This is a genomic window from Aminobacter sp. BA135 (assembly GCF_050859125.1).
Taxonomy (GTDB): domain Bacteria; phylum Pseudomonadota; class Alphaproteobacteria; order Rhizobiales; family Rhizobiaceae; genus Aminobacter; species Aminobacter ciceronei.
Genome location: NZ_CP139572.1, coordinates 5,196,390 through 5,254,060, shown reverse-complemented (window position 1 = coordinate 5,254,060; position 57,671 = coordinate 5,196,390). Strand labels below are relative to the sequence as shown.

The 57,671-nt window shown below is 58.5% G+C and carries 49 protein-coding genes and 10 pseudogenes (1 of these 59 only partly in view); 45 read left to right on the top strand and 14 right to left on the bottom strand.

Annotated elements, in window-relative coordinates:
• From SLT36_RS25540 to SLT36_RS25470, 15 genes and pseudogenes are all read left to right on the top strand, one after another.
• A protein-coding gene (locus SLT36_RS25540) for a sarcosine oxidase subunit alpha family protein (protein WP_432284885.1) crosses the window boundary here: on the top strand, nt 1–163 show its 3' end. Its footprint begins 2,876 nt before the window's first position; 163 of the gene's 3,039 nt are visible here — the last part of the coding sequence; its start codon lies off the left edge, out of view; the stop codon is at nt 161–163.
• Nucleotides 156–662, top strand: a complete 507-nt coding sequence (locus SLT36_RS25535; RefSeq protein WP_432284884.1) for a sarcosine oxidase subunit gamma — start codon at nt 156–158, stop codon at nt 660–662. Before SLT36_RS25540 ends, SLT36_RS25535 begins: the two co-directional genes overlap by 8 nt.
• Nucleotides 663–899: 237 nt before the next feature.
• Nucleotides 900–1,982 (top strand): M24 family metallopeptidase, encoded by a 1,083-nt coding sequence (locus SLT36_RS25530; protein ID WP_432284860.1) that lies wholly within the window; start codon nt 900–902, stop codon nt 1,980–1,982.
• A 934-nt stretch (nt 1,983–2,916) separates the two neighbouring features.
• Nucleotides 2,917–3,942, top strand: coding sequence for an ABC transporter ATP-binding protein (locus SLT36_RS25525; RefSeq protein ID WP_432284883.1), 1,026 nt, complete (start codon nt 2,917–2,919; stop codon nt 3,940–3,942).
• A gap of 7 nt (nt 3,943–3,949) precedes the next feature.
• Nucleotides 3,950–4,951: an ABC transporter ATP-binding protein gene (locus SLT36_RS25520; protein WP_432284882.1), complete on the top strand. Its 1,002-nt coding sequence runs from the start codon at nt 3,950–3,952 to the stop codon at nt 4,949–4,951.
• 113 nt (nt 4,952–5,064) lie between these two features.
• Nucleotides 5,065–6,765 carry a peptide ABC transporter substrate-binding protein gene (locus tag SLT36_RS25515; RefSeq protein ID WP_432284881.1) on the top strand — a complete coding sequence of 567 codons (1,701 nt, stop codon included), beginning with the start codon at nt 5,065–5,067 and terminating at the stop codon, nt 6,763–6,765.
• A gap of 93 nt (nt 6,766–6,858) precedes the next feature.
• Nucleotides 6,859–7,866 carry an ABC transporter permease gene (locus tag SLT36_RS25510; RefSeq protein ID WP_432284880.1) on the top strand — a complete coding sequence of 336 codons (1,008 nt, stop codon included), beginning with the start codon at nt 6,859–6,861 and terminating at the stop codon, nt 7,864–7,866.
• A complete protein-coding gene (locus tag SLT36_RS25505) occupies nt 7,859–8,845 on the top strand; it encodes an ABC transporter permease (protein ID WP_432284879.1) in 987 nt (328 codons plus the stop codon). The genes SLT36_RS25510 and SLT36_RS25505 overlap by 8 nt, the downstream gene beginning before the upstream one ends.
• 1,263 nt (nt 8,846–10,108) lie before the next feature.
• Nucleotides 10,109–11,365: a methylaspartate ammonia-lyase gene (locus SLT36_RS25500; protein WP_432284878.1), complete on the top strand. Its 1,257-nt coding sequence runs from the start codon at nt 10,109–10,111 to the stop codon at nt 11,363–11,365.
• Nucleotides 11,366–11,379: 14 nt separating this feature from the next.
• Nucleotides 11,380–12,531, top strand: coding sequence for a CaiB/BaiF CoA transferase family protein (locus SLT36_RS25495; protein ID WP_432284877.1), 1,152 nt, complete (start codon nt 11,380–11,382; stop codon nt 12,529–12,531).
• 133 nt (nt 12,532–12,664) lie between these two features.
• Nucleotides 12,665–13,567: an HpcH/HpaI aldolase/citrate lyase family protein gene (locus SLT36_RS25490; protein WP_432284876.1), complete on the top strand. Its 903-nt coding sequence runs from the start codon at nt 12,665–12,667 to the stop codon at nt 13,565–13,567.
• 126 nt (nt 13,568–13,693) lie between these two features.
• Nucleotides 13,694–14,620 carry a LysR family transcriptional regulator gene (locus tag SLT36_RS25485; protein ID WP_432288479.1) on the top strand — a complete coding sequence of 309 codons (927 nt, stop codon included), beginning with the start codon at nt 13,694–13,696 and terminating at the stop codon, nt 14,618–14,620.
• A 114-nt stretch (nt 14,621–14,734) separates the two neighbouring features.
• Nucleotides 14,735–14,989: pseudogene (locus tag SLT36_RS25480) on the top strand (aldehyde dehydrogenase family protein); the annotation flags it as partial.
• Nucleotides 14,986–15,114 (top strand): annotated as a pseudogene (locus SLT36_RS25475) (fumarate hydratase); the annotation flags it as partial. The pseudogenes SLT36_RS25480 and SLT36_RS25475, both read left to right, overlap by 4 nt.
• A gap of 300 nt (nt 15,115–15,414) precedes the next feature.
• Nucleotides 15,415–16,038, top strand: a pseudogene (locus SLT36_RS25470) (IS21 family transposase); the annotation flags it as partial.
• Nucleotides 16,039–16,139: 101 nt separating this feature from the next.
• Here the strand turns inward: SLT36_RS25470 and SLT36_RS25465 are convergent.
• Genes SLT36_RS25465 through SLT36_RS25455 form a run of 3 tightly spaced genes read right to left on the bottom strand, consistent with a single transcriptional unit; the run spans nt 16,140 to nt 19,005 of the window.
• On the bottom strand, nt 16,140–17,144 hold the full coding sequence (locus SLT36_RS25465) for a tyrosine-type recombinase/integrase (RefSeq protein ID WP_432284875.1): 1,005 nt from the start codon (nt 17,142–17,144) through the stop codon (nt 16,140–16,142).
• Entirely contained in the window at nt 17,141–18,130 is a 990-nt protein-coding gene (locus tag SLT36_RS25460) for a tyrosine-type recombinase/integrase (RefSeq protein ID WP_432284874.1), read from the bottom strand. Before SLT36_RS25460 ends, SLT36_RS25465 begins: the two co-directional genes overlap by 4 nt.
• Nucleotides 18,127–19,005 carry a tyrosine-type recombinase/integrase gene (locus SLT36_RS25455; RefSeq protein ID WP_432288477.1) on the bottom strand — a complete coding sequence of 293 codons (879 nt, stop codon included), beginning with the start codon at nt 19,003–19,005 and terminating at the stop codon, nt 18,127–18,129. Before SLT36_RS25455 ends, SLT36_RS25460 begins: the two co-directional genes overlap by 4 nt.
• A 75-nt stretch (nt 19,006–19,080) precedes the next feature.
• On the opposite strand from SLT36_RS25455, the gene SLT36_RS25450 reads away from it, so the two are divergent.
• The 3 genes and pseudogenes from SLT36_RS25450 to istB all read left to right on the top strand — a co-directional run bounded on the left by SLT36_RS25450 (nt 19,081) and on the right by istB (nt 20,839).
• A complete protein-coding gene (locus SLT36_RS25450; RefSeq protein ID WP_432284873.1) occupies nt 19,081–19,317 on the top strand; it encodes a hypothetical protein in 237 nt (78 codons plus the stop codon).
• Nucleotides 19,318–19,440: 123 nt separating this feature from the next.
• Nucleotides 19,441–20,073: pseudogene (locus SLT36_RS25445) on the top strand (Mu transposase domain-containing protein); the annotation flags it as partial.
• 19 nt (nt 20,074–20,092) lie between these two features.
• Nucleotides 20,093–20,839 (top strand): annotated as a pseudogene (istB, locus tag SLT36_RS25440) (IS21-like element helper ATPase IstB).
• Between the two features lie 664 nt (nt 20,840–21,503).
• Here the strand turns inward: istB and SLT36_RS25435 are convergent.
• Nucleotides 21,504–22,223 (bottom strand): GntR family transcriptional regulator, encoded by a 720-nt coding sequence (locus SLT36_RS25435; RefSeq protein ID WP_432284872.1) that lies wholly within the window; start codon nt 22,221–22,223, stop codon nt 21,504–21,506.
• 309 nt (nt 22,224–22,532) lie between these two features.
• Nucleotides 22,533–23,807, bottom strand: a complete 1,275-nt coding sequence (locus SLT36_RS25430; protein ID WP_432284871.1) for a pyridoxal phosphate-dependent decarboxylase family protein — start codon at nt 23,805–23,807, stop codon at nt 22,533–22,535.
• A gap of 404 nt (nt 23,808–24,211) precedes the next feature.
• Here SLT36_RS25430 and SLT36_RS25425 point away from each other — a divergent pair, with 404 nt between their 5' ends.
• The 3 genes from SLT36_RS25425 (at nt 24,212) to SLT36_RS25415 (ending at nt 28,762) form a co-directional block, all read left to right on the top strand.
• Nucleotides 24,212–25,873, top strand: a complete 1,662-nt coding sequence (locus SLT36_RS25425) for a M81 family metallopeptidase (protein WP_432284870.1) — start codon at nt 24,212–24,214, stop codon at nt 25,871–25,873.
• On the top strand, nt 25,870–27,240 hold the full coding sequence (locus tag SLT36_RS25420; RefSeq protein WP_432284869.1) for an amidase: 1,371 nt from the start codon (nt 25,870–25,872) through the stop codon (nt 27,238–27,240). Before SLT36_RS25425 ends, SLT36_RS25420 begins: the two co-directional genes overlap by 4 nt.
• 487 nt (nt 27,241–27,727) lie before the next feature.
• The gene (locus SLT36_RS25415) at nt 27,728–28,762 is read left to right on the top strand and encodes a cyclase family protein (protein WP_432284868.1); all 1,035 of its coding nucleotides are present in this window, start codon (nt 27,728–27,730) and stop codon (nt 28,760–28,762) included.
• A gap of 765 nt (nt 28,763–29,527) precedes the next feature.
• On the opposite strand, the gene SLT36_RS25410 is transcribed toward SLT36_RS25415, so the two are convergent.
• Nucleotides 29,528–30,799 carry an ATP-grasp domain-containing protein gene (locus tag SLT36_RS25410; RefSeq protein WP_432284867.1) on the bottom strand — a complete coding sequence of 424 codons (1,272 nt, stop codon included), beginning with the start codon at nt 30,797–30,799 and terminating at the stop codon, nt 29,528–29,530.
• Between the two features lie 177 nt (nt 30,800–30,976).
• On the opposite strand from SLT36_RS25410, the pseudogene SLT36_RS25405 reads away from it, so the two are divergent.
• Nucleotides 30,977–32,108, top strand: a pseudogene (locus SLT36_RS25405) (integrase core domain-containing protein).
• Between the two features lie 552 nt (nt 32,109–32,660).
• Here the strand turns inward: SLT36_RS25405 and SLT36_RS25400 are convergent.
• Complete coding sequence (locus SLT36_RS25400) at nt 32,661–33,446, bottom strand: SDR family oxidoreductase (protein WP_432284866.1); 786 nt, start codon at nt 33,444–33,446, stop codon at nt 32,661–32,663.
• 521 nt (nt 33,447–33,967) lie between these two features.
• Here SLT36_RS25400 and SLT36_RS25395 point away from each other — a divergent pair.
• On the top strand, nt 33,968–34,252 hold the full coding sequence (locus SLT36_RS25395) for a hypothetical protein (RefSeq protein WP_432284865.1): 285 nt from the start codon (nt 33,968–33,970) through the stop codon (nt 34,250–34,252).
• 70 nt (nt 34,253–34,322) lie between these two features.
• Nucleotides 34,323–34,503, top strand: a pseudogene (locus SLT36_RS25390) (hypothetical protein); the annotation flags it as partial.
• Here SLT36_RS25390 and SLT36_RS25385 read toward each other — a convergent pair.
• Nucleotides 34,441–35,715: an aminotransferase class I/II-fold pyridoxal phosphate-dependent enzyme gene (locus SLT36_RS25385; RefSeq protein WP_432284864.1), complete on the bottom strand. Its 1,275-nt coding sequence runs from the start codon at nt 35,713–35,715 to the stop codon at nt 34,441–34,443. The pseudogene SLT36_RS25390 and the gene SLT36_RS25385 sit on opposite strands and share 63 nt — an antisense overlap.
• A 328-nt stretch (nt 35,716–36,043) precedes the next feature.
• Between SLT36_RS25385 and SLT36_RS25380 the strand changes: the two are divergent.
• Nucleotides 36,044–36,133: pseudogene (locus SLT36_RS25380) on the top strand (ABC transporter permease); the annotation flags it as partial.
• Between the two features lie 95 nt (nt 36,134–36,228).
• Here SLT36_RS25380 and SLT36_RS25375 read toward each other — a convergent pair.
• The 3 genes and pseudogenes from SLT36_RS25375 to SLT36_RS25365 all read right to left on the bottom strand — a co-directional run.
• A pseudogene (locus tag SLT36_RS25375) lies at nt 36,229–36,354 on the bottom strand (hypothetical protein); the annotation flags it as partial.
• A gap of 363 nt (nt 36,355–36,717) precedes the next feature.
• Nucleotides 36,718–36,840, bottom strand: coding sequence for an IS66 family insertion sequence element accessory protein TnpB (tnpB, locus tag SLT36_RS25370; protein ID WP_432284863.1), 123 nt, complete (start codon nt 36,838–36,840; stop codon nt 36,718–36,720).
• A 95-nt stretch (nt 36,841–36,935) separates the two neighbouring features.
• A complete protein-coding gene (locus SLT36_RS25365; protein ID WP_432284862.1) occupies nt 36,936–37,118 on the bottom strand; it encodes a hypothetical protein in 183 nt (60 codons plus the stop codon).
• A gap of 407 nt (nt 37,119–37,525) precedes the next feature.
• Between SLT36_RS25365 and SLT36_RS25360 the strand changes: the two genes are divergently transcribed.
• The 11 genes and pseudogenes from SLT36_RS25360 to SLT36_RS25310 all read left to right on the top strand — a co-directional run bounded on the left by SLT36_RS25360 (nt 37,526) and on the right by SLT36_RS25310 (nt 49,509).
• Nucleotides 37,526–38,287: a class I SAM-dependent methyltransferase gene (locus SLT36_RS25360; RefSeq protein ID WP_432284861.1), complete on the top strand. Its 762-nt coding sequence runs from the start codon at nt 37,526–37,528 to the stop codon at nt 38,285–38,287.
• Nucleotides 38,288–38,822: 535 nt separating this feature from the next.
• Entirely contained in the window at nt 38,823–39,905 is a 1,083-nt protein-coding gene (locus SLT36_RS25355) for a M24 family metallopeptidase (protein WP_432284860.1), read from the top strand.
• Between the two features lie 445 nt (nt 39,906–40,350).
• Nucleotides 40,351–41,248 (top strand): annotated as a pseudogene (locus SLT36_RS25350) (LysR family transcriptional regulator); the annotation flags it as partial.
• A gap of 205 nt (nt 41,249–41,453) precedes the next feature.
• Nucleotides 41,454–42,887: an NAD-dependent succinate-semialdehyde dehydrogenase gene (locus tag SLT36_RS25345; protein ID WP_432288476.1), complete on the top strand. Its 1,434-nt coding sequence runs from the start codon at nt 41,454–41,456 to the stop codon at nt 42,885–42,887.
• 6 nt (nt 42,888–42,893) lie between these two features.
• A complete protein-coding gene (locus tag SLT36_RS25340) occupies nt 42,894–44,438 on the top strand; it encodes a fumarate hydratase (protein WP_432284859.1) in 1,545 nt (514 codons plus the stop codon).
• Between the two features lie 67 nt (nt 44,439–44,505).
• Entirely contained in the window at nt 44,506–45,003 is a 498-nt protein-coding gene (locus tag SLT36_RS25335; RefSeq protein ID WP_432284858.1) for an Lrp/AsnC family transcriptional regulator, read from the top strand.
• Between the two features lie 161 nt (nt 45,004–45,164).
• On the top strand, nt 45,165–46,571 hold the full coding sequence (locus SLT36_RS25330) for an aminotransferase (protein WP_432284857.1): 1,407 nt from the start codon (nt 45,165–45,167) through the stop codon (nt 46,569–46,571).
• Between the two features lie 676 nt (nt 46,572–47,247).
• On the top strand, nt 47,248–47,973 hold the full coding sequence (locus SLT36_RS25325) for a LuxR family transcriptional regulator (protein ID WP_432284856.1): 726 nt from the start codon (nt 47,248–47,250) through the stop codon (nt 47,971–47,973).
• 100 nt (nt 47,974–48,073) lie between these two features.
• Nucleotides 48,074–48,706: an acyl-homoserine-lactone synthase gene (locus tag SLT36_RS25320; protein WP_432284855.1), complete on the top strand. Its 633-nt coding sequence runs from the start codon at nt 48,074–48,076 to the stop codon at nt 48,704–48,706.
• Between the two features lies 1 nt (nt 48,707).
• Nucleotides 48,708–49,049, top strand: a complete 342-nt coding sequence (locus SLT36_RS25315) for a transcriptional regulator domain-containing protein (RefSeq protein WP_432284854.1) — start codon at nt 48,708–48,710, stop codon at nt 49,047–49,049.
• Nucleotides 49,024–49,509, top strand: coding sequence for a DNA -binding domain-containing protein (locus SLT36_RS25310; protein WP_432284853.1), 486 nt, complete (start codon nt 49,024–49,026; stop codon nt 49,507–49,509). Before SLT36_RS25315 ends, SLT36_RS25310 begins: the two co-directional genes overlap by 26 nt.
• 30 nt (nt 49,510–49,539) lie before the next feature.
• Here SLT36_RS25310 and SLT36_RS25305 read toward each other — a convergent pair whose 3' ends face one another.
• Nucleotides 49,540–49,791: a DNA -binding domain-containing protein gene (locus tag SLT36_RS25305; protein ID WP_019863472.1), complete on the bottom strand. Its 252-nt coding sequence runs from the start codon at nt 49,789–49,791 to the stop codon at nt 49,540–49,542.
• A gap of 125 nt (nt 49,792–49,916) precedes the next feature.
• Between SLT36_RS25305 and SLT36_RS25300 the strand changes: the two genes are divergently transcribed.
• From SLT36_RS25300 to SLT36_RS25285, 4 genes are all read left to right on the top strand, one after another.
• Nucleotides 49,917–50,126 carry a helix-turn-helix domain-containing protein gene (locus tag SLT36_RS25300; protein ID WP_010913773.1) on the top strand — a complete coding sequence of 70 codons (210 nt, stop codon included), beginning with the start codon at nt 49,917–49,919 and terminating at the stop codon, nt 50,124–50,126.
• A gap of 302 nt (nt 50,127–50,428) precedes the next feature.
• On the top strand, nt 50,429–50,644 hold the full coding sequence (locus SLT36_RS25295) for a helix-turn-helix domain-containing protein (protein WP_019863473.1): 216 nt from the start codon (nt 50,429–50,431) through the stop codon (nt 50,642–50,644).
• A gap of 64 nt (nt 50,645–50,708) precedes the next feature.
• Nucleotides 50,709–50,906 carry a helix-turn-helix domain-containing protein gene (locus tag SLT36_RS25290; protein ID WP_019863474.1) on the top strand — a complete coding sequence of 66 codons (198 nt, stop codon included), beginning with the start codon at nt 50,709–50,711 and terminating at the stop codon, nt 50,904–50,906.
• Between the two features lie 156 nt (nt 50,907–51,062).
• The gene (locus tag SLT36_RS25285) at nt 51,063–51,272 is read left to right on the top strand and encodes a helix-turn-helix transcriptional regulator (RefSeq protein ID WP_019863475.1); all 210 of its coding nucleotides are present in this window, start codon (nt 51,063–51,065) and stop codon (nt 51,270–51,272) included.
• Here SLT36_RS25285 and SLT36_RS25280 read toward each other — a convergent pair.
• Nucleotides 51,245–51,529: a hypothetical protein gene (locus SLT36_RS25280; protein WP_432288474.1), complete on the bottom strand. Its 285-nt coding sequence runs from the start codon at nt 51,527–51,529 to the stop codon at nt 51,245–51,247. The genes SLT36_RS25285 and SLT36_RS25280 overlap by 28 nt on opposite strands.
• Nucleotides 51,530–51,856: 327 nt before the next feature.
• Between SLT36_RS25280 and SLT36_RS25275 the strand changes: the two genes are divergently transcribed.
• The 5 genes from SLT36_RS25275 (at nt 51,857) to SLT36_RS25255 (ending at nt 56,868) form a co-directional block, all read left to right on the top strand.
• On the top strand, nt 51,857–52,201 hold the full coding sequence (locus SLT36_RS25275) for an ArsR/SmtB family transcription factor (protein WP_432284852.1): 345 nt from the start codon (nt 51,857–51,859) through the stop codon (nt 52,199–52,201).
• 36 nt (nt 52,202–52,237) lie between these two features.
• Nucleotides 52,238–53,575 carry a serine hydroxymethyltransferase gene (gene glyA / locus SLT36_RS25270; protein ID WP_432284851.1) on the top strand — a complete coding sequence of 446 codons (1,338 nt, stop codon included), beginning with the start codon at nt 52,238–52,240 and terminating at the stop codon, nt 53,573–53,575.
• Between the two features lie 54 nt (nt 53,576–53,629).
• Entirely contained in the window at nt 53,630–54,805 is a 1,176-nt protein-coding gene (gene metK, locus SLT36_RS25265; RefSeq protein ID WP_432284850.1) for a methionine adenosyltransferase, read from the top strand.
• A gap of 102 nt (nt 54,806–54,907) precedes the next feature.
• Complete coding sequence (locus SLT36_RS25260) at nt 54,908–55,900, top strand: adenosine kinase (protein WP_432284849.1); 993 nt, start codon at nt 54,908–54,910, stop codon at nt 55,898–55,900.
• A gap of 344 nt (nt 55,901–56,244) precedes the next feature.
• Nucleotides 56,245–56,868, top strand: a complete 624-nt coding sequence (locus SLT36_RS25255) for a cold-shock protein (RefSeq protein WP_432284848.1) — start codon at nt 56,245–56,247, stop codon at nt 56,866–56,868.
• A gap of 258 nt (nt 56,869–57,126) precedes the next feature.
• Here SLT36_RS25255 and SLT36_RS25250 read toward each other — a convergent pair whose 3' ends face one another.
• The gene (locus tag SLT36_RS25250; protein ID WP_432284847.1) at nt 57,127–57,591 is read right to left on the bottom strand and encodes a MucR family transcriptional regulator; all 465 of its coding nucleotides are present in this window, start codon (nt 57,589–57,591) and stop codon (nt 57,127–57,129) included.
• Between the last annotated feature and the right edge of the window lie 80 nt (nt 57,592–57,671).

Sequence of the window (57,671 nt, the reverse complement as noted above, 5' to 3'; positions counted from 1 at the left end):
CCCCACGTTGGACGCGTGGGTCGGGCTGGGACTGCTTGCCCGGAATGCCGCGGAGGAGGGCACCGAGATCGTCGCAACTTATCCCATGAAGGGCCAGACGGTTCGGGCCCGGATAGTCTCGCCTATATTCCTCGACCCGAATGGGGAGCGGCTGCATGACTGATGGTTCGAACATGGCCGGGTTCGAAATGGCGGCTTATGACTGCTCTATCCTCCAACTCGAGGGATGGGATGGCGCGATGGCACAATTTGAGGTGGTCCTGAATAGGATACTGGGCGGGCCGCTGCCGAACAAGGTCGGCGACACTGCTCGTCATGATGAGTGGCTCGTCATCCGCATTGCGCCGCGCCGGTTCTGGCTGCTTTGCGACGGCCCGCCGCCTGTTATCGACGTCGACATGGAACGCGGCTGCGCACTCCCGCTCGGCGAGGGCAGGGTTCGGGTCCGGCTTTCCGGCAGGGGCCTTAAACAGGTGCTGGAGCGGTGCGTCACGGCGGATTGGGAGACACTGGGAGATGGACGGGCAGTCCAGGTCGGTCTCGATCGCATGCCGGTGCTGCTGCTGCGCAGGAGCGGGTTCGAATGCGACCTCCTCGTCCCGCGCAGCCTCAGCAAGGGCTTGATGGAGTGGATTGCCGACGCCTCCGCGGCCGGTACCTGACTTACCGCCTCGAACCGGGCGACGTGGGCTGCCCACCTAGCCAAATGAACAATCGGGGTTCTAGGCGCCTTTGAAGAAAGCAAAACCAATTGATCGCCTCCTGCGATCGCCATTTACCAAGATAGGAGAAAGCTGCTCATGCCCACATCTAGTCAACAGGGACGCGTACCTGGATTTAGTCAGCAGGAATACCGCGAGCGCACTGCTCGGCTGCGACAGCAAATGGCGGCGCGCGGAATGGATGCGCTGCTTGTCATGAACGAGAATAATATGAACTACCTCACCGGTTATGACGGATACTCGGAGTACGTTCCGCAGCTCGCTCTCGTGTGTCAAGAAGATGAAGATCCGTGGCTGATTTTGCGCGAAATCGACACTTTGTGTGCAACGCCCACCTCATACCTACCGCAGTCGCGCATTCTCAGTTATCCAGAGAAGTACATTGGGTCGAGCCAGCGAACGGCATGGGAGCCGATTGGCGATCTAATCCGCGAGCGCACTAAGTCGAGCCGAATCGGGGTCGAACTGACGGCCAAGACGTTTGGAGTGAAAGACCATGCCGCCCTCGGTAACAGCTTGGACGCATCGAAGTTTATCGATGCCGATGGAATGATTGCTAAGCTGAAGAAGGTAAAATCACCAGCCGAGCTTGCGTACATGGAGCAGGCCGGAAAGATTGTGGACAGGGCCATGCAGGTGGGCCGGCTCGAGATTGCTTCTGGAGCGCGCGAATGTGACGTGGGCGCCGCTATAGTGAGTGCTTTGGTCAAAGGCACTCCAGAAATTCCCGGGGGTGTTTGCGCCTTTCCAACTATGCCGGTTGGCTCTCCCGCCAACGCACCGCACCTTTCGTGGTCCGACGCAAACTATAAGATGGGCTGTCAGACTAATTTCGAAATTGGCGCTTTCCGACACCGCTATGCCTGCGCCTTGTCACGGACGGTTTTTTTGGGTGAGCCGACCGCTCGGGCTCGGCACTTACATCAAGCCGCTTTGGACGGTTTCCTCGCAGAGGTCGAAACGATACGGCCGGGAGTTACGTGCTCTGAAGTTTCGCAAGCGTTCCAGCGCGCCTTTAAACCATACGGTGTGCGTAAGGAATCCCGGAGCGGTTACTCCATCGGCCACGGTTGGGTCGACAGCGGAATCAGCTTCCAGGAGGACGACCACACCGTGATTGAACCCAACATGACCTTCCACGTCCTCATCGGCATTTTTGAGAAGGATGACGGCTACGTCTTCAGTGAGACTGTCAGAGTGACCGAGAACGGCGCGAAGTCGCTAAGCACCATGTCCCGTGACCTGCTGGTAAATTGCTGACTTTTCAGGATTGCAATGCCGGCGTAGCGCCAATACGTTGCGCCGGCATTAACATCACCAAGCTGCGCTGGTTGTGCGTCTAACACTTGTTTCGCACGGGCGACCTTTTTGAGGAAGGGTTAAACAAGACACGGCTAGTGCGTGGCCGAGCCAATCCTTGGCTCGACGTCGTCGTGCAGGCAGAGATCTGGACCTGCTGATGCGACCACAGCAGCGGTTCCGGCCCACCCTGAAACGCTCGTCGCCTGCTCTTTTCCCGCCGCCTGCTGTGCGGCGTCCTCGCGCTGCTTGGCTTCACAGGAGCGTCCGCTCGCGTCCTTGGCTGCAGCTGCGGCCTAGCGGTTCGGCCGGCCCGGACGCGTCCCGTCACGGTCGGCCTCGCGGGGGATCGTGCTCCGCGACAGCGAAGAAGTGACGGGAAAATGATCGCGATCGGCTACGTGACCAAGCAGGAAATGCTGCATGGAAGTGCCAGCCCAAGACGCTCAGCGTCCGATAAGGCGATCGATGAACTGATCGATCGCTGACGCTTGTCACTAGAAACGAAGCTGAGGAAGCTCACCCCCATCCGCGACGAGCTCGACCGCAATCATCAAGGGCGAACTGCACCAGCGGCACGCTCACCTCGCCACAGCCTAATCGCGCTTATCCAATCAGGCTTGGCCCATCTCGCTTCTAGATGATGACAATATAGAATCTGTAATTGACGCAACCCGCCCGACGGTTGACTGTCAACGAAAGACGCGAACGGCGTTCGCTCGTCCTGCCATAATCGAAAACACAACCCCGCCAATAATCGAAAAGAAAAGGGCAGGATTACCGATCGATTCGGTTGCCTGTTCTGCGTGAAACGCACGTGGTCCAGTTTGAGACCGATACGGGCGAGCTATCCGGGATTCGGGTGGGGGGCTTTCGGTGAACCGAGGGGGTAGCTTTGGTGGAGTCGACATCGCACAGAATAAACGACGCGCCGGTCTTGCAGGTGTCGGACCTGCGGATTGTTTTCAGGACCCGCGGAACCACGATCCACGCCGTTAACGGCATCAGCCTTGAACTTCAGCCCAGCGAACTGCTTGGCGTCGTCGGAGAAAGCGGCTCTGGCAAGAGCGTTACGATGATGTCGCTCATGAAGCTTCTGCCGTCGCCGCCTGCCGAAATCGTTTCTGGAAGGGTGCGTCTCGGGTGCCGGGATCTTCTATCGCTCGACCAGAGCGAATTGCGTAAGGTCCGTGGCGGAGAGGTTGGGTTCATCTTCCAGGACCCGATGACGTCGCTCAACCCGGTCTTGACGGTCGGCTACCAGCTGATGGAGCCGTTAAGGAAGCATTTGGGTCTCAGCCGTGGCGAGGCGCGCAAGCGTGCGATCGGGCTTCTCTCCCTGGTCGGCATACCCTCGCCACAGGACAGGATAAGCGACTATCCCCACCAGTTCTCCGGCGGGATGCGCCAGCGGGTGATGATCGCTATTGCACTTGCCTGCGAGCCAAAGGTGCTCATCGCGGATGAGCCGACGACAGCGCTTGACGTGACGATCCAGGCTCAGATCCTGGAGCTCGTTAAGAAGCTCCGCCAGGAAATCGGCATGAGCATCATCTGGATTACGCATGATCTCGGTGTGGTAGCCGGGATCGCCGATCGGGTGATGGTCATGTACGGCGGACTCGTTGTCGAGTGCGCCGCTGTCGACGATCTCTACGCTAATCCCCGTCATCCCTATACACGCGCACTTCTAGAGACGTTACCGAGGCCCGACCAGGCGGGACAGGAGCGATTGAAGAGTGTCGTCGGCCAACCGCCGCACCTTACCGCCTTTCCGACGGGCTGCCCTTTCGCACCACGATGTACGCATGTCTTCGATCGCTGCCGCGTCGAGAGGCCGCCGCTGATGCCTGTGCGAGAAGGTCACAAAGCGGCCTGCTGGTGGGACATGACCGAGCAGAGGCCGCGCGACGATGTCTGAGCCAAGCATGCTCACAAGAGAAGCACAGCCTGGCCGGGACGACGTCCTGCTCCGCGTCAATGACCTGGCCGTGCACTACCCGACTTATCAGGGTGTCTTCGGGCGCCAAGCTAGCGCTATCAGAGCGCTGGACGGTGTGAACCTGGAAGTCAGGCGCGGCCAGACGCTCGGACTGGTGGGCGAGAGCGGGTGCGGCAAGTCGACGACAGGGCTTGCCATCTTGCGCCTTTGCGACAGTACCGGAGGCCGCATCGTGTTTGATGACGAAGACATCACGCATCTGAAGGGCAACAAACTGCGCCGGATCCGCCCGCGCATGCAGATGATCTTCCAGGATCCGCAGGCGTGTCTCAATCCGCGCATGACCGTCGGCTCGATCATCGCCGAACCGCTCAATGAGCACGGTGTGCTGAAAGGCGCGGAAAAGGAGAGGCGGATTCGTGAGTTGCTCGATTCCGTCGGTCTTAATCCGAGGTTCGCCAACCGCTATCCGCACGAATTTTCTGGCGGCCAGCGCCAGCGCATTGGGATCGCCAGGGCGCTCGCGCTCAATCCCGACTTCATAGTCTGCGATGAGCCCATTGCCGCCTTGGATGTCTCCATCCAAGCGCAGGTGGTCAATCTCCTCAAAGACCTTCAGGAACAGTTCTCGCTGACATACCTCTTTATCAGCCACGATCTTTCAATGGTCCGTCACCTCTGTGACGATGTCGCGGTGATGTATCTGGGCAAGGTGATGGAACTCGGCCCACGCGGGCTTGTCTACAAAGATCCAATGCACCCCTACACGAAGGCGTTGCTCTCCGCGGTCCCGGTCCCGGATCCGAGGGTCGAACGTGCGCGCCACCGCACCATCCTGACGGGTGACGTGCCGAGCCCCGCCAATCCGCCTTCGGGGTGTCGATTTCGCACTCGCTGCCCGGTCGCGTTCGACCGGTGCACGGTAGAGCAACCGGTCTGGCAAAAGGTGGCTGGCGATCGGTGGGTCGCTTGCCATAAAGCCGAGTGAAGCAGGGAAGCGAGATCCCTCGCAGGAAGTCTAGCGCGTCCACGATCGCAAAGAGGACGGTTTCAAGGCCGGAATAAGCCAGGCCGAGGTCTGAAAAAGAGGAGAACAACAAAATGTCTAGATTGAAACCACTTCTAACAGCGGGGGTCGTAGTGCCCCTACTCGTTACATCTGCGTTTGCCGAACGCGGCGCAGACGGCGTCGTCAACATCCTGAATTGGCAGGCGCCGTCGATGATGAATCCTTACCTCTCGGGAAGCGACAATGACACCATTCCTGCCTCGCTGGTGCTCGAGCCGCTGGCCGGCTATGATGAGAATGGCGAGCTTTTCTCGCGGCTTGCGGCGGATATCCCGACCATCGAGAACGGCGGCGTCTCCAAGGATCTGAAGTCGATCACCTGGACACTGAAGCCTGGTCTAAAATGGTCGGATGGCACGCCCGTTACTGCGAAGGACGTGGTCTTCACCGCCAACTACTGCATGGACCCAAAGGGCGGCTGCGCCCAACTTTCTAGATTCCAGGGCGTCGACAAGCTCGAGGCGGTGGGAGACCTGACCGTCAAAGTGACCTTCAAGGAGCCGACAGCAGTCCCCTATACTCTCTTTGTCAGCGCGAGCTCTCCAATTATCCAGGCCAGGCAGTTCGCGGACTGCCTCGGCGCCAAGGCCCCGACCTGCACGGGAGCCAATTTCTCTCCTGTCGGCACCGGGCCGTTTGTGGTCATTAACTTCAAACCGAGCGACGCGGTCCAGCTCAAGGCCAACCCGAACTACCGCGATTCGAACAAGCCCGCAGTCGCCGAAGTCAACTACAAGGGCGGAGGCGATGCGCTCGGGGCGGCCCGTGCAGTGCTGCAGACGGGCGAATATGACTATGCCTTGAACGTGCAGCTCGCTCCGGAGGTGCTGCGCAAAATGGAGAAAGCGGGCAAGGGCAAGGTGCTCTCGTCCTACGGGACGTGGGTCGAAACCTTATTCGTGAACCTGACCGATCCCTCGCCCAGTCTCCTGCCAGACGAGCGTTCGACGGCCAAGCATCCCAACCCAATCCTTAGCGATGTACGCGTGCGCAAGGCTTTGTCGATCGCACTGGACCGCGGCAGGTTGAGCGAGATCGGCTACGGCTCAACGGGCAAACCCACCTGTGACTGGATTCCGGCCCCGGCAAACTTCGCTGCCGGCAATGCTGAGTGCCTGACGCAGGATATTCCGGGTGCTGAAAAGCTTCTCGACGACGCGGGCTGGAAGCTTGGCCCCGATGGAATCCGGGAGAAAGATGGCAAGAAACTGAAGCTCACCCTCGTGACGACGACCAACTCTATCCGCAACCAGTTCCAAGCGATCATCAAGCAGTGGTGGCACGAGATCGGCGTCGACGTCGAATTAAAGAGCCTCGACACTTCTGTCATGTTCAGCAGCGATTCAACCAGCCCGGACACAGCCCAGAAATTCTATGCCGACGTCCAGATGTGGACCAACTACGCTAGCGGTACCGATCTCGGCTCATATGTAAAAACGTACACCTGCAGCCAAGCTCCGGGCCCGGACAACCAGTGGCAAGGCTGGAACATGCCTCGCTACTGCGACAAGGACTACGAGACGCTAGTGACAGAACTCGCCCGTACTGCTGACGTCGGGAAGCGCAGCGAGATAGTGAAGAAGCTCGATACCATGCTCGTAGACAGCTACGCGATCATGCCGCTGGTCTGGCGTGCCAACGTCTCGGCGATCTCCAACACGCTGGGCGGCCATGCCATGAACGCCTGGGACTCCGAGTTGTGGAACGCCCAGGACTGGCATCGTAAAAAGTAGGCTTGCCCGCGTTCTTGTAAGGGCGCTTGCCTTTCCATCTCCCATGCCGGCCGCGGATATTTATTGCCCGGCCGGCACCAATAGGTCCGGCGCATGCTTAACTATGCCATCCGACGAATGCTTGTCGCGGTCCCGACACTGTTCTTGATCAGTCTCGTGATATTCTCGCTGCTCAAAATGGCGCCGGGCGATCCGTTATCGCAGTTGCCACCTACCATTCCACCTGAAGTGCGCGCGAACATGCGCGCCGCTCTTGGAATCGACGAGCCCCTGATTGTGCAATATCTTCTTTGGCTGAAGCTATTCTTCGTAATCGAGCCGCTGCATGGCTTCGACGTTCTGTTCGGGACGCATTTTTCGGACGGTATGCAGCGTATTATCTCGTGGCAATCACGCGGCCCGGTCTTCAGCGTCATCGCCGAGCGGCTTCCGCAGACGCTGTTAGTCGTTGGTCTTGCCTATATAGTTGGGGTGCTGGTTGCTCTGCCGATTGGCATCATCTCAGCCTACAAACAGTATTCTGTGTTCGATCAGATTGGCACCTTCATTTCGATGCTCGGTCTGGCCGTGCCGCCGTTCTTCTCAGGCGTTCTGGCAATACTGATTTTCGCCGTCTATTTCGACTGGCTTCCGACCATCTACAACACCAATCTCGTCGTCACCAGCTGGAGCAGTTTCATGGAGCAGCTTCGGCAGATGGCGATGCCAGTGATGGTGCTGGCGGTTCAGACCACCGCCTCCGTCAGCCGCTATCTACGCTCGTCAATGCTCGACAATCTCAACCAGGACTATGTTCGCACGGCTCGCGCCAAGGGCATGGGCGAGGTCGCGGTCGTGTTCATCCACGTGTTGCGCAATTCCATGATCCCCGTCGTGACCGTAGTTGCGCTTGGCCTGCCTAGCGTTTTCGGCGGCGCCATCGTGACCGAACAGATATTCAAGGTAAACGGAATCGGCCAGCTTCTCATCGCCGCCATATACGCCAATGACGTGCCGATGGTGCAGACATTGGCTTTCATCTTCGCAGTGCTAATCGTCGGCTTCAACTTGATCGCTGATCTGCTCTACGGCTTGCTCGATCCCAGGATTCGCTATGACTGAGTTGCTTCGCGACACCGACCCGAAAGAAATCGCCGAGGCGCTCGTTTCGCAAACACGAGCTATCGATCCCAGCGCCGGCGTGGACCCTGTGTTGCTGGCGACGCCGTCGCGCAATCAGTGGTGGGACGTATGGGACCAGTTCAAGGCCCACAAGGGCGCGCTCGCCGGGGCTGCTGTCTTCTTCTTGATTGTCGTCGGTGTCGTCTTGGGCCCCTTCGTTTGGCGCGTGAGCCCCACCTATATCGACTTCACGACTTTGAACGCGGGATCAAGCTGGGTCCATCCGTTGGGCACCGACCAGCTTGGGCGCGATCTGCTCGCGCGGGTGATGACAGGCGGTCGGATATCAGTCGCCGTCGGCCTGACGGCGATGGTCATCTCGATTTTTCTCGGCACTTTTATCGGTATCGTTGCCGGTTATTTCAAGTCCCTTGATGGCCCGCTGATGCGGCTCACTGATCTTTTTCTATCATTGCCGGTGCTGCCACTGCTATTGATCGCAGTGATGCTGTTCCGCGAGGCGGTGGCAAACATTTTCGGAGTCGAGATGGGGAATTTCATCCTTATCGTGTCGGCCATCGGATTGACGAGTTGGATGCAAACTGCGCGCGTCGTTCGCGGCGAAGTTCTGGCCGTTAAGCGGCGCGAATTCGTGTTAGCATCGCGAAGCATCGGCGCGCCCCCGCGCCGGATTATCCGTCGTCATGTGCTGCCCAACATTATGTCGCCGATCATTGTCTCAAGCACTCTCCAAATAGCCGATGCCGTGATTTCGGAAAGCTTACTGTCGTTTCTTGGCCTCGGTTTTCCTCCGGATTTCCCGACTTGGGGGCGGTTGCTCTTTGACGGAATCGAGTACATTCAGGATTACCCGCAACTAGTGCTGTGGCCGGGCATTGCGATTTCGCTTACCGTACTCAGCGTCGCCTATGTCGGCGACGGCCTCAGAGATGCGCTCGATCCGCGACTGCGGCGATGATCCACGTTTGGTACCTGAAATAATACGACGAGAAGAACGTGCTTCCCGGCTGCGACTTGAGCGAGGCCTATGTCGCGGCGATGCAAATGTCGCGAACGGCCCGGCCAATGGCCATCTCCACGCCTCAAGACGAGGTCGAGGGACCGGACGCGGTTGAATTCCTCGGCAGGTCTATTTTAATGGCTTTACCAAGCTGCCGATCGGTCGCGCGCGTTACGGTGTAATGTTGCGCGACGATGGCACTCTCTTCGATGGAGGCACTACGATACGCTCGGCGAGCAAGTGCAAGGAAAGCCTTTCCGGCTCGATATCACGTTTGACGATTTCGAAATAATTTATATTGGCAGACTGAGCGAAGTACTGGATGGGCAGATATGGGTTGATCCATCCAGGATGATTGTTGATCCGCTGATTCTATCTTGGAAGGCGCTGAGGAACACATTTGATATGCGCACGGACATGGATAGAGAAGATGTTGCGCAAATTATCAAGGATCTATGCCTGTACACTTTCACTAGCACTTAAGAAGTTTATAAAGCGGGACGCAAATGCAGATCCATTACTGATGATGGGAAGCGCTGTTGGCGATCCGAAGTATCCCCGGATTGACAACGACAGAATGATGCTAGTGCCGAACTCATTCCGCTTCATGAGGATTATCTCTTCGCCGGCAAGGCCGCGTCGACAAGCACCTATATACCAACAGCTACTTGCAGCGATCAATAACCTCGAATCTGTGTGAGCAAACTATTCAGGTAATTGAGCAGGCTCCATTTCCAATATTTTTTTCGCTAAGGATGCCTTCGTTGACGCGGTTATGCGGAGCCGAAGCTGAACGGTGGGCTCAAGAAGGTTCGAAAGCTTCGTGCGCGAGATCGTCATTCGGCCGAATGGCGCTGCGGCCTTTGGAGCCAAGCCGCTGGGTAATTGAGCATTGAGCGAACAATCGCCTGTTTTGGCCGCTACCGGCGCGTAGTTCAGGGTTCGAGCAAACCCTCACGTCCGCTGAGCACTTTTCTTGGCGTCTGACTGCTCATGAGGCGCCTCGCATGGGTTTCAGTGTACTACCCTAGTTATTCTGGCTTTTTACTTAATAAAGTGGACGACCGTGCTAAAAGCAGGTGCCAGCCATCTCAAAACGCGATGGCACTGTCCGGAACATTATATTGGCGGACCCAATGCCAAGTGGCACATACTTGGCGGGTAGCGGATCGAACTGCATCCGCCCGTCAACGCCGTCCGACAGAAATCGAGCGAACTGAAGTGCAGATCAAAGACGTGCTCCTCGCGCCAGGAAACGGCGCGTTTTTCTACGACGATCAGGCAGCCATAAGAGCCGGTGCCTCGCAGGATGGTTTTATCTATGTGGGCGAACCCGTCACGCCCGACTTCAAATCCATTCGCGTTCCGGCATCTTCGCTGAGTGTCGGGCTCGTCCTTGCCGACGACACTGTCGTTTGGGGCGATATGATGAGCGTTCAGTATTCTGGTGCCGGTGGACGCGATGCTTTGTTTGAAACTGCTCAGATCTCGGATTTGACGTCGCGGGTTGTGGTGCCTCGGCTTATCGATGTCGATGCGTCTCGTTACCTTGATGCCTGCGCCAAGGTTTTCGAGCCCATCGGACACAAGCGGTTACCTCTCGCGATTGAGTACGGGATCAGCCAGGCGCTCCTACGCGCAGCAGCCCACCTTCAACGTACGACTATGGCGGAGATCGTATGCAGTGAATTTGACTTACCGCTGCCGACGCGCAGGGTCCCGATTTACTGCCAGAGCGGCGATGCTCGCGAAATCAACGTTGATAAGATGATCTTGAAGGCCGTGGATGTGCTTCCCCACGGCTTGTTTAACTCCCGGCAGAAATTTGGCGTCGACGGCCAGACCTTTATGGAGTTCGTGAGATGGGTTGCAACGCGTACGCACCAACTCGGCGGCCCGGGGTATCATCCGGTGCTACATTTCGATGTGTATGGCTGGATCGGTCAGGAAATCGGCCTGGAGCCCCAGCGAATTGCCGACTTTATCTGCAGGGTTGCAGACACCGTTCCCGATTTCACACTCAACATCGAGTCGCCGGCCGACTTTGGCTGTACTCAAGCTCAGATTGAGAACTACGCCCGGATCGTATCGATTTTGGATAGCCGCGGTTCTAAGGCGCGCATTGTCGTGGATGAGAGGTGCAATACGCTCGAGGACGTCCGGCTCTTTGCCGAAGCGAAGGCTGCGCATCTAGTTCAAATCAAGACGCCCGATGTCGGCTCATTGGCTGACACGGCACGTGCCGTGCTCCTGTGCAAGGAGAACAAGGTCGGCGCGTACGTTGGAGGAAGCTGTACCGAGACAGATCTCTCTGCCCAGGCTTCTGTTCACATATCGGTGGCCACCCAGGCAGACATGATGCTTGCGAAGCCTGGAATGGGAGTCGACGAGGCATTCTCGATCGTCGGCAATGAACAGAACCGGCTACTGGCGATGCTGAATCGTCGTCGGGCTCAAAACGAAATGTTAGATGAATAGCGCGGTGTGTAGCCATGCAGAACTGTCTTGAGGGGATCACCGTCGTTGCGGTGGAGCAGGCCGTTGCTGCACCGTATGCATCATCTCGCCTTGCCGATGCAGGCGCCCGTGTGATCAAGGTTGAGAGGCCTGAGGGAGACTTTGCCCGGAATTACGATAAGTTGGTGCGGGGGCAAAGCGCCTATTTCGTGTGGCTCAACCGGGGTAAGGAGTCAGTCTGCTTGGACTTGAGGTCGGAGACAGACCGTACTGTGCTGGACTCGCTTATCGCCTCTGCCGACGTCTTTATCCAGAATCTCAAGCCGGGCAGCATTGAGAAACTGGGTTTCGGGTCTGCCGATCTCCGCCGACGCTTTCCGCGGCTGATCACATGCGACATTTCGGGGTTTGGGGAGGGGGGGCCATTTTCCCACCTAAAGGCCTATGATCTCATCGTCCAAGCCGAAACTGGTCTGTGCGCGATCACAGGCAACCAGCAAGGACCCGCGCGTGTAGGGGTCTCTGTTTGTGACATCTCAGCGGGCATGACAGCGCACAGCGCTATTCTTCAGGCGCTGTATCACCGCGAGGTCACCGGTGACGGCACGAGCATTCAGGTGTCACTATTCGATGCCGTCGCCGATTGGATGAACGTGCCAATCCTACAAAACGACTATAGCGGGTACCAGACGGAACGCGCGGGCGTAAAACACCCTTCGCTGGCGCCGTATGGCGCCTATCGTTGCGCCGATGGCAAAGAGGTCATCTTTTCGGTTCAGAATGACCGTGAATGGGTGAATTTCTGCGAGAAGTTCCTGAAGCAGCCGGGGCTTACACGCGCACTTGGTTTTGCCGATAATATGGAGCGCCTCGGTCACCGTGCGCAACTCGATGAGATCATTGAAAGGCGGTTTTCTCAACTATCCTGCCACGAAGCAATGCACGAGCTTGAGGCGGCCGGCTTGGCATATGGCCGACTGAACGAAGTGGCGGATGTTTCAAAGCATCCACACATTCGCAGGGTTGAGGTCGACACACCTGAGGGAACGGTCGAGACGATAGCGCCAGCGGCAATCTTCAACTCTGAGCGCCCCTTGCTGCGCCCAGTCCCGGCTCTTGGTGCTCATACCGACGCTGTCCGCGAGGAGGTTCTGGGGCTTTTGCGCGAAAGAGCCGCGTCAGCGTGAGCGCGCGTCTGAGTAAGGGGAGTGCGCTCGCGGTTTGCGAAAAGCCTGTGGACCTCGGGGCATCTCAACGCATCGGCCATCCAGCAAGCCCACTGCCGTCACGCTCGCTAAGACTGATTGCAGAGGCGACTCCATGATCAAGGACACCTTTCGGGTCGTTGAAAGCGCGATGTCTGTATCTCGCTGGAGATCCCTGCTCTTCGTACCCGCTCACGTACCGCGCTTTGTGGAGACGGCCCATGAGCGGGGTGCGGATGGCGTCATACTCGACCTGGAGGATTCCGTTCCCCAGGATCAGAAGGGAGAGGCACGGCGGCAGCTTCCTGAATGCGTGGCAAAGGTGGGCCGGAAAGGCGCATCTGTTTTGGTCCGCGTTAATCATGGTTTGCGCGCTTTGGCGGCCGATCTCGATGCAGCAGTGATAGCGGGTGTTGACGCGCTTGTTCTTCCGAAGACGGATTCGGCAGAGTGGGTATTGGAGATCGCGAATGCGGTTTCAGAACTTGAACGGGAAAGAAATCTTGCGCCGGGACGCATCCGGTTCCTCGCTCAGATCGAGACTCCGGGCGCCTTGCAAAGGCTCGCGGCCATTGCGTCAGCGCATCCAAGGATGGTCGCAATGGCGCTTGGTCCTGAAGACTTCAGTGCCGCTGTTGGCGGCGTCCCGGAGTTCGACCTACTGTTGGCGCCGAACCTTTCTGTTCTGTTTGCCGCCCGTGCGGCCGGCTTGCTCCCGCTTGGCTTCATAGGAAGCATCGGTGAGTTCTCGGACACGCATAAACTTCTTGAAGCCGCGGTGCATGCGCGGCGGCTAGGCTTTGCTGGAGCCTTGGCGATCCATCCGACACAGGTGGCCATATTCAATGAGGCTTTCTCGCCAAGCGCCCAGGAACTCGAGTGGGCCCATAAGGTCGTCGCGGCGGAAAATGATGCCACCACGCGTGGCCTCTCAGCATTCTCGTTGAATGGCAAGATGATCGATCCGCCAGTGGTGCGGCGCGCCCACGAAATCCTGGCTCTTGCCAGCAATAGCTGAGCCGTTAAGTAGCGGCCGAATAGGCCGTTTTCGAACTAGTGCGACAGTTTTGTGGCTTGCCTGCCATCTCGTTTCGAGATAGATATAAGAGCACTGGGGAACATGCCCCGGGTGGATTTCTTCATCGTGGACATCAGGCAGTTAAGATACTTTGTCGGCGTCGTCGAAGCCGGCAGTTTCACGAAGGCAGCTGCAACCCTCAACGTTGCTCAAAGCGCTCTAAGCCTGCATGTGCGTCAACTGGAGGAAGGATTCGGCACCCAGCTGCTCGTTCGCGACAGGACCGGTGTCAGCGTCACGGCGTCCGGAGACAAGTTGCTCGAGCGCGCGCGGATCATCCTGAAGGAAATTCAGCTCACTGAGGCCGAACTGACCAACTCGGTGGCTGCTCCTTCCGGAGAGGTGACCATTGGCATTCCGTCCGGAGCCGCTCGCGTCCTTAGCGGCCCCCTGCTTGAATCGGTAAGAAGCGAATTGCCGAGGATCTCGCTCAAGATGATTGAGGGGATGACCGGACCGCTGGAGGAGTGGATGGCTGCTGGCCGTTTCAATCTGGCTGTTCTCTACCGCACTGCCGAGAGCGTTGGGCAAATGGCGGTGCTGGCTCGCGAAGAATTTTGCCTTGTGGTGCCGCCTGCTCAACCGCCCTTCGAAGATTCAATAGCGCTCGCCAACCTGCACGCATTTCCCCTGGCGGTTCCTATGCGCAACAACAATGTCAGGCGTTCGGTGGCTGATGTCGTTGCCCAGCACGGTTGTGTTCTGGACGTCAGGTTCGAAGTCGACTCCCTTTCCACGATCATCAATATGGTCATGGAAGGAAAAGCGTATTCCATCCTTACCCCGTCGGCCATTCAAAAAGAGGCGTCTCAAGGCCTGGTCCGGACGGTCAAAATCATTGATCCAGTGATCACCCGTTCCGTTGTGCTTGCCGTGAACCCGAAAGATGAGCGCTCTCCAGCCGTGTCTGCGGTCCGCAAGCTGATCCCCAAGGTCATAAAGACTTTGATCGAGGGCAAGCACTGGTCAGCCACGGTTCCGGACCGGGTCTAGAAAATCCAAGCCAAATTATTTCATCGCTTTCGCACTTCGCGGCTGCGCGAGTGGTATCCATCTGATTTCGAGATGGTTTTGGGCGACATTCGATATTTGACCGCATGCGACTATGACGAGCCGTTTGGGCCGATCCTGACCGTGGCGCCTTTCGACACGATCGAGGATATCGAAGAAGCCAATGCCACCGAATATGGCTTGGCCGTCTATTTCTTCATCGGGGCCACTGATGCGAAACGGGCGCTGATCGGCGGTGTTTCGGCGGGCGCTGTCAGTGTAAATTACTTGAAAGGGGTTTCCGCCGACGCGCCGTATGGAGGCGTCAAACAGAGCGGCTATGGCTGTGTAGGTGGCGAGCAGGGCCTGCGCAGGGGCGGCGACCGATTTGCCAGGACACTGGTCTCGTGGTGGTTTTCGCCAAGGTCGGAATGGGCGTTCGTATCAAGTCCGCGGCCGGTTTCGCAGACCTCGTGAATGAAGGCGTCCGTCGGGCATCTCCGCAGGTCACTTCAAATTCCCCCGGGGTAGGGTCAGTCAAACTCCCCCACCCGCACAGAGGTGGATTTGTTAGTTTGACTTTGTTTCTCGAGCAAGGGCTTCAGCGGGTTCTTTGAGGCGATAGCTGCGTCCATCGAACTCAAGCAGTGCGTGTTTCGGGTGATGGCGGGCCGTGATTTCGGAGGATGATGGGCGCGCGTTTCGCGCGATGATGGGCAGCATTTTTGCAGGATTGTAGGCGGGTCTGGTCGGCAGACTAACGATAGAAGCCCCTTCTGGAATGAGGGAGGGGCGAGATGCCGACGGAACGACTGACCATGCGCCGAATACGGGGTGTTTTGCGATTGAAGTTTGGCCAGGGGCTGAGCGATCGGGCGATTGCCGCGTCTCTTGGTCTCGGCAAGGGAAGCGTCGGCGCCTATGTCCTGCGGGCGCGGCGGCCGGACTGGGCTGGCCCTTGCCGGGCGGTCTTGATGACGACGGTCTGGAGCTCCTTCTGTTTCCGGCGTCGCCGACGGTGCCAGATCCGCATCGCCCAATCCCGGATTGGACAATGATCGATCGAGACTGCGGCGCCACGGGGTAACCCGGATGCTGTTGTGGGAAGAATACCGGGCGGCCCATCCCACTGGCTTTGCCTATACCTGCTTCTGCGTCCACTTCGATGCCTGGAAGGGCCGCGTCCGCCCGACGATGCGGCAGACGCATGTGGGTGGCGAGAAGGTTTTCGTCGACTTCGCCGGGGACACGATCGACGTGACGGCGCGGCGCGGGCTATGAAGCTGTTCGTTGCGGCGATGGGGGCCTCGAACCACACCTATGCCGAGGCCCTCGCGACCGAGGGGCTGGAGGACTGGATCGGCGCCCATGTCCGGATGTTCGCCTTCCTCGGCGGCATGCCGAAGGTGGTGGTGTGCGATTACGTGCCCGGGCACGTAATCGTAGTTTTGTTCCCAGCCCGGTTATGTGCCCCGCAGCCTGTTGATCCAAGCGTTCTCAACGACATCGAGGCACATAACGATCAGAGGCCGGCGAGCCATTCGAGAAGTTTTGGCTCGCTCTGCCAGACTGGCTTTCGGGGCGGTCCCACCGAAGAAGTCGAAGGCACCTGACAGGCCTCAAGCGCCTCCTGCTTCATCTTGATGTTGATCTCGGCATATCGGTTGGTCGTATCCAGGCTGACGTGGCCAAGCCAACCTCTTATGACGTTCACGTCGATACCGGATTCGAGCAGATGCACGGCCGTGGTGTGTCTCCAAACATGCGGAGAAATGGACCTGTGTCCGTTGCCGATGCGAATGTCCGAACCATGACGCCGGACGAGCTTGTAGAGGCCGAATCGCGTCAGCGACTTGCCGATGTTGCTGAGGAATACCGGACTTTCCGGCGTGGCCGGCTGGCGTCGGTCACGCAGCATCTCGCCAAGGAGGCGGGCGGTCTCGGGCCATAGTGGGCAGGTCCGCCACTTATCACCCTTGCCGTGCAGGTTCACCCGCGGCGAGGAGGTCAAAACCAGCTGATCGACGGTCAGTCCGATGACTTCCGTTGCGCGGGCGCCAGTATTGTACAGGAACATGAGCAGCGCCTTGTCGCGGGTGGCCAGCTTCCCGTCGCGCGGCAGTCCGTCGAAGAGCCGTTCGACCTCATCGCGCTCGAGATAATAGGTGGCCGCCGGCTGCGTGCGCTTCCTCGGGATGGCGGCGACGCGTTCGGCCTCCGGCAGCACCATCGGTTCCTGGCCACCGGCATAGGCGAAGAAGGTGTGTAGCATTGCGAGCCGGTGGTTCCGTGATCGGATGCTGTTGCCGCGCTCAGCTTCAAGATGGGCGAGAAAGGCCCGTACATTGTCGGCGCTGAGATCGCTCAGCCCGAGCTTGCTGATCGGGCGTCGGTTCTCCCTGGCCAGGAAGAGAAGGAACACCCGAATCCCGTCGCGGTAGCTCCGGATCGAGGTGGACGCCAGACCCTTCTCGGCTTTGAGATGGAGCTCGAAGAACTGATAAACGAGACTGCCGACGGTCCTCATGGCCGACCTCCACGCGAAAGCGGCGCCGCAAAGCGTTCGAAGCGCTGACCGGCGGCTTCCAGGAGATCGGCGGTAACGGTGAGATAAACCGCGGTGGAGGCCGGATCCACGTGCCCCATGAAGGTCGACAGCTTGACCAGCTTGTCGGTGGGATTGCTACCGTTGCGATACCACCGCAGAAGTCGCCCGACCGCAAAGCTGTGCCGTAGATCATGCACGTGAGCCGGCGTTCCTCCTGGCGGGATCGCGATGTCCAGCTGATCGGCCAGCGAGCGGAAAATGATGCTGATCGTGCCCGGGTTCACAGGCCGACCTTTCATGAAAGAAAACAGCGGTGTGTCGGCCGCAACCGAAACCAGGTGCTGCGATCGCAACGCCATGAACGCATAGAGTCGCTGTGCCAGTTGCGGTCCCATGGGAATGAGCCTCGACTTGGAAAACTTCGTCTCGCGGATGGTGAGGACGTCACGATTGCGATCGACATCCCGCCAGCGCAGGCGCGCAACCTCGCCGACGCGCAGACCAAGCCCGAACAGCAGGCTGAAGATGGTGGCATAGGCGGGACCGCGAAGCGGAGCGTTGTTCCGATCCGCGAGTTCGGCGGCGCGATCGACGAGTTGTTGGGCAGTCCGCAGATCCAGGATGCAGGGCGGTCTTGGATTACCTCGGCGGCGCGGCTTCATCGTGACGGGGGAGCGATCGATAACGTCGTGTTCGACCATCCACTCGAACAGCCGGCCGACGATTCCTACCAGTTGGTTGAAGCTTCGTGGCCGCAGACGCGGACGACTGAGGAAAAAGGCATCGAGGAGCGCCGGGGTGATCTCCGCGAGGGTCTTGATGCCCTGCGCGTTCAGATAGCCGTCGAACATCCGCAATGCCTTATTCTCGACGTCGTAGCGCCGGTTGAGGGCGCGCTTGTGACAGACGAAGGCCATGATATGCGGCGCGATCGGACTTGAAGGCTCGGGAAGACGGGGGCTCATTGCAGATCCTCCCCGTCGCCAAGAGCGACTTCACGCAAGCCGTCCACCTGGACCTTGGCGTAGATCATCGTCGACGAAGCTGCGCGATGTCCGACATAATCGCCGATGGTCTTGAGCGGAAAGCCACTATCCACCAGCCGCTGAACGCACGCATGTCGGAGCGTATGGGAACCAGGGCGGGATACGGGAATGCCTGCTCTATGCAGATATCTGGTGGCCGTGGCCGACACTGCCGACTGCGTCAGCGGCGATCGTGGTGCCAGGTGTCGCCAGAAAAGCAGCCGGCTTGCCACCTCGGGTCGCCCGTTCTTGAGATAATCCACGATCGCCTCGCCGACGACGGGCGCAAGCGGATAGGTCGTGCTATGCTCGGCCTTGCGCTCGCGCACATGCAGGCGGTCACGCTTCCAATCGAGGTCGTCGAGCGTCAACATCGCGACCTCGCGGGCGCGCAGGCCATATGTGATCATCAGCAACAGCATGGCGTAATCCCGTCGGCCAACGACGGTGCGGCGATCGACCTGGTCGAGCATCTTCTGGACGGAATCCCAACCGATCGATCGGGGAATGTCGGCCAACCTGTAATGCTGGGGCACCTCGACCAGCTTGCTGATGTCGCGTTGGAGAAGACCTTCTCGATGCACATATCGGAGAAAAACCCGCAATGTGCTTGCAAGACCGATCATTGATCTGGGCCCGAAGTGCTGAGCCTGCGTCGTGACGAACCCCGTCACCACAGGCAACGAAAGCGTGGTCACCTCGCATCCAACATCCCTGAGATATCGCTCGAACCCGCGCAGATAGTGCCGGTAGTGATGGATGGAGGTCGGGCGCAGGCCCCGCTCTTCGTGAAGGTAATCAAAGAATCCCGGCACCTGGGTAGCGAAAGGGATCGGCCAAGCTGTTCTACGGCTGGTGTTATCCGAGTTCGAGACGACCTGGCTGAAGAAATGCCGCACAATGCCCCCGACGAAGTTGCGATCGCGTCGACACGCATCAGCGGATCGATCGGCGCGATGAGTGAACAGCCAATCCTCGATGAATGGCTCGATGAGCGCCTCGGCTTGTTCGATCTGATCAACATTGCGGGCCGCGGTGAATGCTGCAAACTTCGTCAGGATCGGAACCCGACAGTCTGCGGCTTGACGAAAAAGCGTTCCAACATGGCAACCTCCATTCCAAAGTAGGGAACCGGAGGATGCGCTTCTGTTGCTGCCGCAAAGAGATGTGCCGTCTTTAGCCCACAGGAATGTCTAACGTCAGTACCTTACCGACGGTAGGCCACATAACCGGGCTGGGAACAAAACCCTGACAACCTCAAGGCGGCGGTGGTCAAGGCCGACCGCTTCGATCCCGGGCTAAACCGCACCTATGCCGAGATGGCGGCGCATTACGGAACTGCGATCCTACCCGCCCGACCACGTCGCTGCGCGTCGCACCTGATTACCACGTCGAGGTGGACAGTTCGTGGTATTCCGTCCCCTTCGGTCTGATCCGCCAGGAGGTGGATGTCCGGGTCCGCGGGGCCATCGTCGAGATATTCCATGGCGGCCGCCGGGTGGCCAGCCATCCCCGCTGCCCCGGACGGCGCAGTCATGTAACGCTGCCCGAGCGCATGCCTCGGCGCATCGGCGTCATGCCGAATGGACCCCGGCCCGGGTACTGGCGACAGCCGCAAGACTTGGCCCGTCCGTCATGCCTTCTGCGAGGCGGTGATGGCTGATCGTCCTCACCCGGAGCAAGGATTCCGCACCTGCCTTGGTGTTCTGGCCCTGACCAGGAGCTATGATGTGGCGCGCCTCGATGCCGCCTGCCGGCGGGGGCTGTAGATCCGCGCGCGCTCCGCCGCTTCGATTCGCTCGATTCTCGACCGGGCCTTCCTGGACGAGGCCCCCGAGGAGCGCCCTCTGCAACATGCCAATATCCGTGGCCAAGGTTACTATCTTAAAAGGAGACTGACCCTTGCTGACTCACCCCACCTCCGAACAACTGATGACGCTCGGCCTGACCTGCCCAAGGCGCTGGATGAACAGCGTCAGGCCCAGACCACCTTCGAGCCGCTCGGCTTCGAAGACCGGCTCGGCCTCCTGGTCGACCGTGACGCCGCGGACCGCGATGCCAAGCGCCTGATCGCTCGGCTGAAGTTCGCAGCCCTCCGGCAGTCGGCCTGCGTCGAGGATCTCGATTTGCGCACCGCGCGCGGCATTAACCGCGCCGTCATGGCCCATCTGATCGACGGCAAACGAGAACCTGCTCATCACCGGCCCGACCGGCCTCGGCAAAAGCTGGATCGCCTGCGCGCTCGGCCACAAGGCCTGCCGCGATGGCCGCTCTGCCGCCTACCACCGCATGCCGCGCCTGTTCGAGGCGCTCGCCATCGCCAGAGGCGACGGGCGGCATGCCCGCATGCTCAAGGCCATCGCCCGCGTGGAGGTGCTGATCCTGGACGACTGGGGGCTATCGGTCCTGACCGCCACGGAACGACGCGACCGGCTGGAAATCCTCGAAGATCGCCATGAACGCGGCTAGACTATTGTCACCAGCCAGTTGCCCATAGATCACTGGCACGAAGCCATCGGCGACCCGACCCTCGCCGATGCCATCCTCGACCGGCTCGTCCACAATGCCCACCGCCTCACCCTCTCAAGTGAAAGCCTGCGGCGGCACGGTGCAATCACGAAACCACTTGACCAAACCGGCCAGGCCTGACCCCACGCAAGCGTCGACCAGCCTTGCCCGCGACCGCGAAATGGCTGCCCACGATGGCGTGAACACGTGCCCGAGATCGCGTGAAATCGCCGCCCACATTCCGCGAAACACGCACTGCTTGAGTTCGATGGACGCAGCTATCGCCTCAAAGAAGCCGCTGAAGCCCTTGCTCGGGAAACAAAGTCAAACTAACAAATCCACCTCTGTCCTGTCGTGCGGGTGGGGGAGTTTGACTGACCCTACCCCGGTGGAATCTGAAGTGACCCGCGGGGCGATCGCGCGATCTCCGATCTGGAGCGGAGACGGCAAGTTCTCCCCATCGCCCGACTTCAAAGCCTCGGCTTGCAGCTCCTGACCTATATCCGTTCGAACCGCGGCGCGATCGTCATGCGGTGGTCACCTCACGGCGCTCACATGCTCTTGCAGGTCCGCACGGCAGATCTCAACGGCGAGCTTCGCGATCGATTGCGGGCGCCGTTCCGACTGCCAGAGCCGAACGTGCCACCACTATTCAAGCCGAAACCGCCTCTCCTGCGCGCCGCCTAACCCCAGAGAAATTACCGGTCTCATCTCATGATTAGGTGCGGAGGTTGAGCGACGTGAGCGCAATCTCACATTTAGGTGCAGTGCGACATTCTGCCAACATGCCGGCGGCCACGCCGCCTCAGCCAACGAGTTGCTGCGAAAGCAGGCCATTATCCAGAATATAGTCCGCCGCCCCTTCCAGATCGGCACGGACTGCCGCCTTCACCCACCGCGGGTCCCTAGCGACGAGAGCCCTTAGGATTTCTTCATGCCGATCGTTGCCACGCCATCCTGTGGTCTCGGAGTGCAGCAGATTAAAATATGGCCCGACCTGGAGCCAAAGCGACTCGATTACGTTCATCAGCGCCGATGAGTCCGAGATCGAGTAGATCGTGAAGTGAAAATCTTTGTTCAGTTTGAGATATTTCTGAACGTTGGCGACGTTGTGCGGCAAGCTGGTAACCTCGCACATTTGCACATGAAGCGTCGTAAGACGCTCCAGAATCTCATTGGTGAGGAACGGGACGCTTGCCTCGGCGGCTGCCGATTCGATGAGAACTTTGGCCTTGGTGAGGTCTTTGTATCTATCTTCCGATAGTTTCGGCACACTCACGCGCCGATTCGGAAGCAACTCCAGGGCGCCGGTCGCGACCAGGCGGTTGACGGCTTCTCGTACCGGCATCGTGCTGGTGCCCATTGCTGTCGCGATCGCCCTCAGCGGGACCCGCTGACCGGGAGCAAAGCGCCCACTCATCACCCCCTCTCGCAAGGAGGCGTAAACTTGCTCCGGAAGCGAGAGCTTACTTACCACCCCCATACCCTCGAAGGGTGTGTGCACGGATTGGGATCGCGCGTTCATTTAAGCCGTTCCTTCGAGTCGCCTTCGCAATTCGCCAGATCGATTCAATAGCGTTGTGATCACAGTCCTACAAGCTGCGTGCAGATGGTGGCTCAAACAGATGGACTTGTGAACAGCCGGCTTCGCACGTCCTGGCTGCCATATTCCGACCTGCGGTCGACGTTCAAGCCCGCCGCCGATCAAGTATGACAGTGTTGTGTCCCGTGCTCCACGGACACGCAATCGAGTCTGTGGAGCACGGCGCCTTGGGAGGCTTGGTTTAACTCATCTGGACTTTACACAATCGACGACCTGACAAGCCGCGACCGATCAATAAGAATGCTCATCGTATTTGGCTGACAGCCTGCGGGTCGTCACGAAATCGACGGCTGCTGAAACTTCCGAAAGATAGTCGTCTACGACGGGCAGGTGAGCCGGGTTCACGCCCTGATGAATCCCCAGTGGTTCGCGCATGCGGCCACGGAACCATCCTCTCTTTTCGAGGCGATCGGCAACGGCCATGATGTCTATGGCCGGATCGGTGGCGACAAAGGTGATGAGATTTGCTTCACCTGTTGGTTCAAGGCAGGCCAACCCCGGTACCTTGTTGATGCCTCGAATCAAACGCATTGTTGCATCCATGGTCTCTCGAGTTGCTTGTAAATAACCTTCCTCGCCAAGATATTGCATCACAGCCCAAGCTGCGGCGACGGCTCCGCCTGGCTTTGTACCCATGAAGGTCGGCGTAACGTATGTTCCGCGCGGCCAGTCGCTGAACTCGAAGCGTTCGTACTTTTGCACTTGAGCGTCTCGATAGAGGATCAGGCTCGCGCCTTTGGCCCCGTAACCAAACTTGTGAATGTCTGCTGAGAGGCTGGTAACCCCCGGCACATTAAAATCCCATTCGGGAATTGGATAGCCGAGCTTCTTTGCAAAAGGCGAAACGAACCCGCCCCAGCACGCGTCGACATGGAGCCAGAGCTGACACTTCTGGGCCAGCCGGCCCATATCAGCGATCGGATCAAAAACGCCGTACGGATAACAGGGGGCGGACCCATAGAGCATTATTGTATGCTCGTCTATCGCCTGCTCCAACGCCGCGAGGTCGCCACGTCGCTCGGCATCGAGGTCAACCCGTTTCACCGTGACATCGAGTATCTCGGCAGCCTTGCTTAGGCAAGGATGAGCTGTAAGCGGTGTGACGACGTTGTAGCGGCCAAATTTTTCCTCCCGCACCGCGCGCGCCTGATCTCGAGCGGTTTTGACCGCCTGAAAAACGCTCTCTGTGCCGCCTGAGGTGAAGGATGCCCCCGACCCATCCGGTGCGTTGAATAGCCCCCGCCCGATCGCAAAGATGTCGTCGATCATGCGCGATAGGCTCGGAAAGGCCCTTCCGGCGCCCAGTCCGTTCTCGGACATGAATTCGCAATAGGCCTCCTTTTGAACCCTCAGAGTCTCGTCATTGAAAAAGTAGGTATAAGACGGCACGCGCCCTTCCCGCCATTTGAAGTCGCCGCCTTTCAGTTCCTTGAGCTCAACTCGCAGCGTGGACCACTCGATGCCTCTTTTAGGCAACCCGCGCCGATTGTGCTCAATGTTCGACATTCCATTCCTCGCAAATGATCTCGGATGACTAATGCAATTTGTATAATGTGATCACCTTTTTTGGCAAGCGCAATCTGCGTTTTCAGTCGATCCATCGGCGGACCTGAAGTCTGGCTGGAATGGACGAAATAGAGACATATGATGCCGACTATGGATCTAACAGGCTGGCCCACCGGTTACCGTAGCGTTTTCGTTGAGATTGGGCCATGGAGCCCTTGCAACGATCGAAATCATGTGATCACATTCTGAAAATGAAGCTGCGCAGGTGATTTCGGGAGAATGCCACAACTGCCGTGCCGACGAGATGGAGTGCGAGCGCATTCGAGGTATTGGATGGCATCTTCCCATCGGTACACCGCAAACGCGGATTACAATCCAAGAGCCCCAGCATCAGAGGCACACCCATGAAGGTTCTCTGCGCCCAACTTCAGCATGAGACGAACACGTTCAACCGTCGCCCAACCACGCTCGATCACTTCGCGAAATCGGGTATCCTGCGGGACGATGAGATCGCCAAGACGTTTCGTGGAACACATACGGATTGGGGTTGCCTGTTCGAGAAGGCCGGCGATTTTGGTTGGAGCCTGATCACGACGATTCACGCAAACGCGGTCCCCTCAGGTGTGGTGACGGACGAAACCTTTGAACAGCTTTGCGCACCTATCCTGGAAGCCGCTGAGAGCGGGAAGCCAGACGCTGCGTTTTTGATGCTGCACGGCTCGATGGTAGCGGCTTCCTTCGATGATTGCGAAGGGGAATTGCTTAACCGCCTGCGGGCTTTGTTGCCTGAAGGTGCACCGATCGTGGTGACGCTCGACCCACACGGCAATGTGTCACAAGCGATGGCCGCGGCGGCAAGCGCGTTGACCGCCTATCGAACGACACCCCACGTCGACCAGTACGAGACGACGCAGAGAGCTTGCGAGCTTTTGAAGGAGATCAGCGAAAAGCGCCTGCGCACTCGGATCGTCTTGGCACAGCCACCCACAATTGACGGGCTGGATCGCGGCCGCACAATCTCCGGATTTGGTCCGATGGTGGATATATTGCGCATGGCTAGTGCGGCCATGGAGCACGAGGCCGGCATCCTGACGATCAGCATCCAGGCTGGTTTCGTCTTTTCTGACATTGAGAATGCCGGACCAAGCGTCGCGGTGACCGGGCTTGCCGGGGCGTCCGGCCTTGAATTGGTCGCCCAGCGACTCTCAAGTTTCATCTGGGCGACACGTGCGACAAAGACGATCGCCATGTTATCGATAGACGAGACAATCGCGGCGCTGAGGGCGGATCAAAACGGGCGCGCGCCGTTGCTGATTGGCGACTACACTGACAATCCGGGTGGCGGTGCAGCCGGCGATGGCACCGCGCTTCTCAAGGCGATGATCGATGCGGACATTCGCAACGTTGCCTTCTTTTCCATCGCGGACCCGATTGCTGTTCAGATTTGCTGGCAGGCGGGGGCCGGGGCCAAAGTTGAACTTCAACTTGGCGGTCGCGCCAATCCCGATCTTGGTGGCGGCCCAATCGGTATCCACTGCACAGTCAAAGCACTTTCTGACGGCCGCTATGTCCGCAAAGGCCCTTACTTCAATGGCGTCGAAGCCAACCTTGGACCAAGCGCGCTCGTCGACGTCAATGGGATCAAGGTCATTGTCTGCACCTATGCAAATCAGACAGAAGAGCGGGAGCAGTTTCGCATCTTCGGCATTGAGCCGGAGGCATTCGATTATCTTGCCTGCAAGGCGATGAATCACTTTCGCGCCGATCTCGGCCCCATTTCTCGTGGTCTTATCTATGTCGACTCAGGGGGAATCTGCACACCGCACCTGTCGCGCCTCCCATACCAGCGCGTCAGGCGTCCGGTCTGGCCTCTTGTTGAAGCTGCCAGCGTCAGCGGATCAGGCGAACTAGGGCACGTTGCACGGCACACAGCCACGAAGACGACATCGCCGCTGGACTTGCCTGGCAGTGTTGCCGAACTTGCACTGAGTATCCGACGCCGAATGCCATATTCTGTCAGTCCACTGCATATTCCAGCCAGTTCCAAGAGCGACATCAAACGATGACCGGTTTCCTGCCGCGAACCATCGCCGAGGCGGCGCAGGCGATACGTGATGGGTCGTGCTCGCCGCTAGAGCTGACACAGACTTTCATTCAGCGCATCCGTTCGCTGGACGATGGCATCAACTCCTTTGTTCTTGTCGATGAGGCCGGGGCTGTTGATGCGGCGAGGCGATTGACGGATGAGGCGCGCAACGGCGCGCTGCGGGGACCTCTTCACGGTATCCCGCTAGCGATCAAGGACATCATCGACGTGGCCGGCATGGCGACAACAGCCAACTCGCACGTCACGTCTCGAAGGCTCGCCGAGCACGACGCGCCGGTCGTCAGACAACTTCGCGAGACCGGCGCCGTCATTCTGGGCAAGGTGGTCACGCATGAATTCGCCTATGCCGGTCCTCCGGCCGATCTTCCCTATGGAGCGGCTCGCAATCCGTGGGACACGCGTCGCGACACCGGGGGCTCGAGCAGCGGATCTGCGGCGGCCGTTGCTGCCGGGTTATGTCTTGGCGCACTTGGCACCGACACCGGCGGTTCGATCCGCAATCCGGTATCGTATTGCGGCGGGGTCGGCATCAAGCCGACCTGGGGCCTCGTCGACACATCCGGAATAATACCACTTGCGTTTAGCCTTGATCACTGCGGGCCGATCGCCAGCACCGTGGCCGATTGTGCCATAATGCTGAATGCGATGGCGAATCCAGACCAAGGTCCGGGCAAGGACTTCACCTCTGCACTTGGCCAGCCAGCCAGGAACGGTCGCATCGGAGTCCTTCGCTCATTCTATGACTATGAAGGGGGCGCCAGTGACGAAATGCGTGCAGCTCTTGATGCAGCGGCGGAGACGTTCCGCCATCTCGGATGCACCACGGTGGACATTCAGTTGCCCGACATCAGAGACTTTGTCGCATGCGGCCGGATCATTGTGCTCAGCGAAGCTTATGCTCTCCACTTTGAGGATCTGGAAGCGACGCCTGGGCGATTTGGGCGCTGGACACGTGACAGGGTTATGGCCGGACGCTTGCTTTCGGCAAAGGACTACATCCAGGCGCAGCGCGTGCGACACGTGCTACGAGCGGCCGTTGAGAATGCGTTCGCGCAATGCGATGTCATTTTGACAGCCTCGGCCCTCGGCCAGGCCCCGCTACTCGAAGAAGACGGCAATGATGCCTATTGGCAGACGCGCTATCCCACGGTTGCGTTCAACCTGACGGGGCATCCGGCGCTTGCCATGACATGCGGCTTTTCTGGCGATGGCCTGCCGCTTGGCATGCAGATCGTCGGCAGGCTGGGAGCCGAGCCTTTTCTCTTCGGGATCGCGCAGGCTTATGAGACGGCAACCGCGTGGCCAAACCGTGCTCCGATGAGATGACACAGAGTCGTACGACATGTTCGCTGAGAGATCGTCGGCGCATCCTCACGTGCCGGCCGGCCGAATTTTCCTATCGTCCGGTGAGCTGAGCAGCATTGCGACATAGCCAGCCGCCTCTCCTCGACGCACTTCCTGCATGTGGGCCAAGGAACGAGAAATGTCATGAACCCGCTGGTCGATCATTCTAAATCCACCGTCACGTTCAAGAAAGCTCTGACGCAATGCCAGGGTTCAGTGTGACCTACGAACTCGTCGACCTGAAGGCTGGGCCTGGCCTTTTAAACGTTAGAAATCTCCAGCGAAGTGACTAGGTGGGTTGGGAGTGATGATGAACCGCAAAAGAAGGCGCTACTGCAGACGCAGGAAATCAGCTTTCGCAACGCCCCGACCATTCCGCTCGGCATCTTCTTCAACAAGACCGCCTACCGCAGTTCGTTGCCGGGCGTTCTGAACGCCCTATCCGTGGAACGAAAAAGGGGCCTGAGGATTGTCTTCGTCAAATCGCTGGCGTCATCGGCCCCCCGGTTCGAACTGGGGGGATTTTGGCGCCGACGACCAACTCGGGCGGCTCAATCTGCTGACGCCAGGGCGGGTGCTCAAGGCCATGGAAGAGGTGTGGGAGGGCCGCACCTTCTGCCTGAGCCTTCCTCTCGAATATCCGGGCGGCAGCAAGCTAAATCCGCGGCGGAAGCCGCCGAGGATCTTTCCGACGGTCCGTGAAAACGGTTGCCTGACCTGCAATTTCATCATGAGTGAAGGCAGGCATGATGGTACCGATGTCGTCAACGACGACGTCGCTATACTGAGCCTCCAGTACTCGTCGCACTGGGACGCCTTCTCCCACTACGGATCGCTGTTCGATGCCGACGGCGATGGCATTGCGGAAATCGTCTACTATAACGGGTTCCCAGGTTTGGATACAATCGTCACCCAGGCGGATGACGCCTCGCCGACCAGACAGATGCGCGCACTCGCGCTCGGTGTGGAAAACATCGCTGCGAGCGGCGTGCAGGGCAGGGGCGTTCTCGTCGATCTACGCGCCGTCCTTGGGGATGAAAAAACGCTTGTCGGATATGAAACGCTCTTACGGATCATGCGCATGCAGAATGTGCAGGTCGAGGAGGGCGACATCCTTTGTCTACACACGGGTTTCGCGCAGAGGGTGATCGAAAGCGGCCTCAACCCCGATCACAGGACGCTGCATGAAAGCTGCGTCGCGCTTGACGGGCGCGACAGGGCGTTGCTGGACTGGATCGACAGGTCGGGCCTAGCTGCGATCGTCGCGGACAACTACGCCGTGGAAGGCGGACCCTATGACGACCTCCAGGGGCATGTTGCCGGGATGCCGCTGCACGAACATTGCCTGTTCAAGCTCGGTATCCCCTTGGCCGAGTTGTGGCACCTCAGCCCGCTGGCCGAATGGCTTCGCCTGCACGGGCGGACGCGCTTCCTGCTGACTGCGCCGCCCATCCGCCTGACCGGTGCGGTTGGCGCACCGGTGACCGGCGTTGCGACCGTCTGATTTTCACTCGACAGGGAAGAAAGCAAAGCGGAGTATTTTGACCTCCGAAAACGGCGGCCAGGACGTACGAAACGCTCGCGGTCATTGGCGGAGCAGGGCGGCAGGACACTCGCTGTCAGGAGGTGGAGATGCTGCCGCTGGCTTGCGCGCCGCTTCAAACACGGCATGCCTCAAAGGTAAAAACTCCTCATTCAACGCTATGATTGGCATTGACGAAGCAGTTTCCTTCCGGAAAAAAGGCAACGGATGTGTCGATCATACAGACGCCAATCTGCAACAGATGTGGAACGGCCTCTAAGTTCCAAATAGTGCGGTTTCGTCACTGGAGCTGAGTGAGTGAGTGTGGAAGGGCCCAATTGGATATGGGCCGTTGGGAGCAGGGGCCTGCAAGGCCCGTTGCAACAACGATTTTGTGCGGTTTGTTGCGGCGGCAAATGGCAGATACGGCAACAGCCCGCTGCCTTGTTGCTTGGCCATTCATGGTCAGTGTTGCTTCAGTTTATCAACGAAGCAAAGTCGAGATTGCTCTGACGATCGAGGCTTCTCGGCGCCATGGAGATGACTTCGCATAGGTGGTTTGCGTCCCCGACCAGCACCACGGTTTCGACGGCCCGCGTGCTGGCCGTGTAAAGAAGGGTCCTGTCCAAGAGCCTGGATCGAACGACCGGAATGATGACTGCGCGTTTCGGTAATTCCCGGACACCCTTTCAGTCATTCGCGGACAGCGATTCCGCTGGCCACCCTGCCTTTGCAAACCACCTCCCGTCATCGGTCCGGGAAATCAGAAGCCGCAAATTGTTCCCGTTCGCCTGGAGTCGCAAAGGGCGTGATCGGCCAATCGAGTAAGTCGACGGCACGCTGGAGTGTCGCTTTGGTCCGGGCACGACTCGGTGAAGCGGCGATGACATATCCGATGCAGTCTCGAGAATCGCCTTTTGTGATGATCGGCGTCTCGGGCTGTACATAGAATCTAACCTCGGCGACACCTGGAATAGCAGCCGCCCGACCCTGGCCATTGATCCGTTCAAGGATGCCATCGCGATCAGCGATCAGCTTTCGGGCAGTCGCAGTGTGCGAATGACTCTTGACCAAATGCCATTCGTCGCCGATGACAAGCTTGACGTGCTCCGTGATAAGATCGACGCCGCAAGCGAGCTGGACCAGTTGTGGGTCTGGAGCACCGCCAAGACGCGGATTGACCTCAATCATGGCTGGGCCGCGCTTCGTCCATCGGAATTCAATGTTTGTTGGCCCCCACCCGAGGCCTAGAGCTTGCAAGCAAGTTAGCGAAACATCGGAAATACGTTCACGTTCCTGATCAGGTAGGAGGATCGGAAAGGTCAACTCCCGAGAGACGAAGTGCGGCGGGGGACCGAACTCACTCTCGGAAATTCCAATAATCTCACTGCCCATTATCTGAGCATTATAAAGGGGGCCTTGTGCGAATTCTTCGATTAGTATCCTTGGCGACGACCGCCATATGTACTTGCCCTTCAGCAGATAGGTCGTGTGTTCGACCAACTCATCGACCCCACGGCACAATCGGACACCCTTGCTTCCGCTCCCTTCGGCAGGCTTGAGAATTACCGGCAAGCCAATCTCAGCGGCAAAAGTTTCTATTTCCGTCGCATTTGCTGCCAAGCGATAAGCAGGCATTGGAACGCCGGCCTCCGTTAAGATCTGACGTTGAACGAACTTGTCGCAGCACCGTTCAATCGATGCGGGGTTCGGCCCCGGTAGATCGAAATGTCGGCAGAGCTTGGCAACTGCCACATACACTAACTCGTCGTCGCCCGAGAAGCCAGTTATGCCGGCAATGTCATACCCGGTGCGTAGCTGCAAACATTCGTGGATCATTGCGTGAAGATTGTCTGTTTCGACACGGATTGCCTGAACACTTTCCGTCGCGACGTAGTCGTACTGAGCTGGATCAGAAGACAGAGTAATTGGATGAAGGCCGAGACGCCGGGCTGCTTGGACGTATGCTAGACCATTACCCCTATGGCCTTCAATCAGGATAAGAGCTCTTCTTGCCATTAGTTTGTTGACTCCTACGTTGCCTGCTGGACGACAGCCGAGACAAATCGGCATCAGCTTTGGCAGCCGACCCCGGTCTCAGACCTTGTGATTAATTTATCATCGTCGGCGATTTATGCTCGCAAAGGTTCTGTAAATTCTTTTTGACGTCTCTGTTGACCTTGCCCCTCCGATGTAATCCGGTTTGAAGTTCGTTCTGGCCAATCGAGAGGAGCAGGACATGAAACGGAGCAGATCATCGGAATTTTGAAGGAACACGAGGCCGGGGTATCGGTTGCCGATCTTTGGCGCAAGCACGGGGTCCGCAACGCCTCGATCTACAACTGGAAGGCCCGTTTCGGCGGGATGGATGTCTCCGAGGCTCGGCGACTGAAGGCGCTGGAGGACGTGAACACGCGGCTGAAGCGGCTTCTGGCCGACGCCATGCTCGACAATGCCGCGTGCTCATGACGATCCCCAGAATCCGAGCATTGGGAGCCGCGCTACTGGCGGCCGTCGGCACCGAATGCCAGTTCCAGAAGGCTCGCGACCTGGCCGCAGAGCTGGGGCTGGTCCCTCGAGAATACTCGACCGGAGAAGCCGGCGGGCCACATCTTCTCGGTCTGCGATCGCTGCGACCTCCCTAATTTAGTCGTGAACCACAAGAAGCTGTTCCGGCTCTATCGGGAGGAGAAGCTAAACGGGCGATCGGGACCAGGGCGCCGATGCTGGTGCCGCTGAAGGCCCGACGAGCGCTGGTCGCTTGACTTCGTATCGGACCAGCTCACCGACGGGCGCCGCTTCCACATTATGGCCGTCGTCGACTATTGCACGAGAGAGTGCCTGGCACCCATCGTTGATACGTCTCTCTCGGGCATGCGGGTTGCCCGCGAATTGGACCGGCTCATCACCGAGCGCGGCCGGCGAGGATGATCGTCAGCGACAATGGCAGCGAGTTCACCTCGAACGCCATCCTCTCCTAGGCGGATCAGAACCGCGTCGAATGGCATTACATTGCGCCTGGCAAGCCGATGCAGAATGGAGCTTCATCGAGAGCTTCAACGGCCGACTGGGCGATGAACTGCTCCACGAGACGCTGTTTACCTCGCTGGCTCAGGCGCGCGCAGCCATCGCCCTGTGGCGCGCCGACTGCAACACCGCGCGGCCGCACTCCCAAATCGCCTGGCAGACACCGGCCGAGTTCGCCAGCACTTTCAATCCGCGACGGTTGCTAGCGCTGCGCTATGCCAAAGGCTCAGCGCCAGCGCCCATCGCGTCACCCGCCCAGCAGGGCACAACCCACGCCGGAAGCGAACTCAGAACTGGATAGAAACTAGGGCAAGGTCACTTGGATTCGGAGGCCTGTGTAGCCGTCTTGAAGCCAGATGGCTTCCCGGCGACGTCGTGGTTTTTTCCACGCAGCAAATCAGCCGCATGTCTGCATCACGATCGTTTGCGATATGGCGGAGTCATTCGCGGATGGCAGAATATGGCCGAAAATACGTCTGGTCGGTATGTCTGAGAGTCGGTTCTAGATGGAGGACGCGAGACCGAACTCAGTAGCATTTGCGCGCCTGATGTCTCTTCTTCCGCATTAAGTCGGAAGGGAGGCGTGACCCCTCGAATTGTCTTCGCGCCGATAGTGCACGTGCCGACTCATTCCCGTTGCGCGGTGCGCGGCGTCGAACGCAAGCGCCGACGGGCGGGTTGTGATCGAACGCGCCTATATCGCGGGCGAGCAGATTTCGGGCGGACGTCGCTTTGACCGGACCTGCTCGTTGCGTTGGTCCCGATAACCTACGGATACGCCGTCAGCCCGATAGGTCCACTCATACCTAGAACTCCAAACTTTCACGTCTTGTAGTTTCAGCGGCTAGGCGGATCAGATCATGAACGAGCCGCCGTTAACATCTAGCGTCACACCAGTGAGGAAGGCAGCGTCTTCCGATGCCAGGTAGGCGACCGCGGCGGCGATTTCTTCGCCGGTGCCAAGTCGGCCAACAGGAATGCGGGCGACGTAGGCCTGGTTAAGCTCGGCACCAGCTGCGATAGCCATTGGTGTTTCGATGCGGCCCGGCGCAATGGAATTCACCGTGATGTTCGCTGAGCCAACTTCAACCGCAAGGGTGCGGGCAAGGGCCATCATGCCGGCCTTGGACGCGGCATAGTGGGCTCCTGCAATCTCGGTTTTCGTTCGGCCGGCTACCGATGCGATGTTGATGATCCGGCCCCATTTCGCCGCCCGCATGTGGGGAAGGCAGGCCCGGCAGCAAAGGAAGGCGCCTGTCAGGTTAACTTCTAGAACCTGACGCCACTCCGCAGCGAGCATCTCTTCAACCCTTGCCTTCCGTCCGCCGTGTTTCGGAGAGATTCCAGCGTTGTTGACCAAGATGTCGACCCGCCCGAATCGGGTCGCTGCGGCCTCGACCATTCGCGTGATATCAGTGTCTTTGGACACATTCGCACGCACCGCCAAGGCCCGGCCAGTATAGTCCGAAGACAGGGTCGAAATGCTGGCGTTCAGGTCGCTCTCGGAGAGGTCCGCCAGCACCACATCTGCACCGGCGTTGAGAAATCGCGTGGCAATCGCAAATCCAATGCCGCGCGCCGCGCCTGTCACCAGAGCCACCTTGCCGGCGAATGTGGTTGCCTGTGAAGTTTGGTCCACGATCTACTTCCTCTTACACTGTTGCGACGGGTACGGCGGCGAGCCGAACGACCTAGCAGACGTACGGGGGTCCTTCACACGTAAGCTTTGATAAGACTTGGCTCGTTGCGTTATACGAAGTGGTTGCTGCCGAGATTTACCCAGTAATACCACGACAAGTAGTAATAGTATGTGAATTACGATTAAGAATTCTTCGTCGAAAATTTAATAAACATGGCCGTATCGTCATAATTCCTGTTAAAAAATAGAGGCGGGCTGTCCGATGTTCCGTTCGCGGAGAAGGCGAAATGGATCAGAGTGCGGCGGAGTTCACAGCGTGGCCAGTTGCAGGTTCCATGATGACGCAATCACTGGAAGAAATTCGGCCCTTCAACAAGGGGTCTCGTCCCTGGCCGGGCCCCATTAGGGTCCGGATTCATAACCAGAAGCTGACGTGCCGGCGATCCAGATGCGATTGGCCTCGGGCGGGATGTTGGCAAAGGCTCCCCGTCCACTGATCTGGCGGAGGATGGTGATTTGCTATGACTGAGCTGCTTCGCGATAATGAATCGAGAGAAACTGCCGAGGGGCTTGAGATTTTCGCATTCATCAGCGTGATTGCGCGTGGCTTTCGCCGCGGCCAATGTTCGAGCATCACCCCGATCGGTCGATCCTGGAGCCCCGGGTTCAACTGCAAGAAGTGGTCGAACCTCAACATCCGCGCAGACTGCGAGGTGTATTTGTACCCCCGATTGCGCATCAGCGCGATGTGCTCAGCCATGACTTCTCCCAGCACGCTGCCGAAGGGCTGTTGTCGGCGCAATTGAGCAAAAGCCTTTTCCGGATTGCGCGATGCCAGAGCGCGCCAGGCCGGCATGCACTGTTTTCAGCAACCGCCTTTACCGAGAGCGCAACCCTGATCGAACGCTTCTTCTCCGAGCAGAAGCATTTCGGCCGCATCGCAACCCGCTACGACAAGCTCGCCGCCAACTTCCTCGCCATGGTGCAGCTCGCCTCAATCCGGCTTTGGCTGCGCGCTAATGAGTCTACTGCCCAGACTAGCTATGTCTCGGATTGACTCACAAAGCTGGGTGATCTCTTCCAGACTATGGTCTGCGGTCAGGCATACGCGCAAAGCAGCCTTGTCGCGGGGCACCGTCGGATAAAATGCTGCGGCCACATAAAAGCCACGCCGCAATAGCTCTGCCGCCGTATCCACCGCTGCCCGAGGCGCACCAATCGGGACCATCCGGATTGGCATTCCGTCACCTGACGATTGCGTCGGCATTTTCTCGTCAAAACATTGAACAACCCTACTCAGACGGGCCTGGCGCTCACCCAGCTCTGCAGACCGATGAATCTCTGCTGATGCTAAGGCTCCTGCAATTCCGGCCAAGTCTGGCCCCATTGAGAATGCATGCGGGACGGCATAACGTCTAAGCAGTTTCTCCTGCTCTTCCGTCCCAAGCATGAGAACACCGCCGGTCACTCCGAAGCCTTTGCTCAAAGAAGCCGCGATGATTGTGTTTTCGCCTAGATCCGTGATTTGGGATTTGGCATATCCTTGGCCATGCCTTCCCCGGATTGAGATGCCATGCGCATCATCGATGTAGATGAATAGCCCGTAGCGTTCTTGGAGACGCAAAAGCTCACGAATTGGGGCATTTCCGCCCATTGAATACACACCATCGCATATGTAGGCGACGCACGTGTGTTTCCGACAAATACCCTCCAGTTCCTCAATGTCGTTGTGCCCAATTTGCAGAACCTCTGCATCTTCGGCCATGACAGCCTTGTGGTATGCCAAAGTGGCATGGGCAAATCGGTCGAACACAAGTACCGGCTTGCGTCCTCTGGTGAAAGCCCCGCATGCGAGTAACGGGAGCGCGCTCATGTTCGCCGTCAGAACCAACGAGTATACGACAACCCGTGCATCGAAAAGTTCAGATAAGCTGTATTCGAGATCTCGGGTTAGCGAGAAATTCAATCTCGTGCGTGCACCGGACCACTGTATCGAGCGATATGACGCTAATGCTGCTATCGCAGCGTCCACGATCATCGGATGGTTATCAAGCCCGAGATAACTCCCTCTCGCGAATTCTATAACCGATCGCCCGGGCTCGAGCTCCACGTGTCGCTGCTCAAGCGAGCGGGCATACAGTGTCATTATTCCTTTGGAGTACGCATAGTCGAAATCTGGTCCGGACTTCTCAATTACGCTCGCAAGATCACGAAATCTCTGCTTGTCCACATGACTCTCCATCAAAGAATAATTTACGCTTGTCATCATCGGCAACCCCGCCCACGAAGCCAATGTGTCCCATCAAAAGTCGTGCCAACTTTGCAGAAGGGAGGCTGAACTAAATCTTGTTCTTGTCTGTCAACCACTTGATCAGGATGCAGCAGCAATCAGGCAGGACCCGCTACGTCGTGGGCTCGACAAACCTGACAAACGTGTCAGTTGCGGGTTCGGAGGCTATCCGAGAAACCGCCGGTTCTGTTCTTCTTGGGCGGGATGTTGGTCCATGCCCGTTTCTGTGCGGCAAGGCTGCGAATGGCGATCGTCCGAACGTCGCCCTTAGAGAGGCCCATACCCAAAAAATGGCTCGACCAGGCGCTCGCCGGCCCTCGTGGGCGGCCCCCAGACCCTGATGATGGCGATCATGATCGGGCAGCGGATGACGGTGCTGCTCGGCTGGCCATTCGCAGAGCCTCCGGCGCTCAGGCAAAGGAATGGTTCTGCGCCACGAGTGCCCCAGACCCAACCGCCGGCCGCGATGCCGCCATCTATGAATGCATAATAGATCGAAATGGTGCGACCCACGGCCCATCTCGGGCTCGCCAGCTGCACGCTCACGCCAATTCCGGACCAGGCGGTGGCCAACCCGCGCCACAATGAGCGCCTGACGCGCTTCGGGGCGATCCACATTGTACGACGAGCGGCGGCCAAGGCTGTGGCCATAAGGGCGGACTTGGCCGAAAAGCCCATATCGCCATACATCTTCCGGCACTCCCTCGCCATGAAGCTTGTCCAGTCCGGCGTGGATCTTTTGAGATTCAAGCTTGGCTCGGGCACGCACAGGTCGCCACCACCCACCGCTATGCCGCCGCGGATGTGGAGATGATGCGCAACGGACTCGAAAAGGCGGGCATCGAGGGCGATTACGGGACACGCTGCGGCCCACCGATGCCGTTCTGCAACTGCTGAACAGCATTTAAGCTGAAACATTATGTGGCGGAGGATTCCAGATTTGGCAGACCCCGGCTGGCGCGAGGACGGCTCCACAGAATATCACCCGATGCATAAGTGCGGGTCGAGCGCGAGCATCTGCTGCACCATCCGCGCCAGGCTGTTGATCCCGCGGCGCATATCGGTCGCGCCGTAGCACAGATAAATCCGGTCGGTCGGCACCACCGTGGTAATTTGTCAACTCCGCTGGACGATACGCAGCGGTGTCGGATCGACGGTCCCTTCAATCCGGAGACGCGCGACGCTCGGAAAGGCCACGACTATCCTGCCGGCCGGGTCCGGGGCAATCGGCGACGGGGCGTTCGACACCGGGCAGATCGCTCACGTCGATGCGCGCGAAGGTCGCCATCGCCTTCGGCATCAAGCTCGCCGCCGGCTATCTGCTTGCGCCACGCACAGAGCTGTGACGGAGCTACCCCGAACGCTTCCGCGACCTCGGTCACCGAGGACCCCGCCGCGCTCGCCAGGACTCGGCGACCAGATCGCCCCTCGCATGTTCCAATGTCATGGCCCGAAAGCTCGATGTCATCAGTCTATTGCAAGGTGCCTTGGCGCACCACTTACGGGGCTCAAGGCGGGTTGGGTGGTTGCTTGGACCGCGGACGGCGGCACACTCCTTTCGCGCGGGAGCGGAGCTAATCGGCGGCGGCACCACCATGAGGTAATCCGCCTGGACGTCAAAAAATGCGCATTCTGAGTTGTGTGCGAGGAGGGACGGGCGACTGAACGAGGTGATTATAAAAAAATCTTTAACAACGACATGAAAAATTCATCAAAATTTTCTTTCAATATTGGCGATTACATGCGAAAAATCGACCAAAATATTCAGAGAACTAGAAGGATAGCGCAAATGAGTGACAGTATTAATGGTGCAGTTTCATTGTCAGACATTGAATCATATTTCTGTGATGACTACATCCACTTTGGGGATATAGTAAATCCGTCGGAAACAAGCGATCACCAAGCAGGAGTAATTTGGGAGCTACTTTCTCTTAGGCACGGTAGCTCAGTTCTTGAACTAGGATGCGGCTATGGGCGAATTTCCAACCGGTTGGCCGAAAAAGGCGCGCGGGTAGCCGGACTTGATATCTCGCCGATCTTGCTAAAAAAAGCCGAAGCGGATGCGGCTGAACGCGGAGTAGATGTTGAGTATGTTCTGGGCGACATGCGCTCACTTCCCTGGCGAGATCAATTTGACGCGGCTTTTCTGTGGTACACGACGTTTGGTTATTTCGATGACGCGGACAATGAGAGAGTTCTTGGTGAAGCCGCTTCTTCGCTTAGAAAGGGCGGGCTCCTGTTAATCGATCATCCCAATCATTTCGATTCCCTGCGCTACAAGTTTCCTGTCTGCTATATTACGCAGCATAAGAACGATGCACGTATCGATATATTTAGCAACGATGTGCTTAGCGAGCGGTCGAACCTCGAACGGATTATCGTCCGCGATGGATGCGTTAGACGGACCCATCTTTCTTACAGACAATATGGCTTTTCTGACTATGTTCGCATGTTGCGAAGCGCGGGATTCGAGACTGTTGAAGCTTATGGAGAGGAAGGTGGAGCTTTTACATCCGATAGCTCGCGCCTCGTGGTTGTCGCATACAAATAATGGCGGCTGGCGCAGAGCGCGTCGTAGTCGAGTAGCCCAGCCATTTGGCTTTTGTCCTCACAAATCCGGACGGGCGAATTTCCCGCGGGCAACTCTTTCAGATGTTAATCTGTATCTTATCCGTGTCGTGCCCAAGCTTGAGGGATGCCAGGAATCGGCAGGAGGAAGCGCACCGTCAGGGTCACTCCGACCAGTCCATGCGCCAGATTTCTGGCTTCGCCCTTGTTGGAAACTACTGGCTTAGCCGCGTGTCCGAAAAATCCTCGTGGGGCACGCGGCGCAATCCCGTGTCACTCGCCCCATCCTAGAGGATTGCGGCAAAACTCTCGGGCTTGTTCCGACTTTGAACAGTAGCACATCGTTACGCCTTTGAGAAAACAAAGCCAATCCAGTGCCTCCTGCGATCGCCATTTACCAAGATAGGAGAAAGCTGCTCATGCCCACATCTAGTCAACAGGGACGCGTACCTGGATTTAGTCAGCAGGAATACCGCGAGCGCACTGCTCGGCTGCGACAGCAAATGGCGGCGCGCGGAATGGATGCGCTGCTTGTCATGAACGAGAATAATATGAACTACCTCACCGGTTATGACGGATACTCGGAGTACGTTCCGCAGCTCGCTCTCGTGTGTCAAGAAGATGAAGATCCGTGGCTGATTTTGCGCGAAATCGACACTTTGTGTGCAACGCCCACCTCATACCTACCGCAGTCGCGCATTCTCAGTTATCCAGAGAAGTACATTGGGTCGAGCCAGCGAACGGCATGGGAGCCGATTGGCGATCTAATCCGCGAGCGCACTAAGTCGAGCCGAATCGGGGTCGAACTGACGGCCAAGACGTTTGGAGTGAAAGACCATGCCGCCCTCGGTAACAGCTTGGACGCATCGAAGTTTATCGATGCCGATGGAATGATTGCTAAGCTGAAGAAGGTAAAATCACCAGCCGAGCTTGCGTACATGGAGCAGGCCGGAAAGATTGTGGACAGGGCCATGCAGGTGGGCCGGCTCGAGATTGCTTCTGGAGCGCGCGAATGTGACGTGGGCGCCGCTATAGTGAGTGCTTTGGTCAAAGGCACTCCAGAAATTCCCGGGGGTGTTTGCGCCTTTCCAACTATGCCGGTTGGCTCTCCCGCCAACGCACCGCACCTTTCGTGGTCCGACGCAAACTATAAGATGGGCTGTCAGACTAATTTCGAAATTGGCGCTTTCCGACACCGCTATGCCTGCGCCTTGTCACGGACGGTTTTTTTGGGTGAGCCGACCGCTCGGGCTCGGCACTTACATCAAGCCGCTTTGGACGGTTTCCTCGCAGAGGTCGAAACGATACGGCCGGGAGTTACGTGCTCTGAAGTTTCGCAAGCGTTCCAGCGCGCCTTTAAACCATACGGTGTGCGTAAGGAATCCCGGAGCGGTTACTCCATCGGCCACGGTTGGGTCGACAGCGGAATCAGCTTCCAGGAGGACGACCACACCGTGATTGAACCCAACATGACCTTCCACGTCCTCATCGGCATTTTTGAGAAGGATGACGGCTACGTCTTCAGTGAGACTGTCAGAGTGACCGAGAACGGCGCGAAGTCGCTAAGCACCATGTCCCGTGACCTGCTGGTAAATTGCTGACTTTTCAGGATTGCAATGCCGGCGTAGCGCCAATACGTTGCGCCGGCATTAACATCACCAAGCTGCGCTGGTTGTGCGTCTAACACTTGTTTCGCACGGGCGACCTTTTTGAGGAAGGGTTAAACAAGACACGGCTAGTGCGTGGCCGAGCCAATCCTTGGCTCGACGTCGTCGTGCAGGCAGAGATCTGGACCTGCTGATGCGACCACAGCAGCGGTTCCGGCCCACCCTGAAACGCTCGTCGCCTGCTCTTTTCCCGCCGCCTGCTGTGCGGCGTCCTCGCGCTGCTTCGCTGGGACGATTCGACACCAAGGTGCTCCAACTTGCCTTGGCCGTGGATTGCCACGGCGATTGCTGCAGCGCGGCACAATTGTTGCTTTCTCGCCATCACTTTTCGAGATAGATAGGGAAGCTGGGGAAAGTGCATCAGTTCGGCTCTCAAGCCATGGAAATTAGGCAGTTAAAATACTTCGTCGGCGTAGTCGAAGCAGGCAGCTTCACGAAGGCCGCAGAGCGCTCTGAGCTTGCATGTGCGTCAGTTGGAGGAAGGCTTCGGCACTCAGCTGCTGATACGCGACAGGACCGGCGTGAGCGTGACGGCGTCAGGAGCCAAACTGCTCGAGCGAGCGCGGGCGATTCTCAGGGAAATTCGACTCACCGAGGCGGAATTGACCAATACAGCCGCTTCCCCTGCCGGGGGGTGACCATTGGCATTCCGTCAGGAGCCGCTCGCGTGCTGACCGGCCCCTTGCTTGAATCAGTGAGAGCCGAACTGCCGAGAGTCTCACTAAAGATGATCGAGGGTATGACGGGACCGCTGGAGGAGTGGATGGCTGCTGGCCGCTTCAATCTGGCAGTTCTCTACCGCCCCGCGGATAGTGTGGCTCGAATGACAATCTTGGCGCACGAAGAGCTCTGTCTCCTGGTGCCGTCAGGTGAACCGCCTTTCGAAGATTCGATATCTCTGGCGGATCTACACGCGTTCCCGCTGGCGGTTCCCATGCGCAATAACAATGTCAGACGTTCGGTCGCTGACGTCGTCACACAACACGCTTGCGCGCCGGACGTCAAGTTTGAAGTGGACTCGCTCTCAACGATCATCAATATGGTTATAGGAGGAAAAGCCCATTCTATTCTCGCCCCCTCAGCCGTTCAAAAAGAAGCCACTCAAGGGCTGGTTCGGACGGTCAAAATCGTCGATCCGGTGAATGCCCGTTCCGTCGTGCTTGCCGTAAATCCGAAAGATGAGCGTTCTGCGGCCGTCTCCGCCGTCCGCAAGCTCATCCCCAATGTCGCCAGAGAATTAATCGAGAGGGGCCTGGGCAGCCGCGGCTCCTGACGCGGCCTGGACTCTTCGACCTATTTGGCAACGCTATGTCTTCTTGCGGCAATCAGGATCAGATCGATCTGGATTCCAGATGGATTTCGTCAATATTCGATATTTGACCTGACGCGACACTCGCGATGAAACTGGCTCAAGCGCGTTTAGCGGTTTCGAGATCGAACGACGCTCGTATGGCAAGAGAATTCACTTATGTGGAGCACGCGATGTTCGAGGCTAGGAGCTACGAGCTCTTCATCAACGGCAAATGGCGAGCCGGTGGTAGCGGAGCCACATTGCCGGTGATTAATCCGGCAACGGAGAAAGTATTTGCCTCGGTGGCCTCGGCGACGGCGTCGGATCTGGATGAGGCCCTCGCTTCGGCAGAGCGCAGCCGCAAGGCCTGGTCTTCACGGCCTGCAAAAGAACGTGCCGAAATGCTGGTAGCAGCCGCAAGAACCTTGGCAACGAAGATTGAAGCAGCAGCCAGGGACCTGTCGTCCGAACAGGGAAAGACGATTGCCGAAGCGACGGGCGAATACGCACGCGCGGTCGAAACACTGGAGTGGAACGGTACGCACGCCGAAGAGCTGTCCACGCCTATTCCGTTGGGTCCGAACCGGATGATCGTCCCGGAGCCGCTCGGTGTCGTTGCTGCGTTCACGCCATGGAATTATCCGGCCGTGCTCATCGCCCGCAAGCTCGCCCCCGCGTTGGCGGCGGGCTGCCCGGTGATCCTCAAAGGGGCTGAAGAGACACCGAGCGTGGCTGTCCATATCGTTGAATCGTTGCGCCAAGCAGGCATCCCCGACGGCGTGGTCAATCTTGTTTTCGGTGTTCCTGTGCATATATCGCGGCATCTGCTCAGTTCGCCAATCGTGAAGGTCCTGACGTTCACGGGTTCAACCGCGGTTGGAAAACAGCTGGCCACTCTCGCCGCAAATAATTTGCAGCGTTGTATCCTTGAACTGGGTGGACACTCGCCGGTTGTTGTGTGTGAGGATGCCGACCTGGCAAAGGCTATACCGGCTATTTCGGAATACAAGTTCGAGTGCGCGGGCCAGAGCTGCAATGCGCCCAGCAGGATTCTCGTCGCTCGGCCTCTCTATGGGGAATTCCTGTCCCGGATGACGGAAGCTGTCCGCAAGATCAGGATCGGCCCACCGGACGACCCTGCAACGGAGATGGGACCGATGGCAAACGCGCGGCGAATCGAGGCCATGCAGCGTCTGACAAAGGATGCAGTCGATCGTGGCGCCCGCATCGAGACTGGTGGAACCCGCCTCGACGCACCGGGCTTTTACTGGCCGCCAACCATCCTGACAGGTGTGCCGAAGCAAGCGAGAGTGCTTCATGAGGAGCCGTTCGGGCCGATCCTCACCGTGGCGCCGTTCGACAAGCTCGAGGAGGCCATCGAAGAAGCTAACGATACTGAGTATGGCCTGGCCGCCTACTTGTTCACTGACGCTGCCGATACGCAACAAAAGCTGACCAACAGTCTTTCAGCAGGCGCTGTCAGTGTGAATTACCTGAAAGGGGTTTCCGCGGATGCGCCCTATGGGGGCGTCAAACAGAGCGGCTATGGATATGAAGGAGGCGAGCAGGGAGTGCGGAGCTTCCAGATCTTGAAAATGGTCAACGGCCTCGGCTCATTTGGATGAGATCCAGTGGGAAATAGAACACGGACCATCGCCGGCAAGGACATCATAAGGAGCGTGGCCGACGCCCTTCAGTACATCTCGTACTACCATCCTCCAGATTACATCCGGTCTCTTTCGCAGGCCTACGCGCGCGAACAGAGTCCAGCGGCGAAGAATGCGATAGGGCAGATTCTGCTGAACTCCCGCATGGCGGCCTTCGGGCGTCGGCCGATCTGCCAGGACACCGGCCTTGTGGTGGTCTTCGCGAAGGTCGGCATGGATACCCGCATCAAATCAACGATCAGTTTCGCAGACCTCGTGAATGAGGGCGTCCGTCAGGCATATCTCGACCAGGACAATCCCCTTCGGGCCTCGATCGTTGCCGATCCGCTCGCCGGACGGGTCAATACTCGTGACAACACGCCGGCGGTCGTCCACGTTGACCTTGTACGAGGTAACCAGATTGAAATCACCATTGCCGCAAAAGGCGGCGGGTCAGAGAACAAAGCACGTTTTACCACCTTGAACCCCAGCGCCTCCGTTTCCGACTGGGTGATTGACACAGTATCGACGCTTGGCAGTGGGTGGTGTCCGCCCGGCCTGATCTCCGTTGGCATCGGTGGTAGCGCTGAAAAGGCGATGCTGCTGGCCAAGGAGGCCATGAACCAGCCCATCGATATGGCGGAATTGATCGCCAGGGGCCCTTCAGGCGCAGAGGAGGCACTGCGGATCGAGCTTTATGAACGGATTAACGCGCTGGGCATCGGCGCGCAGGGCCTTGGTGGCCTGACGACAGTCATCGACGTCAAGGTTGCGACCTATCCTACTCATGCCGCGTCCAAGCCCGTGGCGCTCATTCCGCAATGCGCCGCCAACCGGCACCTGAAGTTTACCTTGGATGGCTCTGGACCAATCAGGTTGGAGCCGCCCGATTTGCGCGAATGGCCCGACATGGGAACCGACGAATTGAGTTCAGCCGGCGTGCGAAGGGTCAACCTCGATGCACTTACGAAGGACGAGACGGCATCGTGGCGGTGCGGTGAAACGCTTCTTCTGTCCGGAAAGATGCTGACAGGCCGGGACGCCGCGCACAAGCGAATGGTCGAGTTGATAGACGCCGGCAAGCCACTTCCGTTCGATCTGCAGGGGCGCGTTATCTACTACGTTGGACCCGTCCGCGCCGTGAGAGATGAGGTCGTCGGACCGGCTGGCCCAACAACCTCCAGCCGCTTGGACGATTTTACGGACAAGGTGCTCGCCGAAACCGGGCTTTTCGCGATGGTGGGCAAAGCGGAGAGGGGACGGGCTGCCATCGAGTCTATTGTAAGACACAAAGCGCCGTATCTCATCGCAGTGGGCGGGGCTGCCTACCTGATATCAAAATCAATCAAGTCAGCGCGGCTGATTGCCTTCGAAGATCTGGGCATGGAAGCAGTCTATGAATTCGAGGTCCAGGATATGCCTGTCATCATGGCTGTCGATGTTGAGGGAAACTCCATTCACAATTCCGGGCCTCTTGAGTGGCGTAAGCGCATGGCGGCCGACAGCATCGCACGCAGCATCGGCGTTTGAGCCTTCCGACCAAGCTCGGTTGGTCGGCATCAATTCCATTGTCGACAACGGCTAAGAGCAGAAGGTCATGAACTCGAAACCCAATCCTGCGCGCCTGGACGCTTGGGACTTCCGGATTCTCTCAGAGATTCAGTCAGACGGCCGGATTTCAAAAAGCGAGCTTGCAAAACGCGTTCATCTTTCGGCGTCGGCCTGCTCGGAGCGGCTCCGTGCACTGGAGGTCGCCGGGATTATTGAGGGGTTCTACGCGCGGTTGAGTCCGGCCCTCATCGGCGGCATGGTCTTTGTCATGGTGGAGGTCGTGCTGGAACGTCATCGCCTCGAGGACCAAAGACACTTCGAGACTGCGGTCGGAGAATTTCCGGAAATCCTGGATTGCTGGGCTATCGGCGGGCGGATCGATTATCTGATGCGCGTCGCATCTCCTTCTATGGCTGCGTATCAGGATTTCATGGAGAGACTGCTGCAGGCAGGCTTGGGGATCGATCAATATTACAGTCTTGTCGTGACCAAACCAATCAAGTCCAATTCACCAATCCCCTTGTCCGCACTAAGGCGACGGTAAACGCCGACGCCTTCGTTTCCACGGCTTACTGTCCCGATTCCGCGAATTCGTCGGCGAAGGACGCGCATTCCCGCGAAACTGGAGAGGCGTTTGCGGTATGGTAATTGCTAAGGAGGCGGCCGGCCGAGTGCCCTCCGCCAATCCATCGCGAGGAGAGGACTATGCGGTTGAGCAATCTGGGAACCGAGCAACTCAGAGAAAAGGATCGAAGCTTCGTCTTTCATCCGTCTACGCATCTGGCCAAGCACAGCCGAGGCGAGACCCCAAATCGAATCATGGCCGGTGCGGAAGGCGTGTACATCTGGGATACCGAAGGCCGAAAGAGCCTCGACGGTTTCGGCGGGCTTTACTGCGTCAATATGGGATATGGTTGCACGGAAATTGCCGATGCCATTGCCCGGCAAGCACACGAATTGCCGTTCGCCCATGTCTATGCAAGTCAAGGTACGGAGCCAGTCGCCCTCTTGGCAGAGGCCGTGGTCGAGTATTTTGGTCAGAACATGCGAAGGGTCTTTTTCGGCCTTTCCGGCTCCGACGCCAACGAAACCAACATCAAGCTGGTCTGGTACTACAACAACATTCTGGGCCGCCCCGAAAAGAAGAAAATCATCTCGCGACATCGCGGCTATCACGGGTCTGGGCTGGTCACCGGGAGCCTGACGGGCCTTGCCTTCTTCCATAATTTCTTCGACCTGCCGTTGGATCTGGTGCGCCATACCACGACGCCGCACCACTATCGCCAGGCGCATGACGGCGAAAGTGAGCAAGCGTTCTCGGAGCGCTGCGCGGATGTACTTGAAGCCCTTATCCTCGCTGAAGGCCCGGAGACCGTTGCAGCTTTTATCGGAGAGCCGGTGCTTGGGACAGGCGGTATCGTTCCGCCCCCAAAAGGATACTGGACCGCGATCCAAAGCGTGCTCGACAAGTACGATATCCTGCTGATCGCCGACGAAGTCGTCTGCGGGTTTGGACGAACCGGTGAGAAATTCGGTTCCCACCTCTATGGCATGCGGCCGGACTTCGTGACCATCGCCAAGGGTTTGAGTTCCGCCTACCTGCCCATCTCCGGGTCAATCATTGGCGACCGCGTCTGGTCGGTCTTGGAACAAGGAACAGAGAAGCATGGCGCCCTCGGCCATGGCTGGACATATTCGGGTCACACGCTTTGCGCTGCGGCCGCGCTCGCCAATATTCGACTCCTAAAGGAAAGAAATATCCTGGAGCATGTCCGCGATGTCGGCCCGTATTGGCATGCCCGCATGAATGCCGAACTGGCGGGACACCCCATCGTTGGCGAGGTTCGTGGTGTCGGAATCCTCTCCGCCGTAGAGCTGATGCGAGATCCGAAGCAGAGAATACCGTTTGAATCCGATCTCCAGGTCGGCGTTCGCGCTGCCGCTGCTCTATTCGAGAACGGTGTCATCGGCCGCGCCATGCCGCACGGCGATATCCTCGGCTTTGCCCCGCCTTTGATCATCACCCGGAAGGAGATCGATATAATCGTCGACGCAACCGCAAAATCAGTCGAGACGACCTATCGCGCGCTGAAGGCCGAGGATGCGATATGAACATAGCGAGCGCCGACGGGAGCGAGCCCCCGGGTTCGACGCCGTCCCGGGTAAAGTGGTCCCTGGGAGGAACTTTCCCACGGACAAGACGCTTTGGCGTCAGCCTGTCGTTAGGGCTGGTCGCCATTGGTGAAGACGGGTTGACAGCGCATTTCGCGCCGAGCCGACCGAAACTGCTAAACTGGAAGCCGTCAGATTATAAGCATGCTTCGGATAACTTCGATCGCAAGCGATAACAAAATCAGTTCTGCCGCCGCTGTCCTGTTGCCCAACGACCAGGGTGTTTGTGCGGCGCGCCCTGCCGGTGTACCTCCCCGCCGGCAGGGCGCCTTTTTTGACCCGCTGGATCTGGATGCCCCGCTGGACCTGCGTGATTGTAGCGCATCCGCAATCGACAGTTCGAGAAGGAGGTCATCTGCATACCCGGATGGCACATCGAGCTTCGATATTTCTATTACACCATGGCAACCGCCCACAATCGCAGCTTCGGACCCGCGGCTTACGGCAGCCGGCATCGAGGTCGCGTGCACCTCCTTTCATATGATCGAAGGTCCCGGGAGTAGTCACCGCGGTGAATTTTCTCCAGCGTCGAATAACTTGGGGGGCGAGTCTTCTCGCCGTAGCTGCCAAGAAGCCAGAAAGTCCCATGTCTAATTGAAAAAAGCCGCTGGAGAAAATGCAGCTCGTCTTCGAAACTTTGCTGGAACAGTTGTCTTTGAGCGTTGATGAAGTCGACTTCCATAACGCACTGGCCAGCGCCGCCGGCGCCTTCGACATTCCCGCATTCGCCTATCTGTCTCTGGTGTCTGATCGCGTCACAAAACCCAGACTTATATCGAACTATCATTCCGGCTGGACGTCGCACTACTTGCGCCACCAATACGAAAGGATCGACCCGGTCATAGAATGGGCAAGGTGCAGCGAATGTCCCTTTCAGTGGGGACCGGGATTCGGCCATGCCGGCATTTCAACGCGACAGCAACAGCTTTTCGATGAGGCTGCCGAATTCGGCATCTGCTGCGGACTGACGATACCACTTGTTGATCGCCGCGGCGGTGTCGCTGCGATGACCTTCGCGGCAGACAGGCTCGATCCGACCTTCCTGCGCGTCGCCGAGCAGTATGAGCAGGCGCTCGAGATTATGGCGATGTGCTTTCACATTGGCGTTCGCCGCAAGCTTTCGGGTGGTCTGGCGGTGGATGGTGTTTCGCTGACGCCCCGTGAGTACGAATGCCTGGAGTGGACGGCGAAGGGCAAGTCCGCCTGGGAGATCGGCTGTATCTTGGGGATCAAGGAGCGCACGGCCGCTTTCCATCTGGACAATGCCAAGAAGAAGCTCGGCGTGCGCACCAAAAATCAGGCAGTGACACTGCTGGCCTCCTCACGATCATCAATTCTCTGAGGGACAGAATCCCTCTTTGATCTACCTGTGCAAATGCACAGGCAGTCGCGGCATGAAGGTTCGCCTCCAATGGCAGGGTCATACCTGCGAGGAGACCATCATGATTGAGCTTATTGCGCCCGGCTGGTACGGCGCCTTTGCCGACGAACTTCACGAAATGCACCGCCTGCGCTACCGCATCTTCAAGGAGCGGCTCGACTGGAACGTGCGCATGACCGGCGGCTTCGAGATCGATTCATTCGATTTCCTGAAACCGCACTATCTTGTGTTGCGCGATGCCGGCGGTCGTGTCGGGGGCGGCGTACGCCTTCTGCCCTCGACGGGGCCGACGATGTTGCGAGACGTCTTTTCGAGGCTGTTGGAGGGAAGAACGGCACCCGAGGAACCGAGTGTCTGGGAAAGCAGCCGTTTCGCCCTTGATCTTCCACCGTCTGCACCGAAGGGCAGTGGGAGTATTGCTGTTGCGACCTATCAACTTCTTGCTGGCATGATCGAGTTCGGTTTGTCGCGGCAGCTCACCCATATCCTCACGGTTACGGATTTGCGCATGGAGCGCATCCTGCGTCGCGCCGGATGGCCGCTGGCCCGCATCGGGCCGCCCCGGACAGTCGGCACCACGCGAGCCGTTGCCGGCTTTTTGGATGTCTCAGAGGAGAGCCTTGCTGCGGTCCGCCACAGTGGCGGTCTTGGCGGTCCCGTACTGTGGGCCCCGGTGCTCTGCACGGGCGCCTGACATGGTTATGATAGGTAATGACGCCGACTGGCCGGACTGGCAGGATGAGAAATCCTATCGCTACACGCGGCACCTGACGCGACGCGGCTGGGCCTGGGAATTCCTGCGGCGCAATCCGGCCTTTCAGCGTGACTGCCGGCTCTCGCTTGAGCAGGCAGAATTTGCAGAAAGGTGGTTCGAGGTAGAAGTGGTGAGATCGTCGCTCGATCTCACGCAGTGGGGGCTCCTTTTTCGCAGGCTCGTTGAGGCGCGATGCGGCTGTTTTCTGGTGCTTCCGCCAATGCCCGCATGTTCTGCCGCTCATTGCGGAAAAGGCAGTGTCGGCCGAAACGCTTTCGTTTGATCTCGCTGCATTGCCATGTCGGGCGGCACTCGTGATCACGTCGGACGGTTCCCAGCATGTCATGCTGCGAAATGCTCACCGGGATTTACAACTGGCTGTGGAGGGCGCGGACGTTTTGCGCCCCGTTCGACTTTCCGTCGACGCGATCTGGCCCGCCGATCGGATGAGACATCACCTGAATGCGCTCGAATGCCTCAATGCTCTTCACGCGACCGGGCAACTTCCCGACAGGCTGTTTCCGCCCGAAGCGCGCGCCAGCCGTCTGCGCTTTGTCCTCCAGGCGCTTGACGGCTCGCTGGGCGGGGCATCGCACCGCCAAATCGCACTGGCCCTGTTGGGCCGACAACGCGTCCAGGCCGACTGGACGGATCCGCGCAACCACCTTCGCGATCGCATTCGCCGTGCCGTCCGGCGCGGTCACATGCTCATGGATCGCGGCTATCAGGATTTCCTCGCCTGAAGGTGATTGCAATAGCTCACCTGGAGCCGCTCAGCGCGCGAACAGTTCTTTGTATCCAGTCGTAACCATCCAGTTTGCCCGACCGAGATGGCTGCGAACCGCCATTCGAGCGCGCTCAGGTTCTCGCACCGGATCGATGCCGAGGACGATCTGCGCCATCTCATCCTCGCTGGCATCGTCGGCGGACGCGTCCAGGAGCCTCATATAGAGAGTGAAGTGCTCGTTGTCGTAGGCGGTCAGGCGGTCCGACCATGGGACTTCGTCTTGAACTTTGGGTTTCATCGCGACCTCCTGGGGTTCGGGTTTGTCGTCATCGGATAGGGCAAGACATCTCTCGTTAGGCTAATCATATCGAATAGGAACGATCGTTCCTAGAACGATAGTTCCGGTTCTGGTCCCTTCTTGCCATGGACCTCAAAGAGGTCATGGCGATCAACATGCGTCGTTTGCGCCATGATCAGGACCTGACGCAGGAAGAATTGGCTGCTCGCGCAGAGCTGAGCATGCGCTATGTGGGCTCGATCGAGCGTGCTCGGGTTTCCGCAAGCGTCAGTGTGCTTGGCCAGCTCGCAAAAGCGCTTGACGTTGATCCTTGTGAGTTGATTAGGCCGCAGTAACAAAGGCGATCCGGCCCATCCCGGATTGCCGCAATCGATTTTGATGGCGCGCAGCCGGCCGCCGGTGAACTGAGCCCGCTTTCTTCGACATGGGCCTAGACCATTCGGCTTCGCCCCCTGGCGCAGCTTTGGTGACCTACAGCGCTGACCTTGAGCGATAATCATCGTCAGATTGCATCCGCGAAGTCGCGATCCCTAACAGCAGGTAGTTCGGGCAAAGTCGATGCTCGTGCGAGTTGCTCCTTAAGTTTGTAGAGTATACTCCGTGGTGAAATCCTCAACAAGAGGGTGGCCTCTCGCGTATGGGAATCCGAGAGGTCTTTGCCCGCAATCTGCGTAGGCTTCGCGAGAAAAAGAAGCTGTCGCAGGAGGCGCTGGCACATGAAGCTGGTGTTGATCGAACCTACATCAGCGCTCTTGAGCGCAGTGTATATGCTGCTAGCATCGACATGGTCGAGAAGCTCGCTATGGTGCTGGAGGTTGAGCCGGCAACGCTGCTCGATCCGCGATCTGAATAGACTTAAGCACAGTCTGACGCCGGCATCTCTTCGATCGCCCCGCCAACGCAGGCTGCTGGAATAGATGATAGCGGCGCGCAAGAACAAGGGCTTGAGCCAGGCCAAGGTTGCCGAAGCGCTTCGCCGCCCGCAGTCTTTCGTGGCCAAGTATGAGAGCGGTGAACGTCGCATAGACGTCATCGAGTTTCTCGACGTAGCGGAGGCGCTCGAAATCGACCCTTGCGAGGTTCTCGCACATGTGCGCCGCCTGCGTGACCGATAGCTTGTGCTGTGCTTGGCTGGAGCGGCCAACGTCATCAAAATCGCATCCCTGGATTTCCTGCCCCTCGCGGCAGATGGTTTGGGCACATCGATGACAATGTGGATTACATATTATAGTTGATAAACTCAAGGCCCGTGATCCGCTGACCATCCGCGCATGGATATGCGCAAGTTGGTCGGACGAAATGCACGCAGGATCAGGGAGAAGGCCGGCTTGACGCAGGAGCAGCTTGCCGAGATCTCCGGCTTCAGCCAGCAGTACATCAGCGGGCTGGAGAAGGGTAAAAGGAACCCCACCATCGTCACGCTTTATGAACTGGCACAAGCCCTCCGTGTCAGTCATATCGATCTGGTGCGACCTGACTGACTCGCCGCGGACATTGCGACCGCAGATGATGCTGCGCACACTCGGATAGGCGAAGAGGCACGACGTGGTGCCAGTCGCGCCGCCAGCTTTGAGTGATCGCCGGGTATCGCCGGCCCAGTCGCCGGCCTCGAAGTCCTCCAGACCCTGCATGCCGGCTTGGCGTTCGCGCCCCGGCAGATGACGCTGAGCATCGGCACGACGGCTTTGCAATCCTTCTGTGACATGAAATCAAGTAAATGGCGGATGAAGTGCACCATGCAGGTTAGCGCTGTCGCCTGGGGGAAGTGGCGCCGATCGCTTCCCTGTTGGCCAAGCAGTTTGCCAGCTTGCCGAATTACCAGCACCTCGCCAGTCTCGTTGCGTTCTTGTTTAGGCCTTGCAACAGATCCTTCAAGGAAATTTATGGAATCTTTGCGACCACAAACCGCTGTCAATGGTACGCTCACCACAACTTTCAAGTTCAGTGGCGGCAGAAACCTGGTGTCGTTTAATGTTCCGCCGCCGGACAGCATCTGCGGAGAGCGCGAAATGACAAAGTCAGCAGGACGAGGGTTCGGTTCTTCTATTTGGCGTCGTGCCGACCAATGAAGATACTTGTCGATCGCCTGATGACAGCAGCGCATCCTGATCGCCTTCGGATCCTGGGCCTTTGCGCACATGCCGACCTCACTGTCCGCGAACTGGCGGAGATTCTCGATCTTCGTCGGGAGCGCGTTGCGCGACACGTCCAGATGCTGGCCAGAGCTGACTTTCTTTGCCGCAATCGACAAGGTCCTTGGTGCTCATATCATCTCAATGCAGGAGGCAAGGACGGAGGGTTGGTTCAATTCCTGGTCGATCTCCTGCCCCACGACGATGGGTATCATAAGCGCGACCTGGAGCGGCTCGAGGCGGCACAAGACGCGTGGTCGAAGGGGACTGCTGCTTGATCGTGGAATAGATTAAGCCAATGGAGCGCGACTACCATGGACAACTCCGCTGACGCAGCCATCGCAGAGCCCGGCACATACGGACGGTCTTCCTTGGTCCACGTCGATTGCCGCGTTCACGAACTGCTTCTAAGACAGGAGCGGCAGGAGCGGACAACGCTCAAACTCATCGCATCCGAGAACTTTGCCTCTTCGGCCGTACTGGAAGCGACCGGCTCCATATTCACGAACAAGTATGCCGAAGGGTACCCGAGTGCGCGCTACTACGCGGGAAACGAGATCGTCGATGAGCTTGAGACCCTCGCGATCGAGCGCCTGAAAGCGCTCTTTGGCAGTGAGCACGCCAACGTCCAGCCTTATTCGGGCTCGCCAGCCAACCAGGCTGTCTATCGTGCGCTTTTGAGCCCCGGTGACAAAGTCATGGGCTTGCCTTTACCTGAAGGCGGCCATCTGACTCATGGTTGGTCCGTCAACTTTTCCGGCACTGATTATCAACGCGTTCCCTATGGGCTGCACAAAAGGACGCAGCAAATCGACTATGACCGCCTACGCGAGACAGCCAGGCGGGAACGGCCAAAACTGATCTGGGTCGGCGGAACTGCCTATCCGCGTGTCTTTGACTACGCGGCAATGGCAGAAATTGCTTCGGAAGCGAAGTCCTATCTCGTGGCCGATATTGCGCACATCAGCGGCCTGATTGTCGCTGGAGCGCATCCGAATCCCGTGGCTCATTGCGACGTCGTCACCAGCACATCTCACAAGTCGATCCGCGGCCCCCGTGGAGGCTTTATTTTGTCGAAGAATGAAGATCGCTATCAGGCGCTCTATCATCCCACGAGCAAACACAATCTCGCCAGACGGATTGATCGCGCGGTGTTTCCTCAACTGCAAGGTGGGCCGCATATGAATACGATCGCCGCGCTTGCCGTCGCTTTGCAGGAAGCAGCAAACCCGTCCTTTCGTGTCTACGGTCAGCAGATCGTCAACAACGCCAAGGCTCTGGCCCAGGCGCTTCTGGACCGTGGTTACGACCTGGTCACCGGCGGGACTGACAATCACATGCTGATCCTTGATCTGCGGGACCGGCCGCTATCAGGCAAAGCCTATGCCGAGCGCCTGGCCAAGGCAGGCATCATTACGAACTTCAACATGGTGCCGGGCGACCCGCGCGATCCAGCGGTTACAAGCGGGATCCGGTTAGGGTCGCCGGCAGTGACGTCCATGGGCATGCGTGAGGGGGAAATGGTGCAGATCGCCGCTTTTATTGATTTGGTCTGCCGCCAGCCCGACGACCCAGAAGTTCATGCGAGCGTACGAAGAGACGTTGCCGACTTCTGCACTGCATTCGACGTCCCCGGCATCCCCGACCGGTAAGCCACCTCAATCCAGAAACTCCCCACCTTCCAACACTTGCAGCGAGGACATTCCATGACCAGGCAGTTCGTGTTCTCTTCCGAATCCGTCGGCGCGGGACACCCCGACAAGATGGCAGACAACATCTCCGATGCCATCCTCGATGCGATCCTCCGCACCGACCCGAAGGCGCGCGTCGCCTGTGAAACGTTGGTGAAGACAGGGATGGTCGTTCTGGCTGGCGAGATCACCAGCCACGCGGAGATCGATTACAGCCAAGTTGCCCGCGATACGATCCTCGATATTGGGTACGACGACGATGCCATCGGCTTTGATGGTCGACGTTGCGCCGTCGTTCTCGCTCTCTCCGAGCAGTCGCCCGACATAAGCCAGGGCGTTGATGAAGGACGAGGGCAGGATCTCGAGCAGGGGGCGGGGGATCAGGGCCTCATGTTTGGATTCGCATGCAACGAGACGGATACATTGATGCCCTTGCCGATCCAACTCGCTCACCACTTGACGAAAAAACAGGCAGAGGTTCGGAAAACGGGACAGCTTGGCTGGCTGCGTCCGGACGTGAAATCTCAAGTGTCCGTACGCTACGAGGGTTTGCGCCCGGTGGCGCTGGATACCATAGTCCTGTCGACGCAGCATGACGAGGCGGTATCCCAAGAAACAGTCCGCGAAGGCGTCATTGAGGAGATCATAAAACCGGTCCTGCCCACCCACCTGGATACTTCGGGGATCAGATTTCTGGTCAACCCGACAGGGCGGTTCGTGGTCGGTGGGCCTGCTGGCGACTGCGGCCTCACTGGACGTAAGATCATCGTCGATACCTACGGTGGAACGGGGCGTCACGGCGGCGGCGCCTTTTCGGGCAAGGACCCATCCAAGGTTGACCGCTCGGCCGCCTATGCGGCGCGGTATGTCGCAAAGAATATCGTTGCCAGCGGACTTGCGGAGGTCTGCGAGGTTCAGCTTGCCTACGCGATCGGCGTGGCCAGTCCGGTTTCTGTGATGGTCAACACCTTCGGAACCGCAAGAATCGAGGAAAAAAGGATCGAGTGCCTTGTTCTTGAGCTTTTCGATCTCCGACCGAAAGGCATCATCAAGATGCTTGATCTCTTGCGCCCGATATACCGCAAGACCGCGACATACGGACACTTCGGCCGTGAAGAGCCTGAGTTCACCTGGGAGAAGACGGACAAAGCCGACGACTTGCTGCGTGAAGCAGGACCGGCAGCTGCGTGAGGGCCGCTGGATCAAGCGCATGCGGCAACCCATTTCAACTCGCTAGACCCGCGCCCAGCCGGCATGGCAGGAAGCCGGCTCCGGTTTTTGGCGGAGACATTGATGCCGGATTATGACGTGCTTTGCATCGGCAATGCCATTGTCGACATCATCGCCCAGTGCGAGGAGGAATTCCTCGAGACCAACGGCATCATCAAGGGCGCGATGAACCTCATCGACACGCAGCGCGCCGAACTGCTCTACAGCCGCATGGGGCCGGCGATCGAAGCCTCCGGCGGCAGCGCCGGCAACACGGCCGCAGGCGTCGCCTCCTTTGGCGGCCGCGCCGCCTTCTTCGGCAAGGTTTCCAACGATGCGCTCGGCGAAATCTACGCCCACGACATCCACGCGCAGGGCGTCGCCTTCGACACCAGGCCGCTCAAGGGTGAGCCGCCGACGGCGCGTTCGATGATCTTCGTCACGCCGGATGGCGAGCGCTCGATGAACACCTATCTCGGCGCCTGCGTCGAGCTTGGCCCAGAGGACGTCGAGGCCGACAAGGCCGCCGGGGCCAAGGTCACCTATTTCGAGGGCTATCTTTGGGACCCGCCGCGCGCCAAGGAGGCGATCAGGCAGACTGCGCGGCTGGCGCATGCCGCCGGGCGCGAAGTGTCGATGACGCTGTCGGATTCGTTCTGCGTCGACCGCTACCGCGACGAGTTCCTCGACCTGATGCGATCGGGCACCGTCGACATCGTCTTCGCCAACAGCCACGAGATCAAATCGCTCTACCAGACCGCCTCCTTCGACGAAGCGCTGGCCGCCATCCGCAAGGACTGCAAGATCGCCGCCGTCACCCGCTCTGAAAAGGGCTCGGTCATCGTGCGCGGCGACGAAACCGTCACCATCAAGGCGACGACAATCCGCGAACTGGTCGACACGACTGGCGCCGGCGATCTCTATGCCGCTGGTTTCCTGTATGGCTACACGCAAGGCCGCGACCTCAAGACCTGCGGCGACCTTGGCTCACTGGCGGCCGGATTGGTGATCCAGCAGATCGGCCCAAGGCCGCGCCAGAATTTGCGCCGCGAGGCCGAGCAGGCGGGGTTGATCTAGCCGGACGATTCAACGACGAGCTGCCCGTCTGCCTCGTGCAAGCTGTGCGGGGAAAGCGCATGTAAATCGAAATGTCGGATGCGCATCCGTGTGAGACGCAGCCGCTGAATGTCACGATAGAACGGTCGATGGCGCCCTCCGGTGCGAACCTTCTGCCGTGAGATGTAGAGAAGCGTTCGGATCAGCCGCTCGACCTGTGGCATGTATTGCTCACCGGCCATCGTCGACCTCGTGCGGCAACAGGTCGGCCGGGCCATGATTCGATCGAGCGGCTAAGCGGCCAACTGGTGAATTGACTTCAACGCATCGCCCGATTGAGATTATCCTGCCGGGAGCGCAGTACGTTGTTCAAGCAAGCCGAGACGATCATGGGCAAATATAAAGAGCATCGTGAGCCACGCCGGCATTACCATGACGATGACGTGGTTTCTTTTTCCGAACGATCTGCCGAGCCAAGCTACTTTCAGCGTTCGTCGATCGTAACCGCGGACCCTGTCGACGCCGAAGTGGTGTGGTTCAACACCAGTAAAGGTTTTGGCTTTGTCAAACTGCCGGAGGGCACCCAGGCCTATCTGCACATCCGGGTGCTGGAGGCGGCCGGGAGCCGCGGTGTTTCCGAGGGAACGCGTCTGAAGGTCACAACGGAAGAAAGTCCAAGAGGTCATCAGGTCGCGCAAGTGCTGGAGGTCAGCGATCAGACCGCGAGAACTCAGCTACATACGCGTCGCACTGGAGAGTCCACCGCCGGGACGAGTGCCCAGGTGGAGAGCGAGGGCACGGTCAAGTGGTACAATCCCCAAAAGGGCTTCGGCTTCATTGCTCCTGAAAACGGCGAGAAGGACATCTTCGTTCATGCCACCGCGCTGACCCGCTCAGGACTGAGCATGCTGACGGAGGGTCAGAAGGTGTTTGTCCAATGCGGGCAGGGCAAGAAAGGCCTGGAAGTTCGGAGCATTCGCCTCGCTTAGAGCCAAATGCGTTGACCCTACCGAAATCGCGCCTCAGACAAAGAAAAAGCCCGCTACCGGGAGGAGGTGGCAGCGGGCTCGATTTAGAATGAGACGCGGGAGGAGGTGCGCCCCATTCAGCGTCGGCACCACATCTGGGAGGAGTAGATGGCCGACACCATGATCATACCGATTGCCGCGGATATTGCAACGCACAAATTTTATCTCGCGAGTGCGAAATGATGCCGGATCCGCTTAGCCGATCCTGAAAAATTGCTGTTAGGCTGCGGCTTTCTTGCGGGCACGCTTGGCAGGTGCCAGCGTTTCCGGTTCCTTCGGCTTGCGGCCCAGACCCATGGTCTTGGCCAATGCCGAGCGCGCCGCAGCGTAGTTCGGCGCCACCATGGGATAGTCCGCCGCCAGCCCCCATTTCACGCGATATTCGTCGGGCGTGAGGCCATAGTGGGTGGCTAGGTGACGCTTGAGCGACTTGAACTTCTTACCGTCCTCAAGGCTGACGATGTAATCGGGCATAACCGATTTTCTGATCGGCACGGCAGGCTTGAGAGCTTCCGGCTTTTCTGGCGCGGCACCACCAGCAGTGCCTTTCAATGCGATGTGGATCTGGCCGATAAGCCCAGGCAGTTCACCGACGGGAACCGGATTGTTCGAAACATAGGCTGAGACGACATGGGCGGTGAGTTCGATGAGGTTGTCAGCTTTGCTCTCGGTTTCTTCGGTCATGAAAACGCTCCTGCGGAATTAGACTAGCCGGTTAAGAATCACTTCATAGCTTAATAGTGACGACCGCGTTTGATGGCAAC

Excerpts from the sequence above, each read along its gene's own strand:
- SLT36_RS25535 (WP_432284884.1), top strand. The coding sequence starts at position 156 with ATGACTGATGGTTCGAACATGGCCGGGTTCGAAATGGCGGCTTATGAC.
- SLT36_RS25530 (WP_432284860.1), top strand. The coding sequence starts at position 900 with ATGGATGCGCTGCTTGTCATGAACGAGAATAATATGAACTACCTCACC.
- SLT36_RS25520 (WP_432284882.1), top strand. The coding sequence starts at position 3,950 with ATGCTCACAAGAGAAGCACAGCCTGGCCGGGACGACGTCCTGCTCCGC.
- SLT36_RS25515 (WP_432284881.1), top strand. The coding sequence starts at position 5,065 with ATGTCTAGATTGAAACCACTTCTAACAGCGGGGGTCGTAGTGCCCCTA.
- SLT36_RS25510 (WP_432284880.1), top strand. The coding sequence starts at position 6,859 with ATGCTTAACTATGCCATCCGACGAATGCTTGTCGCGGTCCCGACACTG.
- SLT36_RS25505 (WP_432284879.1), top strand. The coding sequence starts at position 7,859 with ATGACTGAGTTGCTTCGCGACACCGACCCGAAAGAAATCGCCGAGGCG.
- SLT36_RS25495 (WP_432284877.1), top strand. The coding sequence starts at position 11,380 with ATGCAGAACTGTCTTGAGGGGATCACCGTCGTTGCGGTGGAGCAGGCC.
- SLT36_RS25490 (WP_432284876.1), top strand. The coding sequence starts at position 12,665 with ATGATCAAGGACACCTTTCGGGTCGTTGAAAGCGCGATGTCTGTATCT.
- SLT36_RS25465 (WP_432284875.1), bottom strand. The coding sequence starts at position 17,144 with ATGAGGACCGTCGGCAGTCTCGTTTATCAGTTCTTCGAGCTCCATCTC.
- SLT36_RS25460 (WP_432284874.1), bottom strand. The coding sequence starts at position 18,130 with ATGAGCCCCCGTCTTCCCGAGCCTTCAAGTCCGATCGCGCCGCATATC.
- SLT36_RS25450 (WP_432284873.1), top strand. The coding sequence starts at position 19,081 with ATGCCGCACAATGCCCCCGACGAAGTTGCGATCGCGTCGACACGCATC.
- SLT36_RS25435 (WP_432284872.1), bottom strand. The coding sequence starts at position 22,223 with ATGAACGCGCGATCCCAATCCGTGCACACACCCTTCGAGGGTATGGGG.
- SLT36_RS25430 (WP_432284871.1), bottom strand. The coding sequence starts at position 23,807 with ATGTCGAACATTGAGCACAATCGGCGCGGGTTGCCTAAAAGAGGCATC.
- SLT36_RS25425 (WP_432284870.1), top strand. The coding sequence starts at position 24,212 with ATGAAGGTTCTCTGCGCCCAACTTCAGCATGAGACGAACACGTTCAAC.
- SLT36_RS25420 (WP_432284869.1), top strand. The coding sequence starts at position 25,870 with ATGACCGGTTTCCTGCCGCGAACCATCGCCGAGGCGGCGCAGGCGATA.
- SLT36_RS25410 (WP_432284867.1), bottom strand. The coding sequence starts at position 30,799 with ATGGCAAGAAGAGCTCTTATCCTGATTGAAGGCCATAGGGGTAATGGT.
- SLT36_RS25395 (WP_432284865.1), top strand. The coding sequence starts at position 33,968 with ATGACTGAGCTGCTTCGCGATAATGAATCGAGAGAAACTGCCGAGGGG.
- SLT36_RS25385 (WP_432284864.1), bottom strand. The coding sequence starts at position 35,715 with ATGATGACAAGCGTAAATTATTCTTTGATGGAGAGTCATGTGGACAAG.
- SLT36_RS25360 (WP_432284861.1), top strand. The coding sequence starts at position 37,526 with ATGAGTGACAGTATTAATGGTGCAGTTTCATTGTCAGACATTGAATCA.
- SLT36_RS25355 (WP_432284860.1), top strand. The coding sequence starts at position 38,823 with ATGGATGCGCTGCTTGTCATGAACGAGAATAATATGAACTACCTCACC.
- SLT36_RS25345 (WP_432288476.1), top strand. The coding sequence starts at position 41,454 with ATGTTCGAGGCTAGGAGCTACGAGCTCTTCATCAACGGCAAATGGCGA.
- SLT36_RS25335 (WP_432284858.1), top strand. The coding sequence starts at position 44,506 with ATGAACTCGAAACCCAATCCTGCGCGCCTGGACGCTTGGGACTTCCGG.
- SLT36_RS25330 (WP_432284857.1), top strand. The coding sequence starts at position 45,165 with ATGCGGTTGAGCAATCTGGGAACCGAGCAACTCAGAGAAAAGGATCGA.
- SLT36_RS25325 (WP_432284856.1), top strand. The coding sequence starts at position 47,248 with ATGCAGCTCGTCTTCGAAACTTTGCTGGAACAGTTGTCTTTGAGCGTT.
- SLT36_RS25320 (WP_432284855.1), top strand. The coding sequence starts at position 48,074 with ATGATTGAGCTTATTGCGCCCGGCTGGTACGGCGCCTTTGCCGACGAA.
- SLT36_RS25315 (WP_432284854.1), top strand. The coding sequence starts at position 48,708 with ATGGTTATGATAGGTAATGACGCCGACTGGCCGGACTGGCAGGATGAG.
- SLT36_RS25305 (WP_019863472.1), bottom strand. The coding sequence starts at position 49,791 with ATGAAACCCAAAGTTCAAGACGAAGTCCCATGGTCGGACCGCCTGACC.
- SLT36_RS25300 (WP_010913773.1), top strand. The coding sequence starts at position 49,917 with ATGGACCTCAAAGAGGTCATGGCGATCAACATGCGTCGTTTGCGCCAT.
- SLT36_RS25295 (WP_019863473.1), top strand. The coding sequence starts at position 50,429 with ATGGGAATCCGAGAGGTCTTTGCCCGCAATCTGCGTAGGCTTCGCGAG.
- SLT36_RS25290 (WP_019863474.1), top strand. The coding sequence starts at position 50,709 with ATGATAGCGGCGCGCAAGAACAAGGGCTTGAGCCAGGCCAAGGTTGCC.
- SLT36_RS25285 (WP_019863475.1), top strand. The coding sequence starts at position 51,063 with ATGGATATGCGCAAGTTGGTCGGACGAAATGCACGCAGGATCAGGGAG.
- SLT36_RS25280 (WP_432288474.1), bottom strand. The coding sequence starts at position 51,529 with ATGGTGCACTTCATCCGCCATTTACTTGATTTCATGTCACAGAAGGAT.
- SLT36_RS25275 (WP_432284852.1), top strand. The coding sequence starts at position 51,857 with ATGAAGATACTTGTCGATCGCCTGATGACAGCAGCGCATCCTGATCGC.
- glyA (WP_432284851.1), top strand. The coding sequence starts at position 52,238 with ATGGACAACTCCGCTGACGCAGCCATCGCAGAGCCCGGCACATACGGA.
- metK (WP_432284850.1), top strand. The coding sequence starts at position 53,630 with ATGACCAGGCAGTTCGTGTTCTCTTCCGAATCCGTCGGCGCGGGACAC.
- SLT36_RS25260 (WP_432284849.1), top strand. The coding sequence starts at position 54,908 with ATGCCGGATTATGACGTGCTTTGCATCGGCAATGCCATTGTCGACATC.
- SLT36_RS25250 (WP_432284847.1), bottom strand. The coding sequence starts at position 57,591 with ATGACCGAAGAAACCGAGAGCAAAGCTGACAACCTCATCGAACTCACC.